52 protein-coding genes and 9 pseudogenes (1 of these 61 running past the window's edge) are annotated in these 56074 nt (G+C 68.8%); 26 read left to right on the forward strand and 35 right to left on the reverse strand.

Annotated features, from left to right (window positions below; all coding sequences use genetic code 11):
• Both OG972_RS45505 and OG972_RS45510 read right to left on the reverse strand, forming a co-directional pair.
• Nucleotides 1-2179 carry the 5' portion of a heparinase II/III family protein gene (locus tag OG972_RS45505; RefSeq protein ID WP_266992539.1) on the reverse strand. The gene continues 692 nt to the left of window position 1, outside the view, so 2179 of the gene's 2871 nt are visible here — the first part of the coding sequence; its start codon is at nucleotides 2177-2179; its stop codon lies off the left edge, out of view.
• A 487-nt stretch (nucleotides 2180-2666) separates the two neighbouring features.
• Entirely contained in the window at nucleotides 2667-3458 is a 792-nt protein-coding gene (locus tag OG972_RS45510; RefSeq protein ID WP_266992541.1) for a phytanoyl-CoA dioxygenase family protein, read from the reverse strand.
• 67 nt (nucleotides 3459-3525) lie between these two features.
• Here OG972_RS45510 and OG972_RS45515 point away from each other — a divergent pair, with 67 nt between their 5' ends.
• A complete protein-coding gene (locus tag OG972_RS45515; protein ID WP_266992543.1) occupies nucleotides 3526-4419 on the forward strand; it encodes an AraC family transcriptional regulator in 894 nt (297 codons plus the stop codon).
• A gap of 48 nt (nucleotides 4420-4467) precedes the next feature.
• On the opposite strand, the pseudogene OG972_RS45520 reads toward OG972_RS45515, so the two are convergent.
• The 4 genes and pseudogenes from OG972_RS45520 to OG972_RS49460 form a co-directional block, all read right to left on the reverse strand.
• Nucleotides 4468-5560: pseudogene (locus OG972_RS45520) on the reverse strand (integrase core domain-containing protein).
• A 180-nt stretch (nucleotides 5561-5740) separates the two neighbouring features.
• Nucleotides 5741-7342 (reverse strand): TROVE domain-containing protein, encoded by a 1602-nt coding sequence (locus OG972_RS45525; RefSeq protein WP_266992545.1) that lies wholly within the window; start codon nucleotides 7340-7342, stop codon nucleotides 5741-5743.
• 820 nt (nucleotides 7343-8162) lie between these two features.
• Nucleotides 8163-8873, reverse strand: coding sequence for a transposase family protein (locus tag OG972_RS45530; protein WP_323135997.1), 711 nt, complete (start codon nucleotides 8871-8873; stop codon nucleotides 8163-8165).
• Nucleotides 8874-8875: 2 nt separating this feature from the next.
• Nucleotides 8876-9118 (reverse strand): annotated as a pseudogene (locus tag OG972_RS49460) (transposase family protein); the annotation flags it as partial.
• Between the two features lie 138 nt (nucleotides 9119-9256).
• Between OG972_RS49460 and OG972_RS45535 the strand changes: the two are divergent.
• The 4 genes from OG972_RS45535 (at nucleotide 9257) to OG972_RS45550 (ending at nucleotide 11459) form a co-directional block, all read left to right on the forward strand.
• On the forward strand, nucleotides 9257-9382 hold the full coding sequence (locus OG972_RS45535) for a hypothetical protein (protein WP_266992547.1): 126 nt from the start codon (nucleotides 9257-9259) through the stop codon (nucleotides 9380-9382).
• A gap of 125 nt (nucleotides 9383-9507) precedes the next feature.
• Nucleotides 9508-10023, forward strand: a complete 516-nt coding sequence (locus tag OG972_RS45540) for an excalibur calcium-binding domain-containing protein (RefSeq protein ID WP_266992549.1) — start codon at nucleotides 9508-9510, stop codon at nucleotides 10021-10023.
• A 136-nt stretch (nucleotides 10024-10159) separates the two neighbouring features.
• A complete protein-coding gene (locus OG972_RS45545) occupies nucleotides 10160-10615 on the forward strand; it encodes a VOC family protein (protein WP_266992551.1) in 456 nt (151 codons plus the stop codon).
• 421 nt (nucleotides 10616-11036) lie between these two features.
• A complete protein-coding gene (locus OG972_RS45550) occupies nucleotides 11037-11459 on the forward strand; it encodes a hypothetical protein (RefSeq protein ID WP_266992553.1) in 423 nt (140 codons plus the stop codon).
• A 374-nt stretch (nucleotides 11460-11833) separates the two neighbouring features.
• Here the strand turns inward: OG972_RS45550 and OG972_RS45555 are convergent, their stop codons facing one another.
• Nucleotides 11834-12505, reverse strand: coding sequence for a hypothetical protein (locus OG972_RS45555; RefSeq protein WP_266992555.1), 672 nt, complete (start codon nucleotides 12503-12505; stop codon nucleotides 11834-11836).
• A 102-nt stretch (nucleotides 12506-12607) separates the two neighbouring features.
• Nucleotides 12608-13805 (reverse strand): annotated as a pseudogene (locus OG972_RS45560) (RNA-guided endonuclease InsQ/TnpB family protein).
• 52 nt (nucleotides 13806-13857) lie between these two features.
• On the opposite strand from OG972_RS45560, the gene tnpA reads away from it, so the two are divergent.
• Complete coding sequence (gene tnpA / locus OG972_RS45565; protein WP_266988239.1) at nucleotides 13858-14286, forward strand: IS200/IS605 family transposase; 429 nt, start codon at nucleotides 13858-13860, stop codon at nucleotides 14284-14286.
• Nucleotides 14287-14550: 264 nt separating this feature from the next.
• On the opposite strand, the gene OG972_RS45570 is transcribed toward tnpA, so the two are convergent.
• From OG972_RS45570 to OG972_RS45600, 7 genes are all read right to left on the reverse strand, one after another.
• Nucleotides 14551-14772 (reverse strand): alkylphosphonate utilization protein, encoded by a 222-nt coding sequence (locus tag OG972_RS45570; RefSeq protein WP_266992557.1) that lies wholly within the window; start codon nucleotides 14770-14772, stop codon nucleotides 14551-14553.
• Nucleotides 14773-14861: 89 nt separating this feature from the next.
• Nucleotides 14862-15221 carry an STAS domain-containing protein gene (locus OG972_RS45575; protein ID WP_266992559.1) on the reverse strand — a complete coding sequence of 120 codons (360 nt, stop codon included), beginning with the start codon at nucleotides 15219-15221 and terminating at the stop codon, nucleotides 14862-14864.
• Nucleotides 15222-15239: 18 nt separating this feature from the next.
• Nucleotides 15240-15668: an ATP-binding protein gene (locus tag OG972_RS45580; protein ID WP_266992561.1), complete on the reverse strand. Its 429-nt coding sequence runs from the start codon at nucleotides 15666-15668 to the stop codon at nucleotides 15240-15242.
• Nucleotides 15662-16048 carry a pyridoxamine 5'-phosphate oxidase family protein gene (locus tag OG972_RS45585; RefSeq protein ID WP_266992563.1) on the reverse strand — a complete coding sequence of 129 codons (387 nt, stop codon included), beginning with the start codon at nucleotides 16046-16048 and terminating at the stop codon, nucleotides 15662-15664. The genes OG972_RS45580 and OG972_RS45585 overlap by 7 nt, the downstream gene beginning before the upstream one ends.
• A gap of 20 nt (nucleotides 16049-16068) precedes the next feature.
• Nucleotides 16069-17796 (reverse strand): SulP family inorganic anion transporter, encoded by a 1728-nt coding sequence (locus OG972_RS45590; RefSeq protein ID WP_266992565.1) that lies wholly within the window; start codon nucleotides 17794-17796, stop codon nucleotides 16069-16071.
• Nucleotides 17793-18134, reverse strand: a complete 342-nt coding sequence (locus tag OG972_RS45595; protein WP_266992567.1) for a metalloregulator ArsR/SmtB family transcription factor — start codon at nucleotides 18132-18134, stop codon at nucleotides 17793-17795. The genes OG972_RS45590 and OG972_RS45595 overlap by 4 nt, the downstream gene beginning before the upstream one ends.
• A gap of 185 nt (nucleotides 18135-18319) precedes the next feature.
• Entirely contained in the window at nucleotides 18320-18859 is a 540-nt protein-coding gene (locus tag OG972_RS45600) for an integrase core domain-containing protein (RefSeq protein ID WP_266992569.1), read from the reverse strand.
• On the opposite strand from OG972_RS45600, the gene OG972_RS45605 reads away from it, so the two are divergent.
• Both OG972_RS45605 and OG972_RS45610 read left to right on the forward strand, forming a co-directional pair.
• On the forward strand, nucleotides 18858-19514 hold the full coding sequence (locus tag OG972_RS45605; RefSeq protein ID WP_266992571.1) for an ISAs1 family transposase: 657 nt from the start codon (nucleotides 18858-18860) through the stop codon (nucleotides 19512-19514). The two genes, OG972_RS45600 and OG972_RS45605, sit on opposite strands and share 2 nt — an antisense overlap.
• 55 nt (nucleotides 19515-19569) lie before the next feature.
• Nucleotides 19570-20004, forward strand: a complete 435-nt coding sequence (locus OG972_RS45610; RefSeq protein ID WP_266992573.1) for a hypothetical protein — start codon at nucleotides 19570-19572, stop codon at nucleotides 20002-20004.
• Between the two features lie 736 nt (nucleotides 20005-20740).
• On the opposite strand, the gene OG972_RS45615 is transcribed toward OG972_RS45610, so the two are convergent.
• On the reverse strand, nucleotides 20741-21172 hold the full coding sequence (locus OG972_RS45615; protein ID WP_266992575.1) for a sigma-70 family RNA polymerase sigma factor: 432 nt from the start codon (nucleotides 21170-21172) through the stop codon (nucleotides 20741-20743).
• 141 nt (nucleotides 21173-21313) lie between these two features.
• Complete coding sequence (locus OG972_RS45620; RefSeq protein WP_266993024.1) at nucleotides 21314-21739, reverse strand: cupin domain-containing protein; 426 nt, start codon at nucleotides 21737-21739, stop codon at nucleotides 21314-21316.
• A gap of 342 nt (nucleotides 21740-22081) precedes the next feature.
• Between OG972_RS45620 and OG972_RS45625 the strand changes: the two genes are divergently transcribed.
• The 3 genes from OG972_RS45625 to OG972_RS45635 all read left to right on the forward strand — a co-directional run bounded on the left by OG972_RS45625 (nucleotide 22082) and on the right by OG972_RS45635 (nucleotide 23773).
• A complete protein-coding gene (locus OG972_RS45625) occupies nucleotides 22082-22978 on the forward strand; it encodes an RNA polymerase sigma-70 factor (protein WP_266992577.1) in 897 nt (298 codons plus the stop codon).
• Nucleotides 22979-23099: 121 nt separating this feature from the next.
• Nucleotides 23100-23279 (forward strand): hypothetical protein, encoded by a 180-nt coding sequence (locus OG972_RS45630; RefSeq protein WP_266992579.1) that lies wholly within the window; start codon nucleotides 23100-23102, stop codon nucleotides 23277-23279.
• Nucleotides 23276-23773 carry an Ohr family peroxiredoxin gene (locus tag OG972_RS45635; RefSeq protein WP_266992581.1) on the forward strand — a complete coding sequence of 166 codons (498 nt, stop codon included), beginning with the start codon at nucleotides 23276-23278 and terminating at the stop codon, nucleotides 23771-23773. Before OG972_RS45630 ends, OG972_RS45635 begins: the two co-directional genes overlap by 4 nt.
• A 158-nt stretch (nucleotides 23774-23931) precedes the next feature.
• On the opposite strand, the gene fdxA is transcribed toward OG972_RS45635, so the two are convergent.
• On the reverse strand, nucleotides 23932-24294 hold the full coding sequence (gene fdxA / locus OG972_RS45640) for a ferredoxin (RefSeq protein ID WP_266992583.1): 363 nt from the start codon (nucleotides 24292-24294) through the stop codon (nucleotides 23932-23934).
• 412 nt (nucleotides 24295-24706) lie between these two features.
• Between fdxA and OG972_RS45645 the strand changes: the two genes are divergently transcribed.
• The 4 genes and pseudogenes from OG972_RS45645 (at nucleotide 24707) to OG972_RS45660 (ending at nucleotide 29077) form a co-directional block, all read left to right on the forward strand.
• Nucleotides 24707-26407, forward strand: a complete 1701-nt coding sequence (locus OG972_RS45645) for an L-aspartate oxidase (RefSeq protein ID WP_266993026.1) — start codon at nucleotides 24707-24709, stop codon at nucleotides 26405-26407.
• Nucleotides 26408-26695: 288 nt separating this feature from the next.
• Nucleotides 26696-27442, forward strand: a complete 747-nt coding sequence (locus OG972_RS45650; RefSeq protein ID WP_266992585.1) for an SDR family oxidoreductase — start codon at nucleotides 26696-26698, stop codon at nucleotides 27440-27442.
• A 150-nt stretch (nucleotides 27443-27592) separates the two neighbouring features.
• Nucleotides 27593-28132, forward strand: a pseudogene (locus OG972_RS45655) (winged helix-turn-helix domain-containing protein).
• 204 nt (nucleotides 28133-28336) lie between these two features.
• Entirely contained in the window at nucleotides 28337-29077 is a 741-nt protein-coding gene (locus OG972_RS45660; protein ID WP_266992587.1) for a hypothetical protein, read from the forward strand.
• On the opposite strand, the gene OG972_RS45665 is transcribed toward OG972_RS45660, so the two are convergent.
• From OG972_RS45665 to OG972_RS45675, 3 genes and pseudogenes are all read right to left on the reverse strand, one after another.
• The gene (locus OG972_RS45665) at nucleotides 28960-29514 is read right to left on the reverse strand and encodes a TetR/AcrR family transcriptional regulator (protein WP_266992589.1); all 555 of its coding nucleotides are present in this window, start codon (nucleotides 29512-29514) and stop codon (nucleotides 28960-28962) included. The genes OG972_RS45660 and OG972_RS45665 overlap by 118 nt on opposite strands.
• A gap of 275 nt (nucleotides 29515-29789) precedes the next feature.
• Nucleotides 29790-30299 (reverse strand): hypothetical protein, encoded by a 510-nt coding sequence (locus tag OG972_RS45670; protein ID WP_266992591.1) that lies wholly within the window; start codon nucleotides 30297-30299, stop codon nucleotides 29790-29792.
• A gap of 819 nt (nucleotides 30300-31118) precedes the next feature.
• Nucleotides 31119-31289, reverse strand: a pseudogene (locus tag OG972_RS45675) (IS630 family transposase); the annotation flags it as partial.
• 249 nt (nucleotides 31290-31538) lie between these two features.
• Between OG972_RS45675 and OG972_RS45680 the strand changes: the two are divergent.
• Entirely contained in the window at nucleotides 31539-32354 is an 816-nt protein-coding gene (locus OG972_RS45680) for a GPP34 family phosphoprotein (RefSeq protein ID WP_266992593.1), read from the forward strand.
• Nucleotides 32355-32731: 377 nt separating this feature from the next.
• On the opposite strand, the gene OG972_RS45685 is transcribed toward OG972_RS45680, so the two are convergent.
• A complete protein-coding gene (locus OG972_RS45685; RefSeq protein WP_266992595.1) occupies nucleotides 32732-33013 on the reverse strand; it encodes a DUF4240 domain-containing protein in 282 nt (93 codons plus the stop codon).
• 199 nt (nucleotides 33014-33212) lie between these two features.
• Complete coding sequence (locus OG972_RS45690) at nucleotides 33213-33761, reverse strand: GNAT family N-acetyltransferase (RefSeq protein WP_266992597.1); 549 nt, start codon at nucleotides 33759-33761, stop codon at nucleotides 33213-33215.
• A gap of 152 nt (nucleotides 33762-33913) precedes the next feature.
• On the opposite strand from OG972_RS45690, the pseudogene OG972_RS45695 reads away from it, so the two are divergent.
• Nucleotides 33914-34281: pseudogene (locus tag OG972_RS45695) on the forward strand (DUF6233 domain-containing protein); the annotation flags it as partial.
• Between the two features lie 198 nt (nucleotides 34282-34479).
• Nucleotides 34480-36108: a transposase gene (locus OG972_RS45700; protein ID WP_266993028.1), complete on the forward strand. Its 1629-nt coding sequence runs from the start codon at nucleotides 34480-34482 to the stop codon at nucleotides 36106-36108.
• A gap of 35 nt (nucleotides 36109-36143) precedes the next feature.
• Here the strand turns inward: OG972_RS45700 and OG972_RS45705 are convergent, their stop codons facing one another.
• Nucleotides 36144-36584, reverse strand: a complete 441-nt coding sequence (locus tag OG972_RS45705; protein WP_266992599.1) for a hypothetical protein — start codon at nucleotides 36582-36584, stop codon at nucleotides 36144-36146.
• A 98-nt stretch (nucleotides 36585-36682) separates the two neighbouring features.
• Nucleotides 36683-36853 (reverse strand): annotated as a pseudogene (locus OG972_RS45710) (IS110 family transposase); the annotation flags it as partial.
• Between the two features lie 292 nt (nucleotides 36854-37145).
• Here OG972_RS45710 and OG972_RS45715 point away from each other — a divergent pair.
• Entirely contained in the window at nucleotides 37146-37745 is a 600-nt protein-coding gene (locus tag OG972_RS45715) for a helix-turn-helix domain-containing protein (RefSeq protein WP_266992601.1), read from the forward strand.
• 99 nt (nucleotides 37746-37844) lie between these two features.
• Here the strand turns inward: OG972_RS45715 and OG972_RS45720 are convergent.
• The 3 genes and pseudogenes from OG972_RS45720 to OG972_RS45730 form a co-directional block, all read right to left on the reverse strand.
• A pseudogene (locus OG972_RS45720) lies at nucleotides 37845-38195 on the reverse strand (trans-aconitate 2-methyltransferase); the annotation flags it as partial.
• A 120-nt stretch (nucleotides 38196-38315) separates the two neighbouring features.
• Nucleotides 38316-38657: a co-chaperone YbbN gene (locus OG972_RS45725; protein ID WP_266992603.1), complete on the reverse strand. Its 342-nt coding sequence runs from the start codon at nucleotides 38655-38657 to the stop codon at nucleotides 38316-38318.
• A gap of 177 nt (nucleotides 38658-38834) precedes the next feature.
• A complete protein-coding gene (locus OG972_RS45730; protein WP_266992605.1) occupies nucleotides 38835-39818 on the reverse strand; it encodes an NAD(P)/FAD-dependent oxidoreductase in 984 nt (327 codons plus the stop codon).
• 308 nt (nucleotides 39819-40126) lie between these two features.
• Between OG972_RS45730 and OG972_RS49465 the strand changes: the two are divergent.
• Nucleotides 40127-40207, forward strand: a pseudogene (locus OG972_RS49465) (transcriptional regulator); the annotation flags it as partial.
• Between the two features lie 253 nt (nucleotides 40208-40460).
• Here OG972_RS49465 and OG972_RS45735 read toward each other — a convergent pair.
• From OG972_RS45735 to OG972_RS45745, 3 genes are all read right to left on the reverse strand, one after another.
• The gene (locus OG972_RS45735) at nucleotides 40461-41075 is read right to left on the reverse strand and encodes a TetR/AcrR family transcriptional regulator (RefSeq protein ID WP_266992607.1); all 615 of its coding nucleotides are present in this window, start codon (nucleotides 41073-41075) and stop codon (nucleotides 40461-40463) included.
• Nucleotides 41072-42169, reverse strand: coding sequence for a saccharopine dehydrogenase (locus tag OG972_RS45740; RefSeq protein WP_266992609.1), 1098 nt, complete (start codon nucleotides 42167-42169; stop codon nucleotides 41072-41074). The genes OG972_RS45735 and OG972_RS45740 overlap by 4 nt, the downstream gene beginning before the upstream one ends.
• A gap of 121 nt (nucleotides 42170-42290) precedes the next feature.
• On the reverse strand, nucleotides 42291-43124 hold the full coding sequence (locus OG972_RS45745) for a TetR/AcrR family transcriptional regulator (protein WP_266992611.1): 834 nt from the start codon (nucleotides 43122-43124) through the stop codon (nucleotides 42291-42293).
• 206 nt (nucleotides 43125-43330) lie between these two features.
• Here OG972_RS45745 and OG972_RS45750 point away from each other — a divergent pair, with 206 nt between their 5' ends.
• The gene (locus OG972_RS45750; RefSeq protein WP_266992613.1) at nucleotides 43331-44929 is read left to right on the forward strand and encodes an MFS transporter; all 1599 of its coding nucleotides are present in this window, start codon (nucleotides 43331-43333) and stop codon (nucleotides 44927-44929) included.
• A 274-nt stretch (nucleotides 44930-45203) separates the two neighbouring features.
• Here OG972_RS45750 and OG972_RS45755 read toward each other — a convergent pair whose 3' ends face one another.
• A complete protein-coding gene (locus OG972_RS45755; RefSeq protein ID WP_266992615.1) occupies nucleotides 45204-46340 on the reverse strand; it encodes an MFS transporter in 1137 nt (378 codons plus the stop codon).
• Nucleotides 46341-46644: 304 nt separating this feature from the next.
• Between OG972_RS45755 and OG972_RS45760 the strand changes: the two genes are divergently transcribed.
• Nucleotides 46645-46851 carry a hypothetical protein gene (locus OG972_RS45760; protein ID WP_266992617.1) on the forward strand — a complete coding sequence of 69 codons (207 nt, stop codon included), beginning with the start codon at nucleotides 46645-46647 and terminating at the stop codon, nucleotides 46849-46851.
• Between the two features lie 120 nt (nucleotides 46852-46971).
• On the forward strand, nucleotides 46972-47739 hold the full coding sequence (locus tag OG972_RS45765; protein WP_266992619.1) for an IclR family transcriptional regulator: 768 nt from the start codon (nucleotides 46972-46974) through the stop codon (nucleotides 47737-47739).
• A gap of 104 nt (nucleotides 47740-47843) precedes the next feature.
• Here the strand turns inward: OG972_RS45765 and hutH are convergent, their stop codons facing one another.
• Together hutH and OG972_RS45775 are read right to left on the reverse strand one after the other, a co-directional pair.
• Nucleotides 47844-49382 carry a histidine ammonia-lyase gene (gene hutH / locus OG972_RS45770; RefSeq protein WP_266992621.1) on the reverse strand — a complete coding sequence of 513 codons (1539 nt, stop codon included), beginning with the start codon at nucleotides 49380-49382 and terminating at the stop codon, nucleotides 47844-47846.
• Between the two features lie 204 nt (nucleotides 49383-49586).
• Nucleotides 49587-51020: an amino acid permease gene (locus tag OG972_RS45775; protein WP_266992623.1), complete on the reverse strand. Its 1434-nt coding sequence runs from the start codon at nucleotides 51018-51020 to the stop codon at nucleotides 49587-49589.
• A gap of 139 nt (nucleotides 51021-51159) precedes the next feature.
• Between OG972_RS45775 and OG972_RS45780 the strand changes: the two genes are divergently transcribed.
• On the forward strand, nucleotides 51160-51999 hold the full coding sequence (locus tag OG972_RS45780) for an IclR family transcriptional regulator (RefSeq protein WP_266992625.1): 840 nt from the start codon (nucleotides 51160-51162) through the stop codon (nucleotides 51997-51999).
• A gap of 46 nt (nucleotides 52000-52045) precedes the next feature.
• Here the strand turns inward: OG972_RS45780 and hutC are convergent, their stop codons facing one another.
• Nucleotides 52046-52795, reverse strand: coding sequence for a histidine utilization repressor (gene hutC / locus OG972_RS45785; protein ID WP_266992627.1), 750 nt, complete (start codon nucleotides 52793-52795; stop codon nucleotides 52046-52048).
• A gap of 239 nt (nucleotides 52796-53034) precedes the next feature.
• Between hutC and hutU the strand changes: the two genes are divergently transcribed.
• Both hutU and hutG read left to right on the forward strand, forming a co-directional pair.
• Nucleotides 53035-54711, forward strand: a complete 1677-nt coding sequence (gene hutU, locus OG972_RS45790; RefSeq protein WP_266992629.1) for a urocanate hydratase — start codon at nucleotides 53035-53037, stop codon at nucleotides 54709-54711.
• A gap of 29 nt (nucleotides 54712-54740) precedes the next feature.
• Nucleotides 54741-55757 (forward strand): formimidoylglutamase, encoded by a 1017-nt coding sequence (gene hutG / locus OG972_RS45795; RefSeq protein ID WP_266992631.1) that lies wholly within the window; start codon nucleotides 54741-54743, stop codon nucleotides 55755-55757.
• Nucleotides 55758-56074 lie beyond the last annotated feature (317 nt).

Genomic DNA, 56074 nt, shown 5'->3' on the forward strand with positions numbered 1-56074 from the left:
CCTCGGGCAGCAGCTGCCAGTTCTGCCGGTAGACGTGGTTCGCGGTGTCGGACGGCCTGAGATGGTCGGAGACGATCCACAGGCCGGGCCGTACGAACAGCACTGTGCGGGTGTGCCGGGCGGCGGAGTTGCCGTCGGTCCAGGCGCGGGTGAGGTCGAAGGCGGCGTTGGTGGCGAAAAGGTCGATGGAGGCATCCGCGCCGACCTTCTGGGCGGTGGCATCGACCTCGACTGTGCTGTGCGACTCGGTGGTGAAGCGCAGCCAGTTGCTCCGCGGGTCGTTGGAGTACGTGAAGGCGCCCATGTCGGGCAGCAGCCGGTTGCCCTCGGCCCAGACGGTGACGGCCAGATCGTCAGGGTGGGAGTGCGGGCCACGGTCGGCGTTGATCCGCAGATACGCCGCGCCCTGCCGCCAGCCGCTGCGCTGGACGGCGACGCGGGTGTCCGGGTAGAGGACCGAGGTGTGGTCGGGGGCCGTGCCGCGGGCGCCGTCGGAGCCGATGTACGTCAGCGTGGCGTCGCCGAGCAGTTCGCCGTACTGCAGCAGCGCAGGGCCGCGGTCGAAGGTGCCGCTGTCGCCGTAGGCGGGGCTGAAGCCGCCGGGCAGGTTCTGGTCGGCGAGGAAGCGCACGAGCCGGTCCAGCTCGGCCTTGCCGCCGAGCTCGTAGCCGTTGTCCTGGAGGTACTTGGTCAGCCCGCCGAAGGTGTCGACGACACCCCAGGCGTAGCCGTCGGTGGACTCGACGTAACCCCCGTCGGGATACAACGCCGTACGGAACTGCGCGGAGAGGTACGTCCGGGCGTTCTCCAGCCACTCGACGCTGCCCCGGAACTCGGGGAAGTGCACGGCGATCGCCGTCAGCGCCTGCTTCTGGAACTGGATCCAGTTGGGGTTGGGGCCTGGGGCCACGGCCAGATAGCGGCCGGACTTCTCGATCGTGCGCAGCATCGCGGTGTTGTCGGCGGCGGTGAGGGACGGGCTGGTGCGCAGGGACTCGTAGGCGTACACCCAGTTGACGATGCGGTTGCCGGTGTCGAGGCTGCGCGGGAAGGAGCCGGCGCCGTACGCGGTGCCGTAGCTGTCGGCGTCGCGGATGAAGTCGGTGATCAGGCTCGTCAGTCCGGCGGCGATCGTCTCGTCGCCGCTCTGGCGGTAGGCGTCGGCCATCGGGCCGGCGAAGTACAGCCGGGGCAGCTGGTAGCCGTACTCGGGGTCGGCGCCGGCGGGCCTCTTCCAGTCGAAGCCGCCCGGGTCGCCCTGCCGGGAGAAGGTGTTCTGGACGGTGTTGGCCCAGGTGCGGGTGGTCTCGTTGAAGGCTTCGAGGGTCTGGAAGACGATGACCCGCTTGTCGGCGGCGGCGGTGGCGTTACGGCCGGTGAGCTTAAGGCGCGCCGACCTCGGAGCCTGGGTCACGCCCTCGATACGGAAGGCCAGGTACGCCTTGCGGGTCTCGGCGGTGAAGGCGCCCACGCCCTCGTCGCGGACCTGCAGCTCGCTGTCGGAGCCGAAGTTGCGGGTCGCGTCGTCGCCGGCCTTGATGTACGTGTCGGCGGTCGCGGGGAAGGTGACGGTGCTCCCGTCCGCCTTCGTAACCTCCAGCACCGGGGCGCCCGCGCCCGCGTCGCGGCTCGCGAAGACCGCGGTCGAGGGCTCCTTGTCGCGCGCCATCAGGAAGAACATCACCTCGGATGCCTTGCCTTCCGCGGCCCGGGTGAGCGCCTCCGTCACATCGGCGAAGACGGTGGACGCGGCGCCCGTGACGGTGACAACGTCCTGGTAGATCTCGCCGGTGCCGAGGGTCCAGATGTGGTCGATGAACAGGGGTATCTGGCCCGGGCGAAAGATGCCGTTGTAGAGGAACGGCAGGGGCGCCTTCGCGGTGCGGGATCGGAAGTGCTTGCGGAGGGCCTCACCGGCGGCGGCGTAGTCCCCGGCTCTGGCGGCGTCTTCGACGGGCTTCAGCGAGGCGGCTGCGGTGTAGTCCAGGCGCGGCTGGGTGGTCCAGGTGCTCCCGTCCCATATGCCGAAGAAGCCAGCGTCCTCGGCGGAACCGTTCGACGTGGCTTGCGTCTCGGCCGCGCGGGCGATGGACCCCAGGGGCAGCAGGCCGGCGGCGGTGGCGCCGGCCATGGTGCCCAAGACTCGTCTGCGGGCAAGGAGGGGGTGTCGCTGGTCCATGGGGGTCGTCCCTTTCGTCTGGTGATAGAAAGCGGTTGCGTTCGCTGCCGGTCGATGGTCTACACCAGTTGCGGCAGGGTCAAGGGGGCAGCGGAGACTGATGGGGAAGACTTCCGGAGGACAGCTACACGCTCTCAAAGGGGAGACAGGCCGGCGCCGAAACACTCAGCCACGATGGCTCTCGGTGTTCTCCTGCCCGTCCGAGGTCTCCTCGCAGCCCTGGAAATAGTCGGCTTCCCGCGCATCAGCACCAGAGCGAACGCCTGTCCCCGGTCCCGGCTCCGGTCCACCCACGGGCTGCCCACGGGCCCACCCGGAGCGGTTCAGAGGAAAGGGCTGCCCGTGTCGCGCGTCAGACTTTGCGGCTCAGGGGTTAGTTGAGTGCCTGACCCGAAGGAGAGTCTGATGAGCCGTCCGCCGCAGTTCTCGGTGGAGTGATCGAGGTCCACAACAATCCGGATCTGCATCCCCAACTTTCAAAGCAAGATCATTGAGCCACACCTTGACGCGAGACAGCTTGGTTGCGGACGAGCCGTTCGTTGTTGGTGAGGCCGTGATCCATACCTTGCTCGCGTTCGAGTTGGATCATGGCTTGCGAGCGGTAGTTGAGGATGTAGGCGCGGCGGTGGCTGTCGGTGGTGTTGCCGCGTGAGTAGTGCAGGGTGTGGCCGGCGTGGGCGGCTGCCTGGCCCGGCGCAAGCGGCACGTAGGTGGCACCGGGTTCGTCCTCGGAGCATGCACACTCGATCGCCCCTTTGCCGCTGCCGGCCGGCCAGTGCGGACGCAGCGGCGTCAAGTGTGAGCCGTGCACGTACCACATGCAGCCGCTGTCCAAGGTCGCCTCGTCGAGAGCGACCCAGATCGAGGCCGCACGTTTGTCCGGCAGGTCGACCCAGTAGCCGGCGTCCTGGTGCCAGGGCGTCGGCACGCCGGTGTGCGGGGCTTTGTCGATGAGCATGTCGAAGTCCAACACCATGTCCTCGCCGACGAGCTCGCGCGCCACCGCCAGCGCGCGGGCATGCAACGGAAGATCCAGCAGCTCGGGGTGCAGCGCCGAGGGCCACATGATCTGGGTGATGTTCTCCCGGGCGGTGGCTGGCTTGGTGCCGGCGCCGGCCCCGAGGTCGGAACGCTTGTCGCCGGCGTGGATGCTGCCGTCGAGGAACCGGTCGTAGATCGATTGGTAGGCCGCAACCTCGTTCGGTGTCAGCAGCGGCCCGACGTTCAGGAATCCTGCCGCGTCGAAGTCCTGGCGGCGCGTGGTGGGGGTGCTCGTCATACCTCGCGACGCTAGGGGCGGGGGATGGCTATTGGCGTGCGGCTTTCTCCACCGTACATTCTTGTCCATGACGGCGATCACCAGCGATCGGATCGATCTGGCCGTGACGCCCGAGCGGGTCGTGCTGGATCTGGCCGGGCGAGGCCTGGCCCCGTTGATGGCGCTCGGGCGCTACCGGTATCTCCATGCGAACGAGCCGCTGCCGCCTTTCCGACACGCGTCACTGGTCGTCCTGGCCGCTCCCCGGCGGGGCCCGGTCGCCTTCGAGGTCGACGGCCGGCCCCGAGCCGTATCACCAGGACAGGTCATCTGCCTGCCGCCCGGGTGCACCTACTCCACCGGCCGGGATATCCAGCCCCGCGGCGAGCTGTTCTGGCTGATCCTCAAGGCCGTCGGCAAGCGGCCGAAGGACGCCCTGAGCAAGGCGATCGCCCTATTTGCCGCCGGTCCCTCGGACGTGTGGGAGATGCCGGCGGCCGTCGTCGCCGACCTGGACAGGGCGTTGGGGATCGACCAGGAGCACGACGACTGGATCACGGACGGACAGCTGCAACACATGGTCAGTGCGGCGGTGCTCGGCCTGGCGCGGGCCCGCGCGCAGCGACACACCCCGGCGCAGCCAGCACCCCAGGACGGCCTTGCGCCGATCCTGGAATGGATCGAAGCCCACCTGACAGAGCCACTGGACGCCGCCGGTCTGTCCGCCGCGGCGGGCCTGTCACCCAGCCGCTTCTACGAGGTCTTCCACCAGGCCACCGGGACCACGCCCAAGGACTACGTACTGCGCCGCAAGCTCGAGCGGGCCCTCGAGCAGCTCGCCACCGATCCACAGGCCACGGTCACCGAGGTCGCGCACGCGCTGGGCTTCTCGTCCTCGCAGTACTTCGCGACGGTGTTCCGCAAGTACCACGGAACCTCTCCCTCACGGATCAGACCGGCTGCGCAGCCACCTGCCCGATGACGAGCACCTGCCCGAACTCTGCGGGTGCCGATTAATCATCCGACCTGCTCAGGCGGCATGTTGGTATTCATGCAGGGTTCCGCCGAGCCGGTCTCGTCGGTGGACCTCCAGATGCACGATCTGTCCTGGTTCGGTGATCGGTTCAGGTAGCGGGCGGAGCGGGGCGGCTTGGCCGAGGGCCCGGTGCGGCCGATGCCCGTTGTAGAACGATTCGAACTCTTGGAGCACGTGCAGGAGGTGGCTTCGGTTCCAGATCAAGGTGCGGTCCAGCAGCTCCCTGCGGCAGGTCTGTATCCAGCGCTCCATGATGGAGTTCATTCGGGGCATCCGGACACCGCTGGTGACGACCTCCAGCCCGGCGTCGGCGAGCACGGCGTCGAAGGCCTGTGTGAACTTCGAGTCCCGGTCGCGGATCAGGAACCTGGCCCGGCCGCCTGCGTCCTGCAGGTCCATGACGAGATTACGCCCCAGCTGCACGATCCACTGCGCGCCGGGGTGCGCGGTGGCGCCCAGGATCCGCACGCGCCTGGTGACGTGCTCGATGACGGCGAAGACGTACAGGCGCGCGCCGGTCAGGGTGCGGGTCTCGAACAGGTCACAGGCGAGCAGCGCGTCGACCTGGCTGCGCAGGAAGTCGGCCCAGGTCGTGCTCTGCCGTTCGGGCGCGGGCGGGATGCCGTGCTCGCGGAGGATCTCCCAGACCGTAAAGGCGGCGACCTTGATGCCGAGAGCCGCGAGCTCGCCGTGGATGCGGCGGTACCCCCACGAGCTGTTCTCGTGGGCCAGGCGCAGCACGAGGGCGCGGATCGAGCGGACAGTGGGCGGGCGCCCACAGCGCTTGGGCGCGCAGGTCACGGCGTGGCATCGCTTGAGCAGGTTGCGGTGCCATCGCACGATCGTGTCCGGGCGTACCAGCAACAGGAGGTGCCGCAGCTCGTCCATGGGGAGGTGGTGGAGCAGGCCGACGAGAACCGCGCGGTCAGTGTCGGTGAACCTGGGCCGGCCGACCTGGCGCTGCAGGACCAGCAGTTGGTGCCGCAGCGCGAGGATCTCGACGCCTTTTGTCCCGATCGCTCATCGGCAGCAGGCGCAGGAGCGCGAAGGTGTTGGTCACGGCGAGGCAGGTCAGGCGCAGCAGCACGACAGATCATGATGCCGCCCGGCACCTGTCCCGCGAAGATCGCGGGACGAGCAGCGGGTGCCGCCCAGAGATCGGCGCCCAAGACTGCCACCTGCACGGATGATTTATCGGCACCCGCAAGGTCAACGAACACGTCGTAGATCATTTATGGGACAGCGCTATTAGGCCGTGTCTTTCGGATCAGGCCAGCTCAGCGGTCCACGGCCAAGCGGCCTCGCGGCCGGCCTCGATGAGGCCGACCATCCGGAACGCGGCGTCCGTGAGGCCGCCGAAGGTGTGCCGGTGGGGGCCCGTGGGGCCGTGGGCGGGCCGGTACCCCGCCAGGTTCCACGTGTAGACCGGAATGTCAGGCGGGACCGGATCTGCCGGCCCGCCGGGGCCGTAGGGGGCGACCTGCTCGTCGGTGACGATCAGGACCCGGTCGTGCTCCCGGTAATGGGTCCGCACCGCCTTCGTGGTGTGGGTGCCTCCGAGACTGTGGAACCGTTTCAGCACCTCGAGCACCGGCTCGCCCGGCTCGAACGGCACCTCTGCGCTGCGCCAGCCGAACTCCACCAGATCCGCCTGCTCGGCACGCATGGCCAGCGCGGTACCGAACACAGCCGCCGCGTCCGCCCGAGTCAGCTTGGACCGCTCGGAGACGGTGTCCCAGAACATGGAGTCGGACCGGTCCACCAGGATCAGAGTCCGGCCGGGCAAGGGCGGTACGTTGGCCAGGGAGTGGCCCAGTGCCCGTTCCAGCGCGACCGCCCAGCGCTGCGACGGCGCGTGCTGGTGGGCGGCCAGGTAGCGGATGGGGAACTGCCGGGACCGGGCGACCTCGAAGGCGTCCGAGAGCCGTGCGGCGACCCGGGCCGCAACTTCGTCCGAGACCCCCGCCTCGTCGAAGTTCCGCAGGTTCCGCAGGAGCGCCATCGGCGCCATCGTGGGGATCACGGCTTCCCAGACGGCGGCGTCCATCGGTCCGTGGAGCCAGCCTGCCAGGGCCTCCCACGTCATGCCCGCCGCGGCCAGCCGCTCGGGGCTGCCCGGCCCGGTCACCACCGCCCACCGCTCGTCCGCAGCCGACTCCATCAGCGCCCGGTGGGCCGTCAGCAGGTGGTCGGAGGCCGGCGGAACCGCCTGCTCTGGGTGGTGGCGGCGGTCTAGGGCGTACCGGAAGAGCGCGCCCTGCCAGGGCTTGTCCGGGTCGGGGGAGGCGTGCACCATGTTGAGCACATCACCGAAGCGGAAGCCCTTGGACGCGGTGTCGTACTTGAGCAGGGATCGGGACGTGTACAGCCGGCGTACGCCGTCGGCGATGCCCCGCTTCACGGGCTGCGGCACGTTCCGCCCGTACTCCGAGATCCAGTGGGCGAGCAACTCGCCGGGCTCGTCGGCGCGCTGGAGCACCGAGTCGATCACGGACCGGTTGGACGGGCCTCCGGACGCCCCGGCCTCGAGCCGGGCCCGCACGTACGCGGCGGCGCCCACCAGGGACGCCGTGCGCATGTTGCCCTCGCTGCGAAGCCAGCGCAGCAGGCCGGCCGTCCACACGGGGTCCTGGACAGCGAGTTCACCGACGAGACGGGCGTAACGGTCGTCCCGCTCCTCACCGCTCTCGTAAAAGGCCCGCTGGGAGACGAAGTTGCCAACCGCAAGGAGGAAGAGCTCCTCGCGGGGCTCCCGGACGAAGGCCGGGCCGCCCTCATAGGTGCGGAAGTCCGGGCTGGTGGGCCCGTGATGGAGCCGTGGTGGGGGCAGGAAGCGGGCGGCCACCGAGACGTGCGGGGCCACGAGCATCTCGGGCCAGATCTTGGAGACGCGTGGGGTGTAACGAGGCAGCGAATCCCCCCGGATTCAAAGGATTGGACGGCCCCTGCCAAAAGGTCCGACGGGGCGAAGACGCCCGCGCCTGCCGAGATCAAAGAGGGCGGCGGCGTCACTTGGTTGTCAGAAGGAAGTAGCCGCAGCCGAGCGCATCGGAGGCGCGGTCGCGATGCCAACCTACAAGGGCCACAGGGCCACACACCAGCGAATAACGCAGGCCCGTTCTCGGACTCCGACACGGGCGCCGTGGGCCCGGGGAGGGAGGGCCATACGGGGCACACGAGCAGGGTCGGTGTCAGCCCGCGAATGGCTCGCCTGCAGGGACTTCCCCGCGTGAGGGCGGCTGCCACCTCGGCGGAACGGCATCGTTAACAGCCGTCGTCGCATGGAGCAGGTCGTGTACGCCGCGACCCGCACCGGGATGCCGCAGGTGTCCATCGCCAATGCCGCCGGCCGCAGCCGCGAGTGGGTTCGCCGCACCACCGACACCACCGAGCAGTGAGGAGCGCGACTGGTAGGCATCCAAGGTAGGCAGCGCAGTCGCTCACCGAACCCATCCCTCTGAAGCCCGGCCCATCGGAATTGGGCCGGGCTTCGGCATGACGGGTGCCCGCGCACAACTCAGGCCCTACCGTGTCGCCATGTTGAAGAAGGTGCTGAAGAAGATCGCCATCAAGAGCATCGATGAGCAGGCCGAAGTGGCGTGGAAGCGCGGCGACGCGGCGTTCGCTTACGGGCTGCCCCGCGATTGAGATCTGAGTGTGCTGGTCTGGCGGTTCGGCTGGTGGGTGATTCAGCAGGCCGTCGTGCTGACGGGCACGAGTTCGGTGCTTGTCCTGCGCCGGGTGGCGCGTTTGGCTGCGCGGTCGGAGACGAGCCCGGCGATGGCTCGGTGGGTGTCGCCGTAGGTTTCGCGGCGTCCGGTATACCGCTGGAGCGGGCGCCATTGCCGGTGTTCGGCGTTGGCGTGCTCGACGCAGATCCGGCGGGAAGACTGGCGGCGGCACATTTCTCGCCATCCGTACCTCTCGCTCAGCGGTGCGTTGTCGAGGTCCCTCGGCTTCCTCGGTGGTGCCGAGACCTGTTCGGGAAACTCGTTGGCCAGGCCTCGGTAACCCTCGTCGACCTCGGCCCTGACGGTCGGGTGCTGGCGGAGCTGCTCGGCGATGCCTTCGGTGCGCAGGGCGGTCTGGTCGCGCATCCGGCCGGGCCGCTGGGCACCGGAGAACAGGGTGCGGCCCTGGTGATCGCTGATCGTGGTCGTCTTGATGGTGTTCTGCCGGCGCTTGCCAGAGATGAAGGCACGCCTGCCGGGACGGTTTGCCCAGGGGCGGCGGACTTGGGTCTCGGTGCCGTCGATCCGCAGCGTGACGTCTTCGGCCTCGGAGTAGGCGAAGACGTCCTCCAGGGTTCGCAGCCGCAGGCTGGGCCGTCTGGCACCGCGAATCCGCGCTCGGCCAGCAGCGGGCGGATCTCGCCGACGGCACGGCCGATGGTCGAAGATCCCACTTCGTAGAGCACGGCCAGGGCGTCGTGAGTGAGTCCGGTTCGCAGGTGAACCAAGGTGATCAACACCCGGTCGGTGAAGACGAGTTCGTACCTCGGTCCGGCCCCGGCCTGCCGCCTGCGGTTGCCCCTGCGCCGCTGGTGCCGTCCGGACTCACAGCGTGCCTCCCAGCGTGGCGCGAGTTCTTCGATCAACTCGCCGAGATGTTGGCGCGCGAGACCGCAGAGGACAGGATGGGACATGGCCGCGCGGGCCTGCTTGATCTTCACACCTCAAGAACCCGCGCGGCCATTGCCATGTCACGGCCGTCCACGATCCATCGCGGGGGAACCCGTAACCGCTTCTTCCCGTCGCCCTCACCTCGAAATCGGGACGCTGACGTGGCTGCCGCGATAGGTCGCGTCGAGGCGATCGGCTGGAAGCTGCACAGCCAGGAGTTGGAGGGCCAAGGGCTTCAGCGATGCTGGAACCTGCTCTTCACCCGGCCGCCGTCGGACGACGCCTGATCCGCCCCCCTCCCCCCATCCCCACGGCTCGGTCACAACTCCGTCACTTCCGGAGCATCTACCTCACCCACCCCCGGGGGGCGTCGCTACGGTCATCTCTCCACGAACCTCCCGGGGGGACTCATATGTCGCACAATCCGTCGCCGCAACCGCCGCCTTGGGGGCAGCCGCCTCAGGCCGCCGGGAACAACCCGTATGTGGCGCCCGCACTGCCGGTGGCACGGCCGAAGTGGACGCGGAAGCGAGTCCTGTTCCCCGCGGCCGGACTACTGTTCTTCATCGGTGTCGGCATCGGTGCGGCGGACGACGGCACCAACACGGAAGCAGTCGCCAGCGCGAAGCCGGCACCCGCAGCAACCGTCACGGCGACGACGACTGCCAGCCCCGAACCTGCGGTCACCGAGACCGTCACTGCCAGCCCGGAGCCTGTGCCGACCGTGACCAAGACGAAGACCGTCAAGGTCACCGTCGCACCCGAAAGCGGCACGTCCGGCGGATCCGGGTCGGACGGAGGCAGTCAGTCGACGTACTACGCGAACTGCACGGCAGTGCGGGCTGCCGGCGCCGCACCGATCCACGCAGGAGACCCCGGCTACGGAAGACACCTCGACCGCGACGGAGACGGAGTCGCCTGCGAGTAGGCAATTCTGGACCGCCGCCGTCGCCGCACCTGGCAATGCTCGGCGTCAGCCATCGAGCCTTCTATACAATGCGGTTGCTGTTAGGGCCTGTTGCGAAAGTGGATCGTCTGTCAGACCTGCCTGGGATGCTCCGAGCATGGAGATGACAGTGCAGCTGACGATCGACTGCTCCGATCCGCAGAAAATGGTGACCTTCTGGGCCGAGGCCCTGGGCTACGTGCCTGAGCCTCCGCCTGGCGGGCACGCCACGTGGCGTGCTTACTGGGCGGCGGTGGGGGTGCCCGAGGCGGAGTTGCCAGCCGGTGCCGGGGATATTCCGGAGTCCATCATCGATCCCGCGGGACGTGGACCGAGGGTGTGGTTCCAGCAGGTTCCGGAGCCGAAGGTCGCCAAGAACCGGTGGCACTTCGACCTGAAGGTCGGTGGGGGCCGTGACGTCCCACTGGACGTCCGCACACAGCGGGTCAAGGCTACGGTGGAACGGCTGGTCAAAGCTGGTGCCACCATGCTGCGGATCAAGGATGAGCCGGACATGGGGCTCTACGCCGCCGCCATGCAGGACCCCGAGGGCAACGAATTCGACGTCGTCTGAGGGCCGTTGCGACGGTGCTGGTCACAGCCACTCGTTCACGGCTGCGACCAGCACAGTCGCCTCGTAGCGGACGGCGAGCTTGTCGTACCTCGTGGGTGCGCCACGAGGCGGGGCAGGCTGTGGCTGGGGTGCGTGCCCCTCGCGTGCCCGATCCGTCGGGAAGCTGGGGGAATCACGGGGAGTCACAGCAAGGCTCCGACCCAGGTCAGCGAAGGTGCAGGTCCTTGGACCATGGCAGCTCCCGCCCAAAGTCTCTCCATGCCGACCTTCGCTGCCAGGCGCACGGACCGATGGTAATCGCGAAGCGTCCGTCGCGCCCCGGCCCCATTGACACCAGGACTTGAACGCGTTCAAGATGATGTTCGTTGCTTCCTTGAGGCGTCGCTCCCTGGCATGTGCGAGACACGAGAGGCAGGGCCGTATGGCTGCCAACCAGCATCAGAGGATACGACGTGCATTCATGGGCGCTGCGTTGGGATGTGCGGTGACATTCCTGTTGGCCTCCTGTTCCGTCTACCCAGTCGAGGTCAACACCGCTGATCAGCTGACGGGCGTGTGGTCGGACTGGACCGGGGCGACAGTTGAGTTCAAGGACGACGGCACGTTCACAGCCAAGGGCTTGGACAAGGCGGACGTCGTCGGCTGGGGGTGCTCCGGGTTCGCCGACCGGCAACATGGAACCTGGTCTCCCTCCGGAACGTATGGCACGGTCACCTTCGACGGCGTGGACTGCGAGGACATGAAATTGGCCTTCTACGGCTCCCCGGATTCCTTCATCGCCTGCTTCACTCGGGACGTGACTTCCGGGGGGTGCACGCACGAATTCAGCCGGGAGAAAGACTGATCCGAGTGATCCTGGCACGAACCGACTACTTGATCGCCACGTCACGGGACATGTGCGGGATGACTCCTCAGCCGGAGGGCGTATCAGACGCTTGAACTGCATAGACATGAGGAATCGGTCCAGCCTCCGGAGGCGTGTGCGCTGGGCGGCATCATGTTCTCCATGACCTCTGAGTCCAGCAGCGCCCCCGTTGAGAGCACCCAAGTTACGGCCGTGACCGATGGTGTCGCGCAAGTCTTCACGTGGGAGGGGGACGCGCGGATCGAGGTGCGGGACCTCGGGGGTGAGGTCGTCATCGAGGCGAATGCTGCGGGCCTGAGGACGCTCGCCGGGCATCTGCTTGTGCTCGCCGGGGACGGCGTTCCTGATGGAAGTCACCTGCACCTCGAAGACAGCAACGGTCTGGAGGACGGGTCCGTCGGCTTGGTCCTGGAGCGCAGCGACGACGAGTGAGAGCGGCCGGCGGCCGGTGGAGCAAGGCGAGGAGCTGACATCAGGAAGAAGTCCGCCGCGAGGAGTCCGCTCGCCTGGGCGCGGAGGAACTCGCGCCAGGTCGGCGCGTCTCCTGACCGTCGGGGGGCGGGGTCGAGGCCGGCGGAGCGCAGGACGCGGCGGATGGTGGAGGCGCCGACACGGTGACCCAGGCGGCGGAGCTCGCCCTGGATGCGGGTGCAGACCCAGGAGCTGTTCTCGCGGGCGAGCCGCAGGACCAGGCCGGTGAGCTGCTCGGGCATCGGCGGGCGGCCGGTGCGCGCCGGTATCTGTCTCCCTTTCCAGCGGACGAGGCGGCGGTGCCAGGTGAGCAGGGTGTCGGGGGTGACCAGCCGGGTGCGGCGCAGCGGAGCGGGGAGGTGTCGGGCGAGGGCGGCGAGTATGACCCGGTCCGGCCAGGACAGGCGTGGCCGGGTGCCGAGTTGGCGGCGCAGGACGGCGACTTCGTGGCGCAGCGCCAGCAGCTCGACGTCCTTGGCTCGTTGGGCACGGGAGAGCAGGAGGAGCAGCCCGAGGATGCGGACGAAGGCGAGGTAGCTCACGCGGAGCGCCACAGCGTTCGAGCATGCCATGATCAGTCGCAGGTCTCGAGGTCCCAGGTCGAAGCAGGTACGAGAGTTGTGACTCCTCCCCCTCGTGAACGAGGGGGCTTCTCGCTATGCCGGTGCGGCTTCGCGACGGACCAGCCCGGCCCGTAGAACGTTCAGGGCGCCCACCGTGTCCGCGTGCGCGCTGTGGTCGCACGAGACGCAGTGGAACTTCTCCTGTGTGGGCCGGTTCTCCGCTGCGACGTGCCCGCATTCGGGGCAGGTCCGGGAGGTGTTGCGGGGGTCCACAGCGATCACGTCTCGTCCGGCACTTTCAGCCTTGGCGTGCAGGATCGTCAGGAACACCCCCCATCCGGCATCCGAGATCGAGTGGTTGAGTCCGGCCTTTGCGGCGGCCCTGTTGGGCAGGAAGCTGCCCGGCCGGTCGGGGTCGGGCCTCGGTGCGGGGGCCTTGACCATGTTGCGGATCTTAAGGTCTTCGTGCGCGATGAAGTCGTGTTCGCGGACCAGGCCCCACGCGGTCTTGTGTGCATGATCGAGGCGCTGACGGCGGACCTTTCGGTGCAGGTCCGCAACCTTATGGACGGCCTTCTTACGCCGGTTGCTGCGGCGCTTGCACCGAGCGACAGCCTGCTGTGCCGCTTCGAGCTTCGCGGCGGCCTTCCGCCCGTGCCGGGGTTCTCGATGAACTCGCCGCCCGAGTCGGCAAGGAAGTTGGCTATGCCCATGTCGATGCCGACCACAGAGCCGGTCGCGGGAAGCGGCTTAGGCGCGGTCTGCTCGGCGGTCAGGATCACGTACCAGCGCTTGCCCTCACGCTTGACAGACACGGTCTTGACCTTGCCGACCACCGGCCGATGCTGGTTGACCTTGACGTGCCCGACACCTTGGAAGCGGACGCGGGTGACCGGGTCGTGCGGAGTGGAGTCCCAGCGGCAGCCGTCCCCGTCCTTGGGGAAGTCGACCGTGTCGAACCAGTTCACGCCACGGAAGCGCGGGTAGCCCGGCGTTTCCCCGCCTTGACGCGGCGGAAGAACGCGGCGAATGCCTTGCCGAGACGGCGAAGCGTCGCCTGCTGGGAGGAGAAGGACCACCGGCCCTGACGCTCCGGGTCGTGCACCCGGATCTCCTTGAGCTGCGCGGACTGCATCCCGTACTTGATGCTCGTCTTCGACACGTGCCGGTACGCGTCACGGCGTTCCTGCAAGGCACCGTTGTAGAGGGAGCAGTGATCGCGCAGCATCTCGCCCAGTGCGATCGTCTGGCCCACGGTGGGCCGCATAAGGAACTTGTACGCACGCATCATCCGACCCACCCCCCTTCCACGTTGGCTCGCTTGATCATACTACGCTTGGCGTATGTCACCACGCTGGAAACCAAACCCCGATATCCGCACCGGACGGCACGTCACCTACACCCTCCACGCACACTTGGTGTTCGTCACCAAGTACCGGCGTGACATCTTCGATGACGCCATGCTCAAACGGTGCGAGGAGATCATGCGAGAGGTCTGCGCCAGCTTCGAGACAGAGCTACGCGAGTTCAACGGCGAGGCGGATCACGTGCACCTGTTGGTGCACTACCCGCCGAAAGTCGCCCTGTCTAAACTGATCAACTCCCTCAAGGGCGTAAGCTCCCGGTACCTGCGGGCCGAGTACACCGGCCGCATCAACCGGATCGGCATGGGGTCAGTGTTCTGGTCCCGCTCCTACTTCGCAGGATCATGCGGCGGTGCACCGCTGACCGTGATCCGCCAGTACATCGAAGGCCAGAAGCGGCCTATCTGACCGCAACGACAGAGGCGGAGCGAACTCCGGCGCTTCGCGCCTCCGGGCTTAGGACGCGTTTCCCTCCCCGGCTGAAGCCGGGGATACCCACGCAAGAACAGGGATGGCACCCCACAGGCCTCGGGCGGTGGACAGTGCGTGCTGGGCGACGAGCCTGGACGCGGCTCTCGCGCTGCCGCACGTCTCAAGGTGGCGGGAAACGCCGCACGCGCCGTCCCCGTTGTGAAGCATGGGGCGCAGCGCGTGCGAGATATGCGGCCTGGGTCAGGCTTTCTTCAGGAACTCGGTCTTCAGGACGAGGCCCTTGACCTTCTTGGTGTTGCACTCGATCTCGCCGGGCTGGGTGGTGAGGCGGATGTTCTTGACCAGGGTGCCGCGCTTGAGGGTCTCGGAGGTGCCCTTCACCTTCAGGTCCTTGATGAGGGTGACGGAGTCGCCGTCCTCCAGAACGGTCCCGTTGCTGTCCTTCACGGTCACGTCGCTCATGGTTCTTCCTTGCTCGGTTCGTTGTTGTGCATTGCTTGCATCAGGCATTGGCCGGTGCTGGTGTGCGCGCCGGGCCACTCGTCGGTGCACTATTCCCGCCCGTCCCAGGCCGGGTCCCGGTGGGTGGCGAGGGCGGTGGGCAGGTCGCAGTGGACGGGGATCGGCGGGTGGGTGCCGTCGGGCACGAGACAGCCGTCGGCGGGGATTGCGGCGAGTTCCAGGCGCCGCCCGCCGCTGTGGAGTTGGTGGGCGGCCTGGGCGACGGCGAGCTGGCCGGCGGCGGACCAGCCGCGCAGTTCGGTCAGGTCGAGGATGACCGGTCCGGTGCCGCGTGCCTGGACCCAGCCGATGGCGCCGGTGAACCGGTGGACGGCGTCCGGGCCGAGATATCCGGCGAGGGAGAGGATGCCGAGGCTGTGGTGGGTGGTGTAGCGCCACTCGATGGTCATCGTCGCTGCCTCAATCTTCTACAGGGGAAGGGTGACCCAGATGCTCTTGCCCTGGCCGTCCGCGTCCCCGCGTACGACCGCGGTGCCACCGAGCTGGAAGGTAAGTTCGACGACGGTGGCCAGCCCGGTGCTGCCGGTGCCGATGGCCGTGCCGTAGAGGCGGGGCTGGTAGGGGTGGCGGTCGTGGACAGCGAAAGCGAACGTGTCCGGCCCGCCCGCGAAGATGACCGTCACGTTCGGGGAGAGCGCGGCGGCGTGACGCACACTGTTGGTCACCAGCTCCGACAGGATCAGCAGCGCCGGATCCACGCTCGGATGGCGGCGGCTGATACCCCACTCCTCCAGCACCTGCTCCGTCGTCTCACGCGTTATCCGCACGGCCGAACCCATCGTGGGCAGGGTCAGTACATGCCGATACGGCAAGGTTTCGAGCTGCGTACTCACCATGCCTCCGGGTGGGCGAGGCGGAAGCCGGTAACCGCCTGCGGACGGATCCGTACGAGGGTGTCGTGCGGGCCATGGGCCCAGCCCGGCAGCGTACGGCGGTAGTGGGCCGTCTCGTCCGCGTCACGGACGATCTCGGCCGGTCCGGTCACGGTGACGGTCCAACCGCTACCGTCGGCCTGGATCTCATCCGCCTGATAGGTCAGTGCGACCCGGTCGGCCAGGGCGGCCTCCTGGGCCGGGGCGCGGACGATCAGGCGCCCGTACTGCACGACGTGCACGGCCGGGCGGACCACGGCGATCTCGCGCTGGAAGTAGACCAGACGTCCCTGGCCGACGCTTTCGAGCAGCCAAAGGCCCTCCGCGCCAGAGACCTCGGTCATGCGGCGGGTGTGGGGGCCAGTCATCGGAAAGCCTTTTCGATGACAGGAGCGATCCGGCCGGGGACGGGCAGCAGTCCGGCCTTCTCCAGGTGGGCACGGGCCCCGGCGATGGCCTCCGGAGTGGAGGCGTACTCGCGCCCCTGTCGCTGCAACAGGCCCAAGGCGCCGACGGAATCGAGGGCCTGGCGCTGGCCGGGGCGAATGCCGGAGGTCATCACGGCGATGCCGCGCCGGTTCAGCTTCTCCACGGCGTCCTTCAACACGAGAGCGCCGGTCGCGTCCATCGTCGACACCCGCGACATCCGCAGGATCACCACGCGCACGTCGCCAACCTCGGAGAGCTCGAGGAGGAAGCGGTGGGCGCCGGCGAAGAACAGCGGCCCGTCGATCCGATACGCGACGATGTGCTCGGCCAGGAGCGCGTGCTCCTCTTCACTGTGCTCACCGGGCAGATCGGGTCGGAAGTCCACCTCGTCGATCCGGGCCTGGCGGGCCACCGCCCGAAGCGCCAGCGCCCCGGCCACCACCAGGCCGATGATGACCGCGTAGACAAGGTCGAGAGCCAAAGTGGCAGCCGCGGTCAGGACGAGGACGACCGCGTCGGAGCGGGTCGCGCGGGCCATCGCCCGCAGCGCGCCGACCTCGACCATGCGGATCGCGGTCGCGATCAGCACACCCGCCAGTGCGGCCAGCGGGATCCTGGAGACCAGCGGAGCTGCCGCGAAGACGATCACAGCGAGGACGGCGGCGTGGGTGAGCGCGGCCAGCCGGGAGCCCGCGCCGCTACGGACATTGACCGCGGTACGGGCGATGGCGGCCGTTGCCGGAACGCCGCCGAACAGAGGGGCGGCCAGGTTCGCGATGCCCTGCCCGAACAGTTCCTTGTCCGGGTCGTGCTTCTGCCCGACCGTCATGCCGTCCGCGACAGTGGCCGACAGCAGCGACTCCAGCGCCGCGAGTGCGGCCACCGCTACGGCGGGGGCGAGCAGCGAACCCAGGGCCGACAGGTCCAGGAAGCCGAGCGAAGGGGCAGGCAGCCCGGACGGCAGATCACCGATCGGGACAGCTTTGTCGAGGTGGAAGAGCTGGGCGGCCACAGTGGCGGCGATCACCGCGACGATGGAGAACGGGACGACCGGGCGCCAGCGTGCACCGAGCAGCATCATGGCCGCGACACCAGCCGCGAGGGCCACGGCGGTCCAGTTCGGCGCCTTCGTGAACTCCTCGATGGCGCGCCAGGTCACGACGAGGACCTTGTCGCCCTCGGGCTTGGGAACGCCGAGGGCGCCCGGGATCTGCTGAAGTCCGATGACGCAGGCGATGCCCAGGGTGAAGCCCTCCACCACCGGGGCCGGGATATACCGCATGTACTGGCCGGCCTTCAGCAGGGCGAGCACGATCAGCAGGACACCGGCCATCAGCCCGACCGTCAGCACTCCGCCGGGCCCGTACTGGGCGACGATCGGCACCAGCACCACCGTCATCGCGCCCGTTGGGCCGGAGACCTGGAGATTCGAGCCGCCGAACAGCGCCGCCAAGGCTCCCGCCACCACGGCGGTAGCGAGCCCGGCTTCTGCGCCGAGCCCCGAGGAGACACCGAACCCGAGTGCGAGCGGCAGGGCCACGATGGCGACAGTGAGGCCGGCGAGCAGGTCACGGCGCGGATTACGGGCCATGACCGAGTAGTCGGCGCGGGCAGGCAACAGGAAGCGCACCCGCTCCCAGGACCGGGCCAGCAAGGCACTCACTCGGGCGCTACCTCTGCTTTCCGCAGCTCGGCCAGCAGTTCGTTCTGCCCGCTCAGCATCTCCGTCAGGATCCTCCGCGCCGCCCGCATCAGATCCGCGACATCCCCGCCGGCCAGCTCATACACCACGGTCGAGCCTTCCCGGGCAGCGGTCACGATCCCCGAGCGGCGCAACACCGCCAGTTGCTGCGACAGCGCCGATGGCTCCACCTCGATCGCCGCCAGCAGGTCACGTACCGGCATCGGACCGCCCTGCAACAGCTCCAGCACCCGGATGCGCACCGGGTGCCCGAGCATCCGGAAGAACTCGGCCTTGGCCTCATACAGCGGAACCGGCACGGTCTCGCACACTCCTCATCACCCAGAAACCCGGGAACATCGCTCGGCGCTGTGCCCACGACTACGAACCGGCATAGCCCCTACAGCATGTATCGAATTGCAAAATTATGCAATTCATTGATCTGGTGCTCGCCCTTCGGCCTCATCCGTGGACCTGTGCGGGCCGAGAATCACGTCCGTGCGGGTCAAGCGGCGTGTTGGCACTCGTGGATCACTCCGCCGAGGCGGTCGTGTCGGCGTATGCCGAGGCGAGCGATCTGCCTGGGGTCGGTGATGGTTTCGGGGAGTGCGCGCGGCGGCGCGGCTGCCTGCAGGGAGCGGTGGGTGCGGTGCTCGTTGTGGAACCGCTCGTACTCGCTCAGGGCATGGCGCAGGTGGTGAGCGTTCCAGATGAGGGTGCGGTCGAGGAGTTCGCGGCGAAGGCTGAGCACCCATCTCTCCATGATCGAGTTCATCCTTGGCATGCGGACGCCGGTGAACACGCTCTGGATGTGGGCGTCGGCGAGGATCTTGTCGATCAGGGCGGGGTACTTCGCGTCGCGGTCGCGGATCAGGTAGGCGGCGTGCGCGCCCACGCCCTCAAGGTCCATGACGAGGTTCTTGACCGTGTGGGCGACCCAGCCTGCGGTGGTTGCCAGGACGCGGATGCGGCGGGTTGCGTGCTCGATGACGGCCAGGATGTACTGCCGCTTCCCGGTCGGGGTGATGGTTTCGATGAAGTCCATGGCCAACGAGATCACCGTCTTCCGACCTCTGCTCGCCGGCCTCGACCTGACCGACACTGTGGTCACCTTCGACGCCCTCCATTCCCAGACCGCCCACGCCCGCTTCCTGGTCGAGGACAAGAAAGCCCACTACATCGCCGTGATCAAGGGAAACCAGCCGCTGTTGCACCGGCAGCTCAAGCAGATGCCCTGGCGGGACGTGCCGCTGCTGGACAAGACCCGCGCCACCGCGCACGGCCGCGACGAGATCCGCCGGGTCAAGACCGCCACCGTCGCCCGCGGCCTGGACTTCCCCCACGCCGCCCAGGCCGTGCAGATCGTGCGCCGCCGCAGGACCATCACCAGCGACAGGGTCACCCTGCAACGCGTCTACGCGGCCACCGACCTTGCCGCCCACCAGGCCGACGCTCCCGAGATCGCCCACCACGTGCGCGAACACTGGGGCATCGGGAACAAGATCCACCACGTGCGCGACACCACCTTCACCGAGGACGCCTCGCGCATGCGCACCGGGACCGCACCCCGGGCCATGGCCACGCTGCGCAACCTGGCCATCGGCGCCCTCCGCCTCACCGGCTACGACAACATCGCCGCCGGCCTGCGCAAACACAGCCGCGACGCCACCCGACCCCTGACGACCCTCGACATCACCTGATCCGATCCGACAGACCCCCTGAACGATGCCGCCCCCGGGCTGACACGATCCAGCCATGGGAAACATCTACGACTACTACGCGGCCACCGACGACAGGCAAGCCCTCGCGCTGTTCGAAGACGACTGCATGGACGACCCATTCGGCACGCTCGGCCTCAAAGGGGCAGACCCCTACCTGCTCCTCGGAACCGTCGAGGCCCACCTGACAGGAGTATCCGAGGAGCAAGTGGAAGCTGACCCCCGCTTCTGCGAACTGCTCAACGACCCCGAGCACGAAGGGCCCTGGCTCGTCTCGCTCACGGACACCCTCCGTGACGCCCTCGCAGCGGCCACCCCGGAGCGCCTGCTGGAAACCGCCACCGCATGGACCCACACGGAGGACGGTGGCGGGCAGGACCCAGGGCTCTTGGCCGACTTCCTGGAACGCCTCGGCGAACTCGCCCGCGACGCCGGGCCGCGACGACGCCTGTACTGCGGCATGTCCCTGTAGGGAACTGCACATCGGGAACAAAGTCGGCGGCATCAGTACCGCCGCGGTGATCAGGGACTCGACACCTCGTGATCACCCGGAGGCCGCGACTGCCTCCGTTCGATCCCGGTCGACGAACTCAACAACCACACCGGCTATCTGAACCAGTATCAACCCGGACAGATCCTCTGAACGACGCCGCCCTGCCTTCGCGCCTGCCCCCGGTCTGCGGCGCCGATCGAATACGACGCGCGCCCGCAGGGGCCGGAGTTGCAGGCCCCCTGACGGCGGGCGGAGACTGATGTCATAGCACAAGCGTGCGTGGCTCGCGCGGTGAAAACGGATTCGTCCTCTCCCCCATGGGAGAGAGCTCCATGTTCACGGCACTGCGACCGGCCACCTTCAACATTGAGGCGTCCTCCCGCCGTGGCATCTCAAGGCGGACTTGCTCGCTCTTCATGTAGCGGAGCATCGACACCCTTGAGCACGCGCCGCTCGTACCAGCATCTGACGGGCCGACAGCACCGTTTTCACGGGACTGCCTCGAGGTGGGCATAGGGGTCTCGGACCGGACGACGGTGACGCTGTACCTCAACCACGCCACGTCCATGACCGGCACACGCGGTCGGGGTACCCACGGGCTGAGTCGGCCGGTCTCATGAGAACTGGGCGCCTGAGTGATCGGCACAAAGGGCTTCCGCACCTACGGCTGGATGCCCACCCATCGACGAGACGAGCACGAGATCCTCAAGCTCCTTCAGGCGGCTTGCTTGAGGTCGGCTGCAAGAACAGTCTCGAGGCGTGTCAGATCGCCGCCGCGTGCGGCGGGCACGAACGCCCGCAGGAGACGGCCGCTGGCCGCCGGGCTGAACGGATAGGAGCGGGCAGCCAAGATCCGTACGCGGGCGCGCTTCACGAGCTGCCGCGCGTTGGCCGTACTGATCCGCAGGGTCTCAGCGATCTGCCGGTACGGGTACTCGGACCCCTCTCGCAGCACGAACGCGGCCCGTTCCGACGGCGGCAGACGTTCGAGCAGCAGATGGACGATGAGTTCGATCGCCTCACCTCGTTCGGTCTCCGTCTGAAGAAGACGGCATGGGCCGTCCGTGGCAGCGTCGGCCCCCAAAGCATCGCCGCCATGGCCACGGCCATGGCGGCGTGCAGGAAATGGTCGACGCGGCCGCGCCATGCCGGGCCGGGCGCCCGCAGCGCGTGCCGTGCCGCATAGACGGCCGCGCCCGCGAACAGCGTGGTCAGCGGGGCGTGCACGACGTCGGTGGCACTCATCGTGTCTCGTGCCCTCCGCCGAAACGGCCGCGCACCGGGGGCGTCAGTCGGTGGGCCGCGGGGCGCGCAGGTGGGCGCGCTGGGCCAGCTCCTCCTCGGGGACGAGTTCGAGCATGGGCTTTCCCGGCGCGCACATCATGGTCACGACGAACCGGGTCCGCGCGTCGGAGAGGGCATTGCCGTCCTGGTAGTGGATCACGTCGCCGCCCGGCTCCCAGAACGTGCCGCCGGCCTCCACCACCCGCTCGGGTTCGCCCTCCAGCTCGAAGCGGACCGCGCCCTCGACGACGTAGCCGAAGGCGGGCCCGGAGTGGCGGTGCGGCGGGGTCCCCGGGTCGCCCGCTTCCCACTCGATCTGGATGGTCATCGCCGAGGCGCCTTCGGGGATCGTCAGCGGCGAGGCGTCCTGCAGCATCTTCGCCGCGGTCATCCAGCTCTCCGACGCCGCCTGGTCGCCGGTTCCGTGCATGTGCGCTGCGTGGTTGTCCGACACGCTTGTGCCCTTTCGTGGGTCGCCATGTCATGTGCGGGCGGCACACCGTCCAACGGGTGCCTGACTGCTGCTTCATGACCGTTCGCCAATGTTGACCGGACACCGTGTGGATCTGTGACAGGTACGGCGCTCCGAGGGCACGTTCATCGGAACGGTGTCACACCTACGGCCCAAACCCTGTCCTAGGTGTGGTGAGTGGCTGGCCGCCGTCACTGAGGCATCCGCGGGGCCACCGCCCCTCCAAAGGATAGGGAGCCGACCGAACGCCCCGCTCCGCCGGTTAATAGCATGAGCACGATCAAACCGGAAGGGGCAACCATGAACGCTGCGGGCGACGCCGCCTCTCTCGACCAGGCGGCGAAGGACTTCCTCGCCGTGCGCCCACAGCTGTTCGGCGTCGCCTACCGCATGCTCGGCAGCGCGGTGGAGGCCGAGGACGTCGTCCAGGACGCCTGGCTGCGTTGGCAGCAGACCGACCGCGCCCGTGTCCTCGAACCGGCGGCCTTCCTGACCACGGTCACCACACGCCTGGCCATCAACTTCGCCCAGTCCGCCCGAGTGCGACGCGAGTCGTACGCGGGTCCGTGGCTGCCCGAGCCGGTCGACACCAGCGCGGACCCGCACGTGGGGGCGGAGCGGACCGAGGCCCTGCAACTGGCGGTCCTGCAGCTGCTCGAGAAGCTCAGCCCGGTGGAACGGGCCGCCTACGTCCTGCGGGAAGCCTTCGACTATCCCTACCGGCAGATCGCGCACATCCTGGAGACAACGGAGGCCAATACACGCCAGCTGGTGAGCCGTGCCCGTAAACATCTGGCCGCCGAACGCAGGGAGCCTGTCGGCCCCGCCGACCACCGGCGTCTGCTGGAGGTGTTCCTGGACGCCGCACGCACCGGGAATCTGGCGGTACTCGAGCAGGTCCTCGCCGCGGACGTCGTCAGCTACTCCGACGGCGGCGGGGTGCGCGGCGCCTCGAAGATCCCGGTCTTCGGACGCACACATGTCTCCAAGTACCTCGTGGCGTTCGCCCCACGTTTCTGGCCCCCGGCGCAGGTGCGGTGGACCGAGGCCAACGGGCAGCCGGCCGTGCTCGTCTCCATCGACGGGAACGCGGTGGCCCTGCTGTCCGTGGACGTGTCCGCGGAGGGGATCGACCGCATCATGTGGGTCATGAACCCGGCCAAGTTGTTGCCTTATGTGGCGACCCTGGAGGGCTGAGGGCTCGTCCTCACCCCTTACTCGCGAAGAGCCTGGCCCCGCAGATGTCACAAGAGCAGGTACTCGTCGGTCAACCGGTCATCCGGAATGAGGCTTTCCACCGATTGAAGGACAGCACAACGTGACGAATGTCGTGAGCCGCGCGGTGGCGCCCACCTGGCGCCGGGTTTTCGGCCTCGCCCGCCGAAGGAAGATCCCTCCGCCGGCAGGCAGCGTCCCCACCGCATCCCTGCCGTCTGTGTACGCGCTGTCGGGCATCATCCGGCGCACGTACCACGACAACGCCGGAGCAGTCCTGTGACCGAGCAGGTCCCGTTGCCCAACGTGTCCACGCAGAAGGACTACGCGGGCACAACCTTCTCCCCCATCTACACGACGACCGTGACTGTGCACGGCGGTGTCGCCTCGCACGGGCGCGCCTCCGGCAGGGCACAGTCGTCCGACGGGGCCTTGGACATCGACCTGCGCCTGCCCGCCGAACTCGGCGGGGACGGTCAGGGGACCAACCCCGAGCAGCTATTCGCCGCCGGTTTCGCGGCCTGCTTCCACGGGGCCCTGAGCCTGGTGGCGCGGCAGGAGGAACTCGATCCTGCCGCGATCTCCGTGGACGCGACCGTCGCCTTCGGGCGGGATCCGGACGACGGCGGATATCTGCTGCACGTCGATCTGTTGGTGAACTGGCCGGAGGTGGATCCGGAGATCGCGAGTCCGCTGCTGGAGCAGGCCGACGCGTTGTGCCCTTACGCGAGGATGGCGTGGCGCGGCACACCGACGACCATCACGCTGGCTTCCTGAGCGTGCCGTCGGCCACCGTCCGCCGACACCGGTGGCGACGCGTGCGGCCGGCGCGGCGCCGCTCGACGGTCCGCGCCGGCTGCCGGTGAGCGAGATCACCGACTCGGTGTCGGCCGGCCCGATCCGGACGACCCGAGGTTCGTGTCGCACCTGTCCGGTCAGGACGGGAACCACCGGTCGACGTCGGCCGCCTCCTCCTTGCGGATGGCGAACACGGCGATGCCTTTCTTGTCCGCGGTCTGGGGCGGCAGCCCGGCGACCAGGGGATGGTCCTGCCCGCGGGCAGGCTGCTCGAAGTACTCCGCGTTGATGGAGCGGTACGCGGCCCAGTGCTGCGGCAGCTCGTCCCCATGGAAGATCGCCTCCACGGGGCACACAGGTTCGCACGCGTGGCAGTCGACGCACTCCGAGGGGTTGACGTAGAGGGTCCGTTCTCCCTCGTAGATGCAGTCCACCGGGCACTCCGTCACGCAGGCCCGGTCCTTGACATCGACGCAGGGCTGCGCGATGACGTAGGTCATCTTCTTCTCCTTCGCCGTCCGTGGAGATGTTCGCAATCACCAGGCCGGCCGATGCGACACCTCCGGCAGGCCGTATGACCGGGCAACAGGCGAAGGTGTGACAACAACGTGTTTTCGATGCCTTCTGAGCGCTCCCTCATTGGGACGTCATCGACCCGATCCGTGCCCTGATCGAGCCCGGGCCGAGGTCGACGACGCTGTCCTCGCCGACCCCTCCGTGCCCCTGGACAGCCTCCTGCCGTAACCCCGTCCACGGGTCCGTCCGCCCCTGCCCCGGTGACGTGCTTTCCACGTACCGGGACGACGAGTTGCCGGAGGGAGTGTCACAAACACTCCGAGGACCCGGTCAGAGTCACTGACCACCCAAGCGATCGGAGCAATAGTGGCTGCCACCGAAAAACATCTGTCCACCATGGTGCTGGTGATCGGCACCGGTGGAGCCGGCCTGCGCGCGTCGATCGAGCTGGCCGAGGCCGGCATCGACGTCCTCGCCGTCGGCAAGCGCCCCAAGGAGGACGCCCACACCTCGCTCGCGGCCGACGGCATCAACGCGGCCCTCGCGACGATGGATCCCGAGGACAGCTGGCAGCAGCACGCCGCCGACACCCTCAAGGAGAGCTATCTGCTCGGCGATCCCCGCACCACCGAGATCGTCACCCAGGGGGCCGCCCGCGGCATCGACGACCTGGAGCGCTACGGCATGGCCTTCGCCCGCGAGGAGGACGGCCGCATCTCCCAGCGCTTCTTCGGCGCGCACAAGTTCCGGCGCACCGCCCTCGCGGGCGACTACACCGGCCTGGAGATCCAGCGCACGCTCATCCGGCGCGCGAGCCAACTGAACATCCCCATACTCGACAGCGTGTACATCACGCGGCTGCTGACCCATGACGGGGCGGTGTTCGGGGCGTACGGCTTCGACCTGACGGACGGAACGCGCTACGTCATCCATGCGGATGCCGTGATCCTCGCGGCGGGCGGCCACACCCGCATCTGGCGGCGCACGTCGTCACGGCGCGACGAGAACACCGGCGACTCCTTCCGCCTGGCCGTGGAGGCCGGCGCCCGCCTGCGCGACCCCGAGTTGGTCCAGTTCCACCCCTCGGGCATCATCGAGCCGGAGAACGCGGCCGGCACGCTGGTCAGCGAGGCCGCGCGAGGTGAGGGGGGCATCCTGCGCAACGCGCTCGGCGAGCGGTACATGAACCGCTACGACGCCGCGCGCATGGAGCTGTCCACCCGCGACCGGGTGGCCCTCGCCTCGTACACGGAGATCAAGGAAGGCCGCGGCACGCCCAACGGCGGCGTCTGGCTCGACGTCTCCCACCTCCCCCGTCAGACGATCATGAACCGGCTCCCCCGGGTGTACCAGACGCTGCTGGACCTCCAGATGCTGGACATCACCCGTGAAACGATCGAGGTCGCGCCCACGGCGCACTACTCGATGGGCGGGGTCTGGGTGCGGCCGGAGGACCACAGCACCGACGTGCGCGGCCTGTATGCCATCGGTGAGGCATCGAGCGGCCTGCACGGCGCCAACCGGCTCGGCGGCAACAGTCTCATCGAGCTGCTCGTCTACGGCAGGCTCACCGGGCAGGCAGCCGCCGCCTACTCGACGTCGCTGACCGCGCAGCCGCGCTCGGCGGCCGCGGTGGCCGAGGCACGTGCCGAGATCGACGAACTCCTCGCAGCGGACGGCCCCGAGAACGTACGCGCACTGCAACGCGCCATCCGCAACACCATGACCGAGCACGCGGGCGTGGTACGCGACGAGGCGGGGCTGCGCGCCGGGCTGGCGGAGCTGGAGGTGATCGAGAAGCGGATGGAGAACGTCGGGGTCCACCCCGACATCGCCGGCTACCAGGATCTCGCGCACGCCTTCGACCTCAAGTCGGCCGCCCTGGCGTCCCGGGCCACTCTGGAGGCGGCCCTCGAACGCCGCGAGACCCGCGGCTGCCACAACCGCAGCGACTACCCGGACCTCGACCCCGCGCTGCAGGTCAACCTGGTGTGGTCTCCCGCGACGGGCATCACCCGCGAAAGCATTCCTCCCATCCCGGACGAGATCGCCTCCCTGATGGAGGAAGTCTCCACCGAGGGCAAGCTCGCCGAGTAAGGTCCCGGCCCTCGCCTTCCGCCGGCAGGCGCCATTCCTGCCCGCGTTTCCTGCGGGTGATTCGGCTCACCGCACTGTGCGGTGCACCGTCATGGCGTCGCGCGGAAACCTGCCCGTCTCGTGGATGAAAAATTTCCGAGATTCACCCGGGCACCCTGTCACAAACCCGGTGACCATCCTGTCATCCCTGGTGCAGACGAAAATGACCGGCGCAAGCGAGCGGCCGATCCGGACCGCCCGACAGGCATCGGAAGAATCAGAAAAATATCCGGGAGAGGATTTCTCATCATGAAGGTTGTCGTCATCGGCGGTACCGGCCTCATCGGCTCGAAGCTGGTCGCCAAGCTCAACGAGCACGGCCACGAGGCGGTGCCGGCCGCGCCCAACACCGGCGTCAACACGTTGACCGGTGAGGGCCTTGCCGAGGTTCTGGAGGGTGCCTCGGTCGTGGTGGACGTGTCCAACTCCCCGTCGTTCGCGGACGAGGCCGTCATGGAGTTCTTCGGCACCTCGACCACCAACCTCCTCAAGGCCGAGGCGGACGCCGGTGTGACCCACCATGTCGCGCTCTCCGTGGTCGGCACCGAGCGGCTCCAGGAGAGCGGCTACTTCCGTGCCAAACAGGCGCAGGAGGAGTTGATCAAGGCCGCCGGAATTCCGTACTCCATCGTCCACGCCACGCAGTTCTTCGAGTTCATGAAGGGCATCGCCGCATCGGCGACCGACGGTGACACCGTGCGTCTGGCCCCCGTCAAGATCCAGCCCATCTACTCGGACGACGTGGCCGCCGCCGTGGGCCGCACGGCCGTCGGCACCCCCCTCAACGGCGTGGTGGAGGTGGCCGGCCCGGACACGTTCCAGCTGGACGAACTCATCCGCAAGGGCCTCGCGGCCAAGAACGACCCGCGCACGGTCGTGACGGATCCGCACGCCACGTACTTCGATGCCCAGCTGCAGGAGACCACGCTCCTTCCCGGCCCCGACGCGCACATCGCCGAGACCCGTTTCACCGACTGGCTCGCGCAGCAGAGCTGAGTCCTTCGGGGTGGCCCTGACGGCAGGGCCACCCCGCCTCGCAGAGCAGCGATCGACGGCTGCGATGTCGTGATCGATCTGGCCGGGCGCGGCGTTTCCTGCCTTACACCGCCCCTGACAGCGCCTGAGTCGAGTCGGTAGCTGTGTGGTGTGAGATACGCGCAGGGTGGCGGTTTGACCGATGCCAAGAAGGCGGCGAGGGAGCGGGTCCGGCTGGAGGCAGTCGGTCGCTTCGAGGGCGGTGCGAAGAACAGGGAGATCGCGGCCGCGCTGCGGGTGAGTGAACGGTCGGTGGAGCGCTGGCGCCGTCAGTGGCGGGAGCGTGGCAAGGAGGGTGTCCGGTCGAAGGGGTCACCAGGGCGTCCGAGGCTGTCCGTAGTCCAAATCGCCAAGCTCGAGCGTGAGGTGGAGCGGGGTCCGCTCGCTCATGGCTGGGCGGATCAGCGGTGGACGCTGGCTCGGGTGAAGACGTTGATCGGGCGGTTGTTCCACGTCGGCTACACGGTGGAGGGGACATGGCGGCTACTGAAGCGTCATGGATGATCCTGGCAGCAGCCGGCCCGCAGAGCGATCGAACGTGACGACAGCGCTGTGGAGTTGTGGAAGAAGGAGGTGTGGCCGCAGGTAGAAGCACGGCGGCGGCCCGCGGAGCCTGGATCGTCTGCGACGACGAGGCCAGCCAGTCGCTGAGGCCGCCATGCGCGAGGTCCTGGGGCCGGGTCGGCCAGACTCCTGTCGTGCGCGTCCGGGGCCGGGGCTCGGGGCGGGTTTCGATGGCGGGAATGGTCTGCTTCCGCCCAGGAGACCGGTCCCGGCTGATCTACAGCCTCCGCGTCCACCGGGGCCGCAAGGGCGAACAAGGACTTCACCTGGCAGGACTACCGCGACCTCATCGTGCGGGCGCACAATCAGCTCAAAGGCCCCATCGTCCTGGTCTGGGACAGCCTGCGCACCCACCTCATGCCACAGATGGAGGACTTTGAACCGCCCCGCACTCCCGGGGCGCGAGCCACAGACGGCCACGACGGTTTCATCGACCAGACCAAACACCCCTCATGGTGGTCGGACACACCCCGCGCCGCGGTCGGCGACCGGATGCGCGCGGTGGTACTGGACGCCACCAGGAACCCGCCACGGTTCAGCGCCCTGCCCAGCGATATACGAACGGCCCGGACACTGCGCCATACCGAACCGCTGGTGCGTCTCTGCCGCCCGCCCTCCGACGGCAGCCGAACCGTGAAACGGGCTGCCGTGAAGGAGGCGTTGGGTATCGCCCTGGCGGCCGACTACAAGCGGCTCGTCCAAACACACGGCGGCGGGCTCTTCGCGGGGGTGCTCTCGCTGCTGGAACCGGGCTGCCCGGATGCGATGTACGACTTGGTCGCCCAGACCGCGGAAGGCGAGGAAATCGTCGCCGAACTCTGGGATGCCGGCGAGGAGAAACCGTCGGAACTCCATGAGGGCAACGCCAGGCTGGCGCCCCGGGGGCACAGGCGATTGGCGCCGCACCCGCGTACTCAGGCCGTCGTTGTCGTCGGAGGGGTCTGGGCCGGAAGGTGGCCGTTCAGGAGGAGGCTGACGATCTGGTCTATCACCGCCTCGCCCGGCGGTTCGCGGCGCACCGCGGCCAGGTAGACGATGGTTCCGGAGTAGATGTCGACCATCAGTGAGGTATCGGTGTCGGGCTGCAACCGGCCTTCGAGTCGGGCTCGCTCCAGCATTTCCACGACCGACGCGCGGCGGGGTTCGATGAGCTCGGCGAAGGCTCCGGTACCGGTGGGATCCTCGATCACATCGGCGAGCAGCGCCGGGAGGATCAGGCACGTGGGCATGGCGGAGACGAGCTCGATGGTCAGCCGGACGGCGGTTCGCAGGTCGGCTTCCAGGTCGCCGGTCTCATGGATGGGAGGAAGTGGGACGTCCCCGCTGAGGGCCTCGATCACCAGCGCGGCCTTGTTCGGCCACCACCGATAGATCGTCGCCTTGCTGACTCCGGCTCGCCGTGCGACGCCTTCGAAGGAAAGTCGCTGATATCCGACCTCGCTGAGCAGGGCTTTCGTGGCTCGGAGCACGGCTTCGTGAGACTCCCGACGCCTCCGCCCGGAGCGAGGCACGATGCGGTTGTGCTGGGCGGCGTACTCGGGAGCCAAAGGGTCCTGACGGCCGTTCTGCTGCCTGGGAGTAACCACCGGGTGCCTCCTTTGTGAGCCACTGGTGCGCCCTTTGACTTTACCCAAAAAGGGACCCTATCTTGGCGATACGAGGCGTTTCGTACCGTATAATCCGTCTCATACTCAATAGTAAGATCCTGAAGCCCGTCGGGGAACCGGCAATTCCGACGGGTGGATCACCGCGCACCAGACCCGCGCGCAGGATCTGGTGCGGATGGGCGTCCCCTGCGAACGCCCGAGATCTCTTTCTCGACCCCCAGAAGGGGGACATCATCATGCGCGCGAATACGACCAGGATGCGGCGAATAGCCGTCGCGGTCTGCGCGGCGCCAATCCTCGCTATTGGGGCCGGCGCCGGAGCTGTCAGCGCGGCCGCTTCTCCCCCGTCGTCCGCCGTCGCCTCCGTCCCGTCTCAGGACGGCGGCTGGGGTTGGGGCCACGGGTGCCAGTTCGGTGACGGCTGGGACTGGGGATTCCGCTGTCACAAGGGTTTCGACCATGGCTTCCGTTTCGACCATGGCTTCCGTTTCGACCATGGCTTCCGCGGTGACCACGGCTTCGGTTTCGGCCATGGCTTCCGCGGTGACCACGGCTTCGGTTTCGACCATGGCTTTGGCGGTGACCACGGCTTCGGCGGTGGTGACCACGGCTTTGGCGGTGACCATGGCTTCGGCGGTGGTGACCACGGCGGCGGCGGTGACCGTGGTCGCTGAGGCTCCAGCGCGGTGAGTTTGCGATCAACCCGCGGCAGTTTGTGAGTGCCGCGTCCGGATGCCCGAGCTACTCGGGCATCCGGACGCGTCTGGAGCGGCAGGCCTCTCATCCGTTCCGTAGTCCTGATGGATGTGCTGACGGTGAGGATCGTGTGCATCGGTGCGGGGCCTGCGGGAATGCACTTCACACCCAGGGCTCGACGACGCCGGGAGAAAGTGTTCCGACGGCGGGTGAGCGCGGTGTTTCCGCCGGTGGTGCGGTCAGTGAGGCGATCACCGGTGACGGGAACCAGCAGACGTGACCCCTTGGTGGTGGCGCTCGCGGCCTGCCCGTGCTCCGGGTGCGGCCGAGCCCTGTGTGCATGACGTGGCAGAGGGGCTGCCGCACGCCGGTAAGCCGGAGAGCCTGTCCCTGCATACGGGCAGTCCGTCATCAGACTGCGAGGGTGACGACACAGATCTGCCGGCAGCTGGATACCGCAGATCTGCAGCCGTCGAGGCATGGGCGGCGCTCAGCGCTCGGTGACGGCCGGGGCAAGTCTTGGGCTGGCTGTCTCGGGTAACCGCAACCGAGTGGATGTCCACGGCGATGTGGTGGTAGGCGAGCGTCGTCGGGAACCGCGGTCGGGGTATCTGCTGGAGGTCCAGCAGTTGGCAGCGCCGCGGTTCGAGGGCCGCGAGGCCGAACTCGCGGCAATGGGAGCGTTCACCACCGATCCAGCTGGAGAGGGAGACGGCTACTGGCGGCGGCCGGCGCCTGCGTGGTCGGGCAAGACCGCGCTGATGGCCCAGTTCGGCCTGCACCAGCTGCGCGATCACCGGCACCCGGTTCCCGCCGGCCGAAGCCAGCAGCATCATCGCGCGCCGATAGCGTACCGAGCTTGTACTGCCCCGGCGCACGATCCGCTGCAGCCGCTGACCCTCCTGGTCGGTCGGTCTGCGCACACGGCCAGGCTCAGCCACCGCGCCTCCAACAGTCGGATCGGACGTCACCGCACATCCAAAGGCCACGACCACCAACTCGGTGAACCTACGCGGTCACAGCACTAGGCTCGACCTCCCAGAAGTGGGCACTACGGTACGGCCGGCGCGCTGGGACCCCTTGCCGCGCTCGGGCTTTTGAAGGCGCCTGGCGGGATCGCCGGCGGAAGCTGGCACGGAGGGGCCGCGGAGGACTCCACTCCACGGACGGCCGCGCATACCCTGGCACGTATGACCACGGGGGAGGAACTGCTCCTGCTCGCGATACGCCCCGGCAGGCGGCGAATACGGATACGGGCCGAGGACCGGCTCCGGTTCGCCCTGCGGGCATCGGAGTTGGCGGATCTGGGCCTGGCCGGACGGATCCCCGTCGGCCCCCGGCGGATCGAGGTGATGGACTCCCAGCGCGTCGAGGACCGCCGCCTGAACAACGTCCTGCACAGTCTGGGCGCAACCGCTCCCCCGCCCAGCCTTAAGGACTGGCTGCGCCGCACACCACGCTCACTCACCACCGAATATCTCTCTCGGCTGGAGGACCAGAAGGCGGTCCGGGTCCGCCGTTGGCGCGACCCCAGCGGCCGTACCCGCCACGACATTCTCTCCGTCGACCTACCGCGCCGCCAGGCGCTGCTGGCCCGTCTCGACAGCGTGGTCCGCTCCGGCTCCGCAATCTCCACCGCCGACCGCGACCACACCCTCGCCGCCCTCGTCCAGGCTGCGGGCCTCGCACCTGCCGTCTACCCAGGCCTGCGGGGCATCACCGACCGCCGCCGTTTGGCCACCCTCGCCGCAAACGACCGCCTCACCCCCGCAACCGCCAAAGCGGACCCGGCAGCCGACGAGGAAATCGCTGCGGCACTGACCACGGGCGCCGACGTCCTCACCCGCCAACTCCTCGGCGAGCTCAGCGACCTCTACGCCGACTTCACCACCGGCGGCCACAGCCTCGGCCACGATCTGGACCCGGGCAGTTGGTCCGAGGGCGGCGCAGGCGGCACCGGCCACCACGGCGGCGGGCACGGGGACGGCGGCCACGGCAGCTGGTGACACCGACAGCCGGGACTCGCAGGCCCCTTGTCCGAACCCGGTCCCTATTGCACCGCAACGGCCGGATCCACCCCGTATGAGGGGCTGTTGAGGGCCTTTACAGGGCTGCCTCCGGCTGGGAGGGCGCTGGCCGCGCGGTGGCGGGTCAGCCGCGGCGGCGCCGGTTGCGCTACCACACGGGTGAGTGCTCTGGCTTATGCGCGGGCTGGCTGTGAAGCCGGGAAAGAGCCCGCTCTTGCACCTTCTGTGCGCGGTGCTGAGTGGCGCGGGTGAGGGCTTCGCTGCGAGTGGCTTTATCGAGCAGTAGTGGTTCTGGCACACATTCCGTGAGGTCGATCAACGACTCCGGGAGTCGTCACCGGGCGAAGGGACGGCGTTCAATCAGCCCAGCCCTCGGCGTTCGAGTACGACTCATAGGAGTAGCGCGTGTCGCGGTCCCACTCCTCACCGGTGATGCGTTTGTATGCACGGTCCGGTGTGTAGAGCAGGTTCTCAGCCCAGATGACGTTGGTGACGTAAGGGGCGAAGGCCTCAGGGTCTTGGAGGACGCTGTCGAAAACGGTTCGGCCGGCGGCGACGACCGCGGCACGCGTGTAGAGGAAGGCGTCCTCGGACAGGTCTTGTCCGTACTCCTTGCGGTCAAGCTGGTTCCCGGGCATCGCTCAGGGCGCCGGTATCCACCTGGGTGACCAGCGGCCCGGCAGTGCCCCCCGGCCCGCTGGCCGCTCCTCCTCGTGCTCAGCCACTGCCAGGCCCATTCCCGTACGCTTCCCTCCGACGCGCCCCACGAGGTCAAGCGGCGCGCCGAGGCCGACGACCGATCGGTGGCCTCGTGGATCCGCGCTGTGGAGCACGAGCTCAACCGGACGGCGTGACCGAGGACCACACGCCGAGCCACTGCTCGGTGCCGTACTCCTCGAACCGCTCCACCTCGGTGAACCCCAGCTTCGCCGCGAGGCGCATCGCGCGGTCGTTGGCGGTCTGGGTGCTGAGCACCACCGGCTCGTTGGGAAGCGCGTCGGTGAACCAGTCGAGCGCCGCTGCGCACGCTTCGGCGGCGTACCCGCGTCCCCACGCCTCCGGCAGGAACATGTAGCCGAGCTCGGCCTCTCCGGCATTCGGACGGACGTGACCCGGACGCTCTGCGTCGCGCCGATCGAGCGTGATCATGCCGATCATCGCTCCGTCGAGATCGATCACGAAAAAGCCAGGGCGCCGCCCGGGCACCTCAGGCACCGCGCGCTCGAGCTCATCACGCGGTCGAGGACCACCGACGTAGGTGCCCACCTCTGGAGAGGCGAACAGCTCGATGAACGCCGCACGGTCCCGGGCCTCGGACTCGCGGAGCACGAGCCGTTCGGTCCTGATCGGGGCAGGTGGCCAAGCGACGGGTCCAAGCTCAGTCATGGCGGGCAACCTATCGCACGCCCGCCGGGCAGGAGCCTTGGACGACCGACGGCGGCAGCAGCTTCTGACCCGTCGGCCTGATCCGGATGTCGGTGTCCGCGCACGACTCAAACGAATAGCGCACGTTCGGAATACTGCCTCTCCACCAGTTGGACGGCGATGTCGAGGCGGCGGAGTACCGGGGGGGGTGGGTCCGTGCCCCGGAGCATGTGCGCCCCGTCGACGGTGTCGACTACGACCAGGTCGTCACCGAGCGGCTGGAGACACCGCCGCCCTCGGTGGTCCGCGAGGTACTCGGGGAGCGCCGGTCTTCGGGATGGGTACTGCAGAAGCTGCGCGACAAGCGCGGCCCGGACCGGGCGTCCTGCACGCGCCGGACTGCGAGGAGGCACCGCAGGGTGCGCCGCTACGCGATGTGGAGCGTGCCCTGGACGCGGCGGAGCACCCGGGCACGGCCGCCCAGGAGTTGACGCCCATGCTCCGGGGCTTCGACCAGATCGGCGGCGCCGGCGAGACGTGACCTCGTTCACCGAGCGAGCAGGGGTTGCGAGCTGCTGTCGGTTTACTGAGCCGAAGTGAGTGGTGGCGTGCGGGAGTGAGTCCTGGCGGTGTATTCGCGGCGGGTGGGAACGGGGGTTCTGGGGCCGAATGGGTGACCTTGGTGGCTGCTGCTCGTTGGTTCGGGTGGCAGGTGTCCGGCCTGGGAGGGGGTGATGTGGTGGGTGGTCTGCGGACGTTGGCCGTGCCCTTCGTGGTGCCCGGGCCTTGCGGGGTGGCGGTCCGGGACCGGCTGGGGCGCCTCACCGCCCACGACGAGATGGTGCTGCGTGCGGTCGGTGCGCATCAGGGTGCGCTGGCTTCCGGTGATCTCAAGGCTCGTTGCGCGGATGGTCTGGGGCACGGTGCGGACACGTGGGCGGCGCGTAAGCGGGAGCTGACCGGGGTGTCGTCGTCGCGGATCGCGGGTGCGATCACGAAGGCCACGCACGATCAGTGGGCACTGGCCCGCCGTTGTCAGGCAGCGCATATCCAGAAGCTGGCAGCCGGGATCAACATGCTGCGGCACCGCCTGTCCCTCCCGATCGGGGAGAAGGGCACCAAGCGGGCGGCGGGTGGCTACCGGTCGAAGAGCGAGTGGTTCCGCAAATCTCGTCGCCTCGCGATGCTGGAGGCGCGGCACGCCGCTGCCGTTGCCGAGTGGCAGGCCGGGCGGGTGCGGGTGGTACGGGGCGGTAAACGTCTCCTCAACACCCGCCACCACCTCGCCCAGGCACAGCTCACCGAAGAGCAGTGGCGGGAACGGTGGGAGGCGGAGCGCTGGTTCATCGGGGCCGATGGTGAGTCGGGGAAGCGGTTCGGGAACGAGACGATCCGCGTCACCCCGGACGGCGAGGTGTCCATCAAGCTGCCTGCCCCGCTCGCGCACCTGGCCAATGCCAGGCACGGCCGGTACGTCCTCACCTCCCGGATCGCATTCGCGCACCGGGGCGCGGAGTGGGCCGACCGCATCACCGCGAACCGGGCCGTCGCCTACCGCATCCACCTCGATACGGGGCGTGGACGCTGGTACCTCACGGCCTCGTGGCAGCGCCCCGTCGTGAAGACCATCCCGTTGGAGACCGCCCGTGCCCGGGCCATGATCGGCGTCGACACCAACGCCGACCACTTCGCCGCCTACCTTCTCGACCGGCACGGCAACCCCGTCGGTGACCCGCACCGCTTCCCCTACGACCTGTCCGGGACCGCCGCTCACTGCGATGCACAGATCCGCCACGCGCTGACCCGGCTGATCCACTGGGCCAAGCAGGCCGGTGTCGCCGCGATCGGCATCGAAGACCTCGACTTCACCACCGAGAAGACCCGCGAGAAACACGGCCGCAAGAAACGGTTCCGGCAGCTCATCTCCGGCATCCCGACCGGGAAACTCAAGGCCCGGCTGGTGTCCATGGCCGCCGAACAGGGCCTGAGCATTGTCGCGGTCGACCCGGCCTACACCACTTTGTGGGGTGCCCAGCACTGGCAGAAACCGCTGACCACTCCACACCGAAAGATGTCCCGTCACGATGCCGCCGGTATCGCGATCGGGCGACGCACCCTCGGACACCCGATCGGGCGTCGGACGGCACCGCCCCCGCACGACCGGAGTGATCGTGCGGGGCATCGGACCGTCCAGGCCGGGTCAGGTGACCGGGGGCGTGAGGGAACCCGCCCACCCGCGACGGACCACGCCCCGGGAGGCGTGCCGCCGAGCGGGAAGCGAAAGCGGGAACCCAGTGCATCCAACACCGTTCGGGATGCGCCCAGTACGCAACAGTGGGTCCAGGACTCACTCACGCACACTGGCTAGGAACGGTTTCTCGAGCGCCAGTCGGCAAGGTCCTTTCAGTCACCGGAGAAGCCCCAGAAGTAGATTTCCTCCGGACTGCCATGGGCGTCGTGCAGGACCGCGCATCTGCCGAACCAGCGTCGGCTGGCAAGCGGTTCTATGGCCTGCACGTCTGTCCGCGTGAGGCGGTCGGTCCCGGCCATCCGGTAAGCCTCGGCAGGCTGAACGGGCTGCACGGTGCCGTAGTCAGGATCCTCACCTGGCCGCAACATCCTGTGCATGTCCAGGATCGAGTGTGTCCCTTCTTCCTGAACCTGCTCGTCTTCCCACAGGTCGTCGAGCGTTGACGGTCGCACCCTGGCCTCGTCAGTGTCATCTTCGTTCCAGGGGTCCCAGTAGTAGTCCTGCGCATCGAACACGCTCTGCCTCAGGGCATCCAACGCCGCTCCAAGATCCTCCTGGTAAGGAACGTAGTACTCCCACCCCGACGCACCCACGACAGCCCCACCTCCGCACCCAGTTCCGACAGTGCAGCGGAAGCTAGCAGCAGCCACTGACAAGCCACCTCGCCAGGTGCGCCACGCGGACTGAGCAATCAGACAGCAGCGCCAGCCGCTGCCGGAAAGGCAATGTACTCGTCGAAGTGGGTGCGGCTGAGCAGGCAGTGATGGAGCTGTCCCAGCATCCGGTTGAGCAGATGCCGGGCCTGGGCATGCCAGTCCCCACCCTCACGTCGCCGCCGGTAGTGGGCGTTGGCACCTGGTGAGCAGGAAGCCGTGCATGTGCGCGGCGGGCGCGTTGCGCGGCCCGCGGGCGTCGATCGCCGCCACGTTGCGGGGGGGGCGCGGCCAAGGAGCAGGGCGACGTTGAGGCCAGCCACTCCGGCGCCGACCACCACTACGTCGTGGACCTCGTCGACGTCGCCGTGCTGTGCCCTGCCGTTCTTGTCGTTCGTCGTTTTGATCAAGGGAACAACCTCCTGCCGCGACAGTGCGCGCCTGGCACTGGAGCGACAACTTCTGTTGCCATTTCTGGGACGCGAGAGGTGGAATGGGGGTATGGACGAACAATCGCCGATCGCCGCCACGCTGGCCCAGGTCGGTTCCCGCCTCAGGCGCATCCGCGCCCAGCGCGGCGTGTCCCTGTCGGCGCTGGCCGAGGCCACTGGCATCTCCAAGAGCACACTGTCGAGACTGGAGTCGGGGCAGCGCCGCCCGAGCCTGGAGCTGTTGCTGCCCATCGCGCAGGCCCACCATGTACCCCTGGACGAACTCGTCGGGGCGCCGGAGGTCGGCGACCCGCGGATCCGCTGCAAGCCCCGCGTCCACCACGGTCGTACGGTGATTCCGCTGTCGACGCAGCCGGGGCGCCTGCAAGCCTGGAAGTCGGTCATCCCTGCGGAACACAACCGGCCTGATCCGGTCACGCACGAGGGGCACGAGTGGCTGTACGTCCTGTCCGGACGGGTGCGGCTCATCCTGGCCGACCACGACCTGGTCATGGGGCCGGGTGAGGCGGCCGAGTTCGACACCCGCCTGCCACACTGGTTCGGCTCCACGGGCGAGTCCCCCGTGGAGGTGCTCAACCTGTTCGGCCCCCAGGGGGAACGCGTGCACGTCCGGGCCAAGCCCCGGTCCCGCGCGGAGCCGTCGGCGTGACCGGAAGGGCCCCCTTCCGGGACCACCGCGTACGGGCAGGCCGCGTTCGGCCACGGCGAGTAGCCCGCCGGGGCGCAGGGGGGCGGCGAGGGCTGTCAATGCCGCCTGCTGGTCGCCGAGATGGTGGACGGTGTTGGCGGACCAGATCAGATCGGCCGTGCCGAGCCCGCCGAACTCGTCCGGGAGGTCGGCTTGTTGGGTGGCGATACGGCCGGACGAGCGCGTGCGGGCCCGCTCCAGCAGGGCAGGCGACTGGTCGACGGCGACCACCTCGGCGTCCGGGAAGGCGTCGGCGAGCAGGCTGGCGACTACGCCCGGCCCACTGCCGACGTCGAGTACACGCCTCACGTCGGCGCCGCCCAGCAGATCGCGCAGCCAGTTCGTGGCCTGGGTGAGCGCGGGGGTGTGCAGTTCGGCCTCGCGGTTCCAGGTGCGTGCCCAGGGCGCCACACGCGATGTCCTGATCGTGATGCGAGTCCGTGGTTCCTCCAGTTCCAGAAGTGCGGACGGCGGGCACCACGCACTCAGCCCGACCTCCGCCGCGCCGGAATGCGTGACGCCCGCCGGTGCTCAGCGAAGGAAGGGGCCGAGGTTTCGTTCCAGGAGGGGTTTGGGGACGGCGCCCGTCCACGCCTTCACAGGGGCGCCGTCGGCGTAGACCACGAAAGCGGGGATCGAGGAGACTCCGTGCCGGTCCGCCAGTCCGGGCTCCTCATCGACGTTGATCTTGACGACGTCCAGAACGCCTGCACGCTCGGCAGCCGCCTCCTCGACGATGGGAGTGATCCTGATACACGGCCCGCACCAAGGGGCCCAGAACTGGATCAGGACGGGCCGTTTCGCTTGCAGTACGCGAACGGGAAACGTCTGCTCGGTGACACTGTCCACGGGACCGCTGCGCTTTGCTGCCACGGTGAAACTCTCCTTGTCGATATGTTTGTAAACGAGTACTCGACGCCAGGGACGATCTGACCGCGGAGATCAACGCACGGCCCCTGGAACAGGCTCGTTCGACCAGCTGGACGGCCGGGCCCCTCGCGGGGGCAGTACGGGCTGCCACGACGACATCGCCCATGGTCTGCCGAGTCGTCATGTCAGGGCAGCCGTGGCGCGGTGTGCGCGGTGCCGTGCGGCGGCGTGCTCCACGTCCTCGTGGAGCAGGTCGGTGTTGATGGCGAACGCGGCGGTGGAGCCCATGCCGGCGGCGGCGATGACCTGGGCGCGTGGGTCGACGACATTTCCGACAGCCCATACCCCGGGCACGCTGGTGCGGCCGGTCCGGTCCGTCACTACCCAGCCCTGGTCGTCCTTGGCGCAGCCGAGCAGAGCCAGGAGGTCGTCGCGCGGCGCGGGCCGGGGGAACAGGAAAACCGCGGTCCGGGGAATCACCCTCCCGTCGGTGAGCTCGATGCCGCGCAGGCGGTCGTCGTCGACGACGAGCCGCACGGCCCTGCCCTCCACGATCCTCACGCCGAACGCCTCCAGCTGTTCCCGCTCCTGCGGGGAGAGTTCGAGGGCGTGCGTGAGGAGGACGATGTCCTCGCTCCACTGACGCAGCAGCAGAGCCTGGTGCACAGCCCCCGGGTGTGTGCCGAGGACGGCAAGGGGCTGGTCACGGACCTCGTAGGCATGGCAGTACGGGCAGTGCAGAAGGTCCTTGCCCCAACGCTCCCGGACGCCGGGGAGGTCGGGCAGTTCGTCGCGCAGCCCGGTGGCGACCAGAAGACGGCGGGCCCTGATCACGGGGCCGCCCTCCAGGCGCACGTCGTAGCCGGGCTCGACATGTTCCACCCGGCCTCGGACGATATCGACTCCGTAGCGGTCGATCTCGGCCCGCCCCAGGTCGAGCAGGGTCGCCGGAGGCAGGCCATCACGGGACAGGAAACCGTGCATGTGCGCGGCAGGCGCGTTACGCGGCTCGCCGGCATCGATCACCACCACCCTGCGACGGGCCCGCCCCAGCAGGAGCGCGGCACTCAGGCCGGATGCTCCGGCACCGATCACCACCACGTCATGGACCTCGTCACCAGTCGGCTCCGCGCCGTCGCGCGTATTCACCGTCGTCTTGATCACTACGATCACCTCCGGCCCCCAAAGTGCTCCAGCGCCGCACCACGAGCAACTTCTGTTGCCATTTCCGGGACGGCCGGATCGAAAGGGGCTATGGACGAGCAATCCCCTATCGCCGCCACACTCGCCCAGGCCGGCGCGCGGCGCCGCCGGATCCGCACGCAGCATGGTGTGACCCCGTCCGCGCTCGCCGAGGCCACAGGGCCATCACCCGCGCCGCCAGCCGACAGCCACTCCCACAGCGGCCGTAGCCTCGGCCGAGGAGATGTGCCGAGGCCGTAAGCGGTCGGCTTCGCGGAGCAGGGCGGCGACTGGACGACCTGCGCGATGTTGTGGTCGCCGTCGCCACCGACCGCACGTGCATCGACGCCGACGACAAGGGGTGCTGCTGACGACCGCGATATCCCCGGGGCCCGGCCCGCCGCGATCTCCTCAGGCACCGCATGCGGATGCGCTGGTCGCCGCGACCATGACCTACAACGTCATCGAGGCGATCGTCCCACCACCGTCGGCTCTCTCACCTCCTCCACAGGGCTGATCGGATTCGGCCTGGACTCCGCTGCCCGCCTCCGGGGGTCGCTTCAGCCGGCCGATGGCAATCGGGCCGCCCGACGCCGGTACCGCCCCGCTTTTCCGAGAACTCCGTCAGTCGAGCAGAGCGGTGGCCGTGTTGATGAGTTCCGCGTCGGCTTCATCGGTGCGGTGGGCGGCGATGCCGGACCGGAAGAGGGATGCTCCTTCGATCAGCACGGTGAAAACCCTTGCCCGTGCCCGGCAGACGGTGTCGGAGAGAGTTGGGTTGCAGGCGCGGAGAAGCCCGGCCACGTGCTCCTGGTAATCGCTGTAAAAGGTGCGCATGACTGCCGCGACGGCTTCGTCACGGCCCGCCAGAGCCCACAACTCGGCGTAGACCCGGACGAGTCGCGGATCATCGTGCTCGGCCAGAAGCTGACGAATCAGCCCCTCCCTGTCCGGCGGGGTGTGCGCGGCCGCGTCGGTGAACAACGGGGCCAGCCTGTCGAGAGAACGGTCCAGGGTGCGGTGCAGGACGGCGGCGATCAGCTCCGTGCGGGAGGGAAAGTAATACTGCACGTGCCCCAGACGCGTCTGTGCCGTGGCCGCCACTGCCCGCATGGTCAGCTCGCCGTACCCGGACTCGAAGAGGATCTTCTCGGCGGCGTCCAGGAGCGCGGCACGCCGCTGGGCGCCCTTGGTCGTGGCGGGCGTGCGCTTGTCCTGTTCCGGGGATCGTCCGCTCATGCCGCTCTGCCCTCCGCCTGTTCGTCGCGCACGGCCCTGCACACAACCAGGTCGACGCCCTGCGCGGCGAGGTCCGACGGCACGCTCTGCGGACTCGGGAGCTGTTCGGGGAAGACCACGCCGCTCGGTGCGGGGGCACCGTCTTCGCCGCGTACTCGACGCAGCCCCATCAGGGCGCCCAGTGCGGTCAGATGCGCCTGCCCGGCCTGATCGGTCACGGTCGCGGAGAGGGTGTCGCCCTCGTGAGTGACGTCGATGCGGAGCTGGGCCGTGCCGCCTTCGCCCGGTGCGTACAGCAGTCCGCGGCGCGCGCCGGTGAAGCGCTCGCCGCGGCCCCAGCGGAAGAACCCGAGCCGCTTGGCGGCCAGCAGGGCTGTCGTGGACGCGGGCGAGCTGAAGCCGATCCGGGTTGTCGCGGTCCGGGCCGCGAGGGTGAGAGGAAGGGTGAACTGCTCGGGGGTGTCGATCCTGGCGACTCGGGTGAGCGACTCCCCGATGCGGACGCGGCGGACGTCGCTCAGCGGCATGACCGTGCGCCGCTGCCCGTCCCGCACCACCTCGTAGTCCAGTCCGAGGCGGTCCATGAACTCCACCGAGTCCGCACCCGCCCGGTCGGCGAGGTCCCAGCGAATGGCCACGTCGACCGTGTCCGCACCGCCGAGCCGGTCGCCGAGAAAGGCGGCGACGAGGCTGGTCACACCACCCATCCACGCGGAGGACAGCAGTACCGGCGCGGTCGGGCCTGCCAGTGCCGCGATGGTGGCCGCGCGCTGCATCCGCGTGGTCCAGCGCGTGACGTCCACGAACGGCACCCCGCCGCCGATCGCGGCGCGCAGGACCCGGTCGTCCGGATCGTTCACGACGCTGACAACCGCACTGACCCGCGCCCGGAACGGTGCCGGGTCCGCCAGGTCCCAGGTGCGCAGTTCCGCGCCCGTCTCATCCGCCAGTTGCTGTCCGCGCCGCACGGTCCGCCCCGTGAGCACCAGCGGCCATGACGGGGCCGCCATCCGTGCCAGCTCCGCACCGACCGTGCCGTATCCGCCGACCAGGAGCACAGGTCCGTCGGCGTCAAAGGAGAGTTCGTCGTTCATGGAATCAAATATAGGTCAGGTGACCAAAAAAACCGCACGCGGGGCCCCGGCCCCACGAGAAACCTCCGTCCTCCTGTCCGGGACGGCAAACGATTCCTGCGGGCTCCGGGCAGCACGAAGTTCAGGCGTCGATGCCCCGTCGCGTGAGATCGGCTGCGATACCGTCCAGGACACCGGCAAGACCTGAGGCGAACAAGGCATCGAGGTCCCAGGGGTCGGCGCCCGCGCGCATCGCGCGGGCGAGCCGGGGATACGCCCCGGGTTCGTACAGGGGGTCCTGTGCGTGGCCCGAGGCTTTCGCCCCCTGCTTCGCGGCGATCTTCGACTGCCGCTCCGCCTCCGCATCGCTGACGAGGATCAGCGCCACGCCTTGCACGTAGGAGGCGAACATGAACATGTACCGGAAGGCATCGGCGGGTTCAAGGTCGAGCCCGTCGAACGAGGAGAAGGCGCTTTCACTGTCCGCCGCGAGAGCCGGGCTGAAATACGCGCGGGTCGTCACCATGACCCTCGGCAGGATCCACGGGTGGCGGTGGTACAGCTCCCAGTCGCGGTACGCGGCGCGTTCGAGGCCGTGACGCCAGTTCCGCGGCGGTGAGTCGGGCAGCGGCACGTCAGCCATCGCGGCTTCCACCATCAGGGTCACCAGATCGTCTTTGGACGCCACATGCCGGTACAGGGACATCGTGCCGGTGCCGAGTTCCATGGCGACCCGGCGCATCGACAGCGCGTCGAGCCCCTCCGCGTCGGCGACGACGATCCCGGCCCGCACGATGCGCTCGACGGTGAGGTGTCGCGCGCCGTCGTCGCTCTCCGGGACGCGGGCCGGCGTTTCCGCCCTGCGTGCCCGATAGGCCCTCGCTTGGCACGCACGGGAACAGTAGAGCCTCGGCCGCCCCCGGTCTGCGGGCTCCAGCACCCTTCCGCACGACGCGCATGCCAGCTGCACTGACATCAACGAACTCCCTTTCGTCACATCTCAGAGTTGTGTCGAAATTCTAGCCCGCCGACACGAGCGTATGCGCAGCCCAAGATAAATAGGCATGTCAAAAAAGCAATTGTCTCACTTCGGCGTGTGTACGTACTCTGCACGCGTCGTTGCGTACAAAGTACGCATCCGGGTGGTTGAGTCATCCGGACCTGCACGGCCGAGGAGAGGGCATGACTGAAGAAGAGAAAAGAGCCGGAGCCGGGGAGTGGGTCGGTCTCGCCGTCCTGGTGCTGCCCTGCCTACTGGCGTCCATGGACATGTCCGTCATGTTCATCACGCTCCCGTCCCTGTCGGCCGACCTCGGCCCGAGCAGTTCCGAGCAACTGTGGATCATGGACGCCTACGGCTTCCTCCTCGCCGGCCTGCTCATCACGATGGGCACACTCGGGGACCGCTTCGGGCGGCGGAGGGTGCTGCTCACGGGCGCCGCGGCCTTCGGCGCCGCCTCGGTCCTGGCGGCCTGCTCGACCAGCCCCGAGACACTCATCGCGGCCCGCGTGCTCCTGGGCATTGCCGGAGCCACGCTGGCCCCCTCCACCCTTTCCCTGATCCGGAGCATGTTCCACGACGCCGCACAGCGGGCCACCGCAGTCGGCATCTGGACAGCGGGCTTCGCGGGCGGCGCTGTGCTCGGCCCGATCATCGGCGGTCTGCTCCTGGAGCACTTCTGGTGGGGATCGGTCTTCCTGGTCAACGTGCCGGTGATGGTCCTGCTGCTGATCCTCGGCCCGCTGCTGCTCACCGAATACCGCGACCCCGAGCCGGGCCGGTTCGACCTGCTCGGCGCCGCCATGTCCCTCGTGGCCGTGCTCGGCGTCATCTACGGCATCAAGGCAATGGCGGAGCACGGCTTCGGGTGGATTCCCCTGACGTGCTGTGCCGCCGGACTCGCTGTGGGAGGGGCATTCCTCCGCCGCCAGCACGGGGCCGCGAACCCGGTGATCGACATGATGCTGTTCCGCACGCGCCGGTTCAACCTGCCACTGCTCATCGACGCGCTGGCGACGTTCGGACTGGTCGGCTTCAGCCTGTTCAACTGGCAGTTCATGCAACTCGTCCTGGGCATGGGTCCGTTGGAGTCGGCCGTATGGTCCTTGCCCACCTTCCTCGTGATGCCCCTGGGTATCGCGCTGGCCACCGCGCTCGCCCCCCGCATCGGTAAACACAACGTGATCGCCGCCGGGCTGCTCGTGGCGACTGCCGGCTACGTCATGCTGGCCCTGCTCCAGGCCGATTCGGGAATCGTCCACCTCGTCAGCGGCATGACCGTGGTCTCGATCGGCATCGGCGCCGTCTCCGCAGTCGTCACCGAGGTGATCCTGTCCGCCGCACCACCGGAGCGGGCCGGGGCGGCCTCAGCCATGGCCGAGACCTCTGCCGAGTTCGGCGGGGCGCTGGGCATCGCGCTCCTGGGCAGCATCGGCACCGCTGTCTACCGTTCGGAACTGGAGGTCAGTGCTCCTGCCGACCTGACGTCCAAGGATCTGGAGGCGGCCAGGAGCACACTCGGCGGCGCCGTCGAGACCGCCGCCGCCCTCCCGAGGGGCACCGCCGAATCCCTGCGGAACGCGGCCTTCGACGCCTTCGCCCGGGAGGCCCGGATCGCCGCGGTGGTCAGTGCCGTCCTGATGACGGGCGCGGCGGTCCTCATCGCCACCCTGCTCCGCACCGCACGCACACGCCCCGGACCCGAGGCCCCCCAATCCGCAGCGGAGCACCATGACGGGGACCAGGCGGGGGACCTGCACTCCCGGGCAACCTCGTCCTGAGCGCGGAGGGTGAGCCGTACGCCGGTGGAGACAGGCTTGGTGGTGGAGGTGCCGGCCAGGACGGGCCGCTCAGCCCGTTCTGGCATTCGGGATCAACACCACCGTGGCATGGGACTGGCTGCCACAGCTCGGTACTGCTTCATGTGTGGGCCCTGCCGTCCGGCGCACCAGACGGCCACCATCAACGGCTTGCGGCTCCTGGCAAAAGGAGATGGCCCGAGTGGACACAGCACTCGCCACAAAGCGCACGGACCGCGGCCCGCAGGGCTGCTGATCAGCTGTGCTCACAACGATTGACAGCGTGGACCGCAGGCGGCTCGATCTTGCGCAGTCGTGTAAATGGCACAGCTGAGGCGAGCGCGAGAGCGATCGCTCCCACAAGCAATAGGGCGAACCAGGCGCCAGAACTGTCGATGACGATTCCAGCTGCCGCGGACGCCAGCGATGCGCCGAGGTTTACCGAGGTGTTGATCCATGTCGACGCTTCCGTCCGGCTGGACTCCGGAACGATGGTGTCGGCGATGAGGTACCCGGTGATGAGAGACGGAGCGAGGAACAGGCCGACGAGCACGAGGCCCGCAGCGAAGAGACCGAGCGTGTCCAGCTGCGACACGAGCACCGCGGCAAACCCCATGCTGACGCACAGGGCGAACAGTCTCTTGCCGATTCCTGCCTTGAGATTCAGCTGCCCATAGAGAAATCCTCCGAGAGCACTTCCGCCGGCAAAGGCTGCCAGGAGCCAGCCCGAAGCTGCGACAGCATCATGTTGCGCAGCGGCTGCCGGCGCTGCGATCTCCGCGACGCCAAGTACACCACCGACGCCCAGGAGGACGATCAGTACCCTTGCGAAACCTGGCTGGCGCAGCGGGCGATCACCTGGCGCGACGCCCCCTCCTGTTCCGCGAAGCGCCCCCGAAGACGCGCTGGACGTCATCGCTGCGGTGCCGAGGGAAACGGCTGCCGCGGTCACCCAGAGCCCGGTGCTGGGAGAACTGGCGACAATGACCGCGGTGATGACGACGGGGCCAGCGACGAAAAGGAGCTCTTCGCACACCGCGTCGATGCTGAAGGCTTTTGTTCGCTGGTCACCGGCCGTCGTGAGCGACGCCCAGATCATTCGCATCGCTGCCCCCAGGGGCGGCGATGCCAGGCCGATCACCGCGCTGAGAACGAGGAACCAGACATCCGCAACTCCCTCGGCTTCTGCGATGAGCGCGAGAGTGATGAACCCTGAGGCTTGGCCTGACGCCATGGCGGTGAGCGCGATTCGTTGACCGAATCGATCGACGGCCCGGGCGCGCCAAGGGGCGGCGATGACGTTGGCGATTCCGAACGCCGCTGTTGCGAAACCGGCTTGCGTGTACGAACCCGTACTGTCTTGGACGGCGAGGAGAAGGGCAAGACCGCCCATCGCAAGAGCGGACCGACCGATCAGGGCGGGGAGGAAGGCGCGAAGCGCGCCAGGAAGTAGAAGCACTGCGAGCACGAAGAAGCTCCGATGATGTGCGACCGGCGTCGTATGCGCGGCCGCCAGAGTCTGACGGTTATCGAGGTCCGGAGGGCATCACAGACCGCACCCTCAGCGGATCAGAACCTGGGCGGGAGAGACCCAGGACCGTCAGATGAACATCACGATGAGCACCTGGAGACCTTAGCAGGCTGCGGACACTGTGCTGCCTGACGTTTTCTCAGCGAAATGATCTACGCGAAGCGGCATGAACCACTCCATGCGGGAGCAGGCCGGACGGACTGGGCTCGGCCACAGACAGACGCAAAACCCCGCCCGGCTCGCCGACGCCGCGGCCGCCGGCTGCGATTTCGCTGTCGTCACTACGCAGCCGGGTTCCACGTCCCAGCACAACGCCCAGCGGCACGGGTTGCATTTGCTGTACACCCGTGCCGGGCTGGTGAAGGACGTCTGACACCTCGCACCACCTGTGACACCTATGACACCTGTGCCGATCGCCTTCGTCGTGTCTCGTATCCCAGACGTCGCCACGAGGGTGCGGGGTGACGCCGACTATCGGACGTAATCTCGCGACATGTCACCAGTTCCCGCCGCCGCCCAGGTGTTGGCCATTCTGCGATATCTCGCGGGTCAGGCGGGGCCCGTTCCCGCCGCCGCCATCAGTCGTGATGTGCGGCTGCCCCGGTCCACGACCTATCACCTGCTCGACACGCTCGCGCGCGAGGGGTTCGTCGTGCATCTGCCGGAGGAGCGGCGTTACGGGCTGGGGGTCAGTGCCTTCGAGCTGGCGTCGGGATATAGCCGTCAGGCTCCGTTTCAGCGTCTGGCTCGGGTGCCGCTGGCGAAGCTCGTCGACAGTACGGGGCACAACGCCCATCTCGCCGTGCTGCGCGGCCGCGAGGTCATCTACGTCATCGAGGAGCGGGCTCCTGGTCGGGCGCCGCTGGTGACGGAGGTCGGTGTGCGGCTTCCGGCCCATCTGACCGCCAGCGGGCGGGCGTTGCTGGCCGGCCTTTCGCAGGCGCAGGTGCGGGCTCTGTTTCCCGACGCGTCGGCGTTCGTGCTGCTCAACGAGACGGGGCCGGGGTCGTTGACCGCGCTCCGGCACCTTCTTGTGGAGGCCCGCCGGCGTGGGTATGCCACGGAGGACGGTGAGGTGACGCCCGGTTTCTCGTCGGTGGCGGCCGCCGTTCTCGACCACAGCGCGCATCCTGTCGCCGGGGTGGCGGTCACGTTCCCGGGTGACGAGGTCGGGCCCGAGCAGCAGGAGTGGATCGCTACGCAGGTGACGCGGACGGCGAATCTGCTGAGTCGTCGTATCGGCGGGGTGCACGCCTCGTAACGTAAGCAACTCATGGTCCGCCACTGACGGCTGGCCGGAGAGGGAGGTGGCGTTCCGCCGCCGACCCCGGTCGGCGGCGGAACGCACACGAACGCTCGCTCAGGTCAGTCCAGCTGCCCGATGACCGATTCGGCGGCCGCCAGGGCGTGGCCCGCGGATACGTACTGGACGGCCGCCTCGATCTCGGGTGCGAGGTAGCGGTCGGTGCCCGGGCCCTGTACGTGCCGGCGCAGGCCGGCCAGGACGGCCGCGGTGGCGGGGGCCGGCGTGAGGGGTGCGCGCAGGTCGAGGGCACGGGCCGCGGTGAGGATCTCGACGGCGACCACGCGGGTCAGCCCGTCGATGGCGCGGCGCAGCTTGCGGGCGGCGGCCCAGCCCATCGAGACGTGATCCTCCTGCATGGCGCTGGAGGGGATGGAGTCGACGGAGGCGGGGGCCGCGAGGCGCTTGAGCTCGGAGACGATGCCCGCCTGGGTGTACTGGGCGATCATGTGGCCGGAGTCCACGCCCGGGTCGTCGGCGAGGAAGGCGTTCAGGCCGTGGTTGCGGGCGACGTCGAGGAAGCGGTCGGTGCGGCGTTCGCTGACGGAGGCGATGTCCGCGACGGAGATGGCGAGGAAGTCCAGGACGCAGGCCACGGGGGCGCCGTGGAAGTTGCCGTTGGACTCCACCCGGCCGTCGGGGGTCACGACGGGGTTGTCGATGGCGCTGGCGAGTTCGCGGCCCGCGACGGTCTCCGCGTGGGCGAGGGTGTCGCGGGCGGCGCCGTGCACCTGCGGGGTGCAGCGCAGCGAGTAGGCGTCCTGGACACGGGTGCAGTCGGGGCCGCGGTGGCTCGCGACGATCGCCGAACCGTCCAGCAGGGCGCGGAGGTTGGCCGCGCTGGCGCCCTGGCCGGGGTGCGGGCGCAGGGCCTGGAGGTGGGCGGCGAAGACGGCGTCGGTGCCGAGCTGTGCCTCGACGCTCATGGCGGCGGCGATGTCGGCGGTGCGGAGCAGCATCCGCAGGTCGTGGGCGACCATGACGAGCATGCCGAGCATGCCGTCGGTGCCGTTGATGAGGGCCAGGCCCTCCTTCTCGTGCAGGGTGACGGGTTCGATGCCGGCGGCGGCGAGGGCCTCGGCCGCGGGCATGAGTGCGCCCTGGGCGTCGCGCACCTGGCCTTCGCCCATGACGGCGAGGGCGCAGTGGGCGAGCGGGGCGAGGTCGCCGGAGCAGCCGAGGGAGCCGTATTCGTGGACGACGGGCGTGATGCCGGCGTTGAGGAGGGCGGCGTAGGCCTGCGCGGTGTCGGGGCGTACGCCGGTGCGGCCGGTCGCGAGTGTCGAGAGGCGCAGCAGCATCAGGGCGCGTACGACCTCGCGCTCGACCTCGGGGCCGGAGCCGGCCGCGTGGGAGCGGACGAGGCTGCGCTGGAGCTGGGCGCGCAGTTCGAGGGGTATGTGGCGGGTGGCCAGGGCGCCGAATCCGGTGGACACGCCGTAGTGCGGTACTACGTCGTCGGCCAGGTTCTCGACCACCTTGCGGCTCTGGGAGATCTCTCCGAGGGCTTCGTGGGTGAGGGTCACGTGGGCGCCGTGGCGGGCGACGGACACGACATCGGCGAGGGACAGGGGGCCGACGCCTACGAAGGTTTCGTTCATGGCTCCATCAAGCCCGAAACCGGAACCTCTTCGTCAGTGGCTGCGGAGGGTTACTGTCTGGGATTCCAGACACTTGCCGGTGCGGGTGGGTGGCTGTGGGGCGGGGGCCTGGCAGAGCCTTGAACCATGACCGGCCGACCCGAAGAACATTCGGCGGAACCGCGTGGGTCGCGGTTCCGCCGAGTGGTCGTGGTTGCGGGGCTACTACTGGTGGACCGGTTCCCTGTCGGGCTCGGTCCCCTTCGGGGCTTCGAGGGTTTCGGCCTCCGGTGGGCGGTGGCGCATACAGAGGTAGTACGCGCCCGTCATCAGCGCCAGCCAGACCGCTCCGACGACGAGGGCGATCCTCGTGCTGTCCGAGAACGCGAGGAGCGCCACCACGCCGGCCATGAACACGATCGCGGCGATCTGCCCGTAGGGCCAGAAGGGTGCCGGGTACTTCAGCGTGGCGACCTCCTGCGGGGTCATCCTGCGGCGGGCGCTGACCTGGGAGAGCAGGATCATGAGCCAGACCCAGACGGTGGCGAAGGTCGCGATGGAGGCGATGACGAGGAAGACCCGTTCGGGCATGAGGTAGTTGAGGAGTACGCCGCAGAGGAGTGCGCCGATCATGATGACGACGGTCAGCCACGGCACCCCGTTGCGCGAGAGCCTGCGCATGGCGGCCGGTGCCTGTCCCCGCTCGGCCATGCCGTACATGATGCGTCCGGCGGCGAAGATGTCGCTGTTGATCGCGGACAGTGCGGCGACGATGACGACGACGTTCAGTACGGCGGCCGCGGAGCTGACGCCGAGCCCGGCGAAGATCTCGACGAAGGGGCTGCCGCCCGAGCCGATGTGCTGCCAGGGGTCGAGCGACATGATCACGGCGAGGGTGAGCACGTAGAAGAGCACGATGCGGATGGGGATGGAGTTGACGGCGCTCGGGATCGTCTTCTCGGGGTCCTGCGCCTCGCCGGCGGTGACGCCGATGATCTCGGTGCCGCCGAACGCGAACATCACCACGGCCAGCGACATGACGATGCCCTGGATCCCGTGAGGGAGGAAGCCTCCGTTGCTCCACAGGTTCGAGACGCCCGCGCCGCCGTGGCTGCCGAAGCCGAAGACGATGATCGCGAGTCCGGCGAGGATCATCGCGATGATGGCGACGACCTTGGCAAGCGAGAGCCAGAACTCCAGCTCGCCGAAGACCTTGACGCTGAAGAGGTTCATGGCGCCGATGACGCCCACGGCCGCCAGGAGCCAGATCCAGCGGGGCACGTCGGGGAACCAGAAGCCCATGTAGACGCCGAGTGCCGTGATGTCGGCCAGGCAGACGAAGACCATCTCCAGCGCGTAGGTCCAGCCGGTCAGGAAGCCGGGCAGCGGACCGAGGTACCTGGTCGCGTACTCGCCGAAGGATCCGGCGCACGGCCGGCTCACCGCCATCTCGCCGAGCGAGCGCAGGACGAGGAAGACGGCGGCTCCGCCGATGAGATAGGCGAGCAGTACGGCCGGCCCGGCCGCCTTGATGGATTCCGAGGAACCGTAGAAGAGGCCGGTCCCGATGGCGGAGCCGAGGGCGATGAAGCGTATGTGCCGGGACTTGAGCCCGCGCTGCAGGGACGTCTTGTCGGTGGTCAACATGTCGGTGGTCAACGAATGCCCTCCTTGGGAACGGCGCGTTCCGGGCGAGGTGGCGGGGCCGGATCGATGACCGGTGACGGCCTTCGGCACACCCGCACGACGAGGGCACTTGTATATTCCTGTATATACAGGAGCGTCAAGAGGTGGACCAATGGGTGAACGAGAGACGGCGTCGAGCGCCTCGCCGGCCGTCGGGAGGGCGCTGGACATCCTGCTGCACCTCGCCGGCCGGTCGGGCCCGGTCCGGGCCGCGGCCCTCGCCCGCGAACTGGGCATCCCCCGGTCGTCCGCGTACCACATCCTCTCCGTCCTGGTGGACCGCGGTTTCGTCACCTACCTGCCCAAGGAGCAGGCGTACGGGCTCGGGGTCGCGTCCTTCGAGATCGGCTCGGCCTACCTCCGGCACGAGCCCCTCGAACGGCTCGCGCGCCCCATCCTGCGCAGCGCGTCCAACCGCCTCGGCCAGACCGTCCACCTGGGCATCGTCCACGGCGCGGAGACGGTCTACCTGCTCAAGGAGCGTCCCCGGTCGCGCCCGTCAGTCGACGCCGACATCGCCCTCGTCACGGACATCGGGGTCCGGCTGCCCGCACATCTGACGGCCAACGGGCGTGCCATCCTCGCCCATTCCGCTCCGGCGCAGCTACGGGCCCTGTTCCCGCGCCGCGGCGACCTCATCACCCGTACCGGCAAGGGACCACGCTCGCTGCCGGAACTGCTGTCCCTGCTGGCGCAGGACCGTGAACGCGGCTGGTCGGAGGAGGTCGAGCTGGTCTCGGAAGGTTTCCGGTCGATGGGAATCGCGGCCTTCGACCACAACGAGCGGCCCGTCGCCGCACTCAGCAGCACCTGGCACCGGCACTACAGCCGGCACGAGCCCGACCAGGTGCGCGGCGTCCTCGAACAGTCCGCGGCGCGGCTGACCGCCGCGATGTCCGGCCGGCGACCGACGGCGCAGCTGAGCCGCACTGTCGGACCGGGCGCCGCCTGACGGTCACCGACAGGTCGGTGCACATGCGGGCAGGCGCACCGACAGCTCAGTGCGCGGCGAACGTTCCCTCGAGGCGGTACCGGGAGCCCGGGTGCAGCAGACGCGCGACGCTGACGACGGCGTCGCGCGACCAGGTGCGCCGCTGGATCAGCAGGCACGGCTCGGCCGGTGACACGCCGAGGATCTCGCACTCCTCCGCGGAGGGAAGTACCGCCTCGACGATGTGCTCGCCCTTGCCCAACGGCGCGACCTCCGACAGGAACGTGAACGGTGTGCGTTGCGTGAAGTCCTGGTCGAGATAGCCGGGGGCGAAGTCCGGATGGACGTAACGGTCCTCCAACTGGACCGCCGCCCCGTCCTCGAAGTGCACGACGCGCGAACGGAAGGCGCTGCGCCGCCCGTCGAGGCCGAGCTGTGCGCTGATCTCGGGATCGGGGAGTTCCTCGCGCAGTGACAGCACCTTGGCCTCGTAGCGATGGCCACGGCCCCGGATCTCGTCGGCGATGTTGTGCACCTCGACCAGGGCGGAGCTGCCCTTGCGCCGTGCGACGAAGGTGCCCACTCCCATGACGCGCCGCAGCAGGCCGTCCGCGCTCAGCTCGCGCAGAGCGCGGTTGACCGTCATCCGGGACAGGCCGAGCGACTCGACGAACTGGTTCTCCGACGGCAGTGCCTCGCCCTCGCGCCAGTGGCCGCTGACGATCTGCCGGGACACGAGGTCCTTGATCCGCTGGTAGGCGGGCGCGGAACCGGGTGTCTGCTCCGCGTAGAGCCTGGCGAGCTCCGAAGCCCCCACGACCAAGCCGTCCACCGTCCTCGTCCCCGTCGGTCGTCGCGCCGCCTGAGGTGCGGTCACGGTCACCGCAATTCTAGGCGAGACGCCTTTCAGGATGCTGGTCACGGCGGCCCCCGCCATATGGGCCGGGCGCATCCCGTTCTCGGATCCGAGAACTTCGGGGCCCGCCGCTGGTTCCCGCCCGACCGGTCGCCTGTCATGGGTCACGCAGCAACTCCGTTACCCACCAGGAGAAGACCATGACCGGCGTTTCCCCCGCGGCCCGCCACATCCGCGCCCCGCGTGGCACCGAACTGAACTGCCTCGGCTGGCAGCAGGAGGGCGCCCTGCGCATGCTCATGAACAACCTCGACCCCGAGGTCGCCGAGCACCCCGAGAACCTGGTCGTCTATGGCGGCACCGGCAAGGCCGCCCGCGACTGGGCCGCGTACGACGCGATCGTGCGCACCCTCAAAACGCTCAAGAACGACGAAACGCTCCTGGTGCAGTCCGGAAAGCCGGTCGGCGTCATGCGCACCAGCGAGTGGGCGCCGCGGGTGCTGCTCGCCAACTCCAACCTGGTCGGCGACTGGGCCAACTGGGAGGAGTTCCGCTCCCTCGAGGCGCGCGGACTGACCATGTACGGCCAGATGACCGCCGGCTCCTGGATCTACATCGGCAGCCAGGGCATCCTCCAGGGCACGTACGAGACCTTCGGAGCGATCGCGCGCAAGAAGTTCGACGGCACGCTGGCGGGCACCATCACGCTGACCGCCGGACTCGGCGGCATGGGCGGCGCCCAGCCGCTCGCCGTCACCATGAACGACGGTGTCGCGCTCTGCGTCGACGTCGACCCCACCCGCATCGAGCGCCGTATCGCGCACCGCTACCTCGACGTCGCGGCCGACGACCTCGACCACGCCCTGAGTCTCGCCATCGAGGCCAAGGAAGCGCGCCGCCCGCTGTCCATCGGCCTCGCGGGCAACGCCGCCGAGGTGTTCCCGCAGTTCCTGGAGATGGGCGCGCCGATCGACATCGTCACCGACCAGACCTCGGCGCACGACCCGCTGGCCTACCTCCCCGTCGGCGTGAGCGTCGAGGAGTGGCACGAGCAGGCCCACAAGGACTCAGCGGACTTCACCCGCCGCTCCCGCGAGTCGATGGCCCGGCACGTGGAGGCCATGGTCGGGTTCCTCGACGCCGGAGCCGAGGTCTTCGACTACGGCAACTCGATCCGCGACGAGGCCCGCAGGGCCGGCTACCAGCGCGCTTTCGACTTCCCCGGTTTCGTACCCGCCCACATCCGGCCCCTGTTCGAAGAGGGCCTCGGCCCGTTCCGGTGGGCGGCGCTGTCCGGCGACCCCAAGGACATCGAGGCCACCGACCGGGCGATCATGGAGCTCTTCCCCGAGAACGAGCACCTCCACCGCTGGATCAAGATGGCCGGTGAGCGCGTCTCCTTCGAGGGCCTGCCCGCCCGCATCTGCTGGCTCGGCTACGGCGAACGCCACCGTGCGGGCCTGCGGTTCAACGAGATGGTCGCCTCCGGCGAACTGTCCGCGCCGCTCGCCATCGGCCGCGACCACCTGGACTCCGGCTCCGTCGCCTCCCCGTACCGCGAGACCGAGGCCATGCTCGACGGCTCCGACGCCATCGCCGACTGGCCGCTGCTCAACGCCCTGGTGAACACGTCGTCCGGCGCTTCGTGGGTCTCGATCCACCACGGCGGCGGAGTCGGCATGGGCCGCTCCATCCACGCGGGCCAGGTGTGCATCGCCGACGGCACCGAACTCGCCGCGCAGAAGCTGTCCCGCGTCCTGACCAACGACCCCGGCATGGGCGTCATCCGGCACGTCGACGCGGGTTACGAGTACGCCGGCACCGTGGCACGCGACCGCGGGGTGCGCATCCCCATGACCGAGGGCGACAGCAAGTGAGCGCGGCGGGCACGATCGAACCCACGGACATGGCTGTCGACTTCGCTGTGGACGGGCCTGTCGACCTCACCGTGGACGTGGCTCCCGAGGCGTGGCACGGCCGGGACGACGGTCCCGGGAACGAACACCTGCGCTGGCACCACGCGATCAGCACCGACCCCGGGCAACCGGGACCGTGGGACGCCGCGTTCGTCGGCTTCCGCAGCGACGAGGGGGTGCGCCGCAACAAGGGCCGCCAGGGTGCGGCGGGCGGCCCGCGCGAACTGCGTGCCGCCCTGGCGTCCATGGCACTGCCCGCACCCATGACCGCGCTGGACGCCGGAGACGTCGAAGTCCTCGACGGGGACCTGGAGTCGGGGCACTGGCGCCTGGGGCAGGCGGTCGGCGCGCTCGTCGACCGCGGCATTCCGGTGGTGGTGCTGGGCGGCGGTCACGAGGTGGCGTACGGGACCTATCTCGGGCTCGTCGGCACGCGCGCGGTGCGGGCGGGAGGGCGGCTCGGGGTGCTCAACCTCGACGCCCACTTCGACCTCCGGGACGACGTACGGGCGAGCTCCGGCACCCCGTTCCTCCAGATGGCGCGGAGCGAGGAGCAGCGGGGCCACCGGCTCAACTACCGTGTGATCGGCATCAGTCAGCCGAGCAACACCGAGCATCTCTTCCGCACGGCCGGCCGGCTCAAAGTGCGCTATCTGACCGACACCGAGTGCGGGCTCCTCGATCTGCCCGCGGTCGACGCGTTCGTGGACGAGTTCGTCGACGGCAGCGATGTCCTCCACCTCAGCATCGACCTGGACGTCCTGCCGGCCGCCGCCGCTCCCGGGGTCAGCGCCCCGGCCGCCCACGGCGTGCAGATGGAGGTCGTCGAGCGCGTCTGCGCCCGGGTGGCGGCAAGCGGGAAGCCGATCGTGGTCGATGTCGCCGAACTCAACCCGGACCTCGATGTCGACCACCGGACGGCGCGCGCGGGTGCGCGGCTGATTCACCGCATTCTGACGACGCGTCGGGCAACGGCCGGCGTGGTCGACGCCGCCGCGTCCGACTGACGGCGCGTCTGACAGACGGGCCGCCCCTATACCGGTCGCCAGGCCGTGAGAGCACGGACAGCCGCGGTCTGGCGACCATTGATTTTCCGGGGAGAGACAGGCTGCCGGGATTCATTCTCAGTGCCACGGACAGAGGGGCTCCGCAGCCGCCCTGAAATTCCGGGCGCGTGCCCGGGATCCCCTGCCGTCCGCTCTCTGCCACGATCACCGCCATAGCGACAGCGGGTCCGGGAGCGCGGCGCCACGATCCGTCCATGGCCACGTACGAACTGGCTGAGGGGGTCCTGGGAGCGGCGGCAAACGCGCACTGACCGCGG

Origin of the sequence: Streptomyces sp. NBC_01669, from assembly GCF_026339735.1 — a bacterium.
GTDB classification, from domain to species: domain Bacteria; phylum Actinomycetota; class Actinomycetes; order Streptomycetales; family Streptomycetaceae; genus Streptomyces; species Streptomyces yanii.

Bases quoted from the DNA above. Each gene is read 5' to 3' on its own strand.
- OG972_RS45510 (WP_266992541.1), bottom strand. From the start codon at position 3,458: ATGACGAGCACCCCCACCACGCGCCGCCAGGACTTCGACGCGGCAGGA.
- OG972_RS45515 (WP_266992543.1), top strand. From the start codon at position 3,526: ATGACGGCGATCACCAGCGATCGGATCGATCTGGCCGTGACGCCCGAG.
- OG972_RS45525 (WP_266992545.1), bottom strand. From the start codon at position 7,342: ATGCTCGTGGCCCCGCACGTCTCGGTGGCCGCCCGCTTCCTGCCCCCA.
- OG972_RS45540 (WP_266992549.1), top strand. From the start codon at position 9,508: ATGTCGCACAATCCGTCGCCGCAACCGCCGCCTTGGGGGCAGCCGCCT.
- OG972_RS45545 (WP_266992551.1), top strand. From the start codon at position 10,160: ATGGAGATGACAGTGCAGCTGACGATCGACTGCTCCGATCCGCAGAAA.
- OG972_RS45550 (WP_266992553.1), top strand. From the start codon at position 11,037: ATGGCTGCCAACCAGCATCAGAGGATACGACGTGCATTCATGGGCGCT.
- tnpA (WP_266988239.1), top strand. From the start codon at position 13,858: ATGTCACCACGCTGGAAACCAAACCCCGATATCCGCACCGGACGGCAC.
- OG972_RS45570 (WP_266992557.1), bottom strand. From the start codon at position 14,772: ATGAGCGACGTGACCGTGAAGGACAGCAACGGGACCGTTCTGGAGGAC.
- OG972_RS45575 (WP_266992559.1), bottom strand. From the start codon at position 15,221: ATGACCATCGAGTGGCGCTACACCACCCACCACAGCCTCGGCATCCTC.
- OG972_RS45580 (WP_266992561.1), bottom strand. From the start codon at position 15,668: ATGGTGAGTACGCAGCTCGAAACCTTGCCGTATCGGCATGTACTGACC.
- OG972_RS45585 (WP_266992563.1), bottom strand. From the start codon at position 16,048: ATGACCGAGGTCTCTGGCGCGGAGGGCCTTTGGCTGCTCGAAAGCGTC.
- OG972_RS45605 (WP_266992571.1), top strand. From the start codon at position 18,858: ATGGCCAACGAGATCACCGTCTTCCGACCTCTGCTCGCCGGCCTCGAC.
- OG972_RS45600 (WP_266992569.1), bottom strand. From the start codon at position 18,859: ATGGACTTCATCGAAACCATCACCCCGACCGGGAAGCGGCAGTACATC.
- OG972_RS45610 (WP_266992573.1), top strand. From the start codon at position 19,570: ATGGGAAACATCTACGACTACTACGCGGCCACCGACGACAGGCAAGCC.
- OG972_RS45615 (WP_266992575.1), bottom strand. From the start codon at position 21,172: ATGGCGCGGCCGCGTCGACCATTTCCTGCACGCCGCCATGGCCGTGGC.
- OG972_RS45620 (WP_266993024.1), bottom strand. From the start codon at position 21,739: ATGCACGGAACCGGCGACCAGGCGGCGTCGGAGAGCTGGATGACCGCG.
- OG972_RS45625 (WP_266992577.1), top strand. From the start codon at position 22,082: ATGAACGCTGCGGGCGACGCCGCCTCTCTCGACCAGGCGGCGAAGGAC.
- fdxA (WP_266992583.1), bottom strand. From the start codon at position 24,294: ATGACCTACGTCATCGCGCAGCCCTGCGTCGATGTCAAGGACCGGGCC.
- OG972_RS45645 (WP_266993026.1), top strand. From the start codon at position 24,707: ATGGTGCTGGTGATCGGCACCGGTGGAGCCGGCCTGCGCGCGTCGATC.
- OG972_RS45650 (WP_266992585.1), top strand. From the start codon at position 26,696: ATGAAGGTTGTCGTCATCGGCGGTACCGGCCTCATCGGCTCGAAGCTG.
- OG972_RS45680 (WP_266992593.1), top strand. From the start codon at position 31,539: ATGACCACGGGGGAGGAACTGCTCCTGCTCGCGATACGCCCCGGCAGG.
- OG972_RS45685 (WP_266992595.1), bottom strand. From the start codon at position 33,013: ATGCCCGGGAACCAGCTTGACCGCAAGGAGTACGGACAAGACCTGTCC.
- OG972_RS45690 (WP_266992597.1), bottom strand. From the start codon at position 33,761: ATGACTGAGCTTGGACCCGTCGCTTGGCCACCTGCCCCGATCAGGACC.
- OG972_RS45715 (WP_266992601.1), top strand. From the start codon at position 37,146: ATGGACGAACAATCGCCGATCGCCGCCACGCTGGCCCAGGTCGGTTCC.
- OG972_RS45735 (WP_266992607.1), bottom strand. From the start codon at position 41,075: ATGAGCGGACGATCCCCGGAACAGGACAAGCGCACGCCCGCCACGACC.
- OG972_RS45740 (WP_266992609.1), bottom strand. From the start codon at position 42,169: ATGAACGACGAACTCTCCTTTGACGCCGACGGACCTGTGCTCCTGGTC.
- OG972_RS45745 (WP_266992611.1), bottom strand. From the start codon at position 43,124: ATGTCAGTGCAGCTGGCATGCGCGTCGTGCGGAAGGGTGCTGGAGCCC.
- OG972_RS45750 (WP_266992613.1), top strand. From the start codon at position 43,331: ATGACTGAAGAAGAGAAAAGAGCCGGAGCCGGGGAGTGGGTCGGTCTC.
- OG972_RS45755 (WP_266992615.1), bottom strand. From the start codon at position 46,340: ATGGGCGGTCTTGCCCTTCTCCTCGCCGTCCAAGACAGTACGGGTTCG.
- OG972_RS45760 (WP_266992617.1), top strand. From the start codon at position 46,645: ATGAACCACTCCATGCGGGAGCAGGCCGGACGGACTGGGCTCGGCCAC.
- OG972_RS45765 (WP_266992619.1), top strand. From the start codon at position 46,972: ATGTCACCAGTTCCCGCCGCCGCCCAGGTGTTGGCCATTCTGCGATAT.
- hutH (WP_266992621.1), bottom strand. From the start codon at position 49,382: ATGAACGAAACCTTCGTAGGCGTCGGCCCCCTGTCCCTCGCCGATGTC.
- OG972_RS45780 (WP_266992625.1), top strand. From the start codon at position 51,160: ATGGGTGAACGAGAGACGGCGTCGAGCGCCTCGCCGGCCGTCGGGAGG.
- hutU (WP_266992629.1), top strand. From the start codon at position 53,035: ATGACCGGCGTTTCCCCCGCGGCCCGCCACATCCGCGCCCCGCGTGGC.
- hutG (WP_266992631.1), top strand. From the start codon at position 54,741: ATGGCTGTCGACTTCGCTGTGGACGGGCCTGTCGACCTCACCGTGGAC.